The organism is Streptococcus intermedius SK54 = ATCC 27335 (genome assembly GCF_000413475.1).
In the GTDB taxonomy this organism is placed as follows: Bacteria; Bacillota; Bacilli; order Lactobacillales; family Streptococcaceae; genus Streptococcus; species Streptococcus intermedius.
Genome location: NZ_ATFK01000005.1, coordinates 173,015 through 230,685, shown reverse-complemented (window position 1 = coordinate 230,685; position 57,671 = coordinate 173,015). Strand labels below are relative to the sequence as shown.

General features: G+C 38.7%; 53 protein-coding genes and 6 pseudogenes (2 of these 59 running past the window's edge). 9 read left to right on the top strand and 50 right to left on the bottom strand.

Annotation, left to right across the window (positions count from 1 at the left end; genetic code table 11):
• From HMPREF1654_RS07760 to truA, 8 genes are all read right to left on the bottom strand, one after another.
• On the bottom strand, positions 1–648 hold the 5' portion of the coding sequence (locus HMPREF1654_RS07760) for a B3/B4 domain-containing protein (protein WP_014829775.1). Its footprint begins 42 nt before the window's first position; the window shows 648 of its 690 coding nt (coding positions 1–648); it begins with the start codon at positions 646–648; the stop codon falls past the left edge of the window.
• 222 nt (positions 649–870) lie between these two features.
• Positions 871–2,484 carry a CTP synthase gene (locus tag HMPREF1654_RS07755; RefSeq protein WP_003075819.1) on the bottom strand — a complete coding sequence of 538 codons (1,614 nt, stop codon included), beginning with the start codon at positions 2,482–2,484 and terminating at the stop codon, positions 871–873.
• 242 nt (positions 2,485–2,726) lie between these two features.
• Entirely contained in the window at positions 2,727–3,314 is a 588-nt protein-coding gene (rpoE, locus tag HMPREF1654_RS07750) for a DNA-directed RNA polymerase subunit delta (protein WP_003076017.1), read from the bottom strand.
• A gap of 237 nt (positions 3,315–3,551) precedes the next feature.
• The gene (gene tig, locus HMPREF1654_RS07745) at positions 3,552–4,835 is read right to left on the bottom strand and encodes a trigger factor (RefSeq protein WP_003076133.1); all 1,284 of its coding nucleotides are present in this window, start codon (positions 4,833–4,835) and stop codon (positions 3,552–3,554) included.
• A 117-nt stretch (positions 4,836–4,952) separates the two neighbouring features.
• A complete protein-coding gene (locus HMPREF1654_RS07740; protein WP_003076053.1) occupies positions 4,953–5,516 on the bottom strand; it encodes a TIGR01440 family protein in 564 nt (187 codons plus the stop codon).
• 212 nt (positions 5,517–5,728) lie between these two features.
• Positions 5,729–6,202, bottom strand: coding sequence for an ECF transporter S component (locus HMPREF1654_RS07735; RefSeq protein WP_020999100.1), 474 nt, complete (start codon positions 6,200–6,202; stop codon positions 5,729–5,731).
• Complete coding sequence (locus HMPREF1654_RS07730; protein WP_003075840.1) at positions 6,180–6,953, bottom strand: bifunctional hydroxymethylpyrimidine kinase/phosphomethylpyrimidine kinase; 774 nt, start codon at positions 6,951–6,953, stop codon at positions 6,180–6,182. The genes HMPREF1654_RS07735 and HMPREF1654_RS07730 overlap by 23 nt, the downstream gene beginning before the upstream one ends.
• Complete coding sequence (gene truA / locus HMPREF1654_RS07725; protein ID WP_003075892.1) at positions 6,943–7,692, bottom strand: tRNA pseudouridine(38-40) synthase TruA; 750 nt, start codon at positions 7,690–7,692, stop codon at positions 6,943–6,945. The genes HMPREF1654_RS07730 and truA overlap by 11 nt, the downstream gene beginning before the upstream one ends.
• Positions 7,693–7,813: 121 nt before the next feature.
• On the opposite strand from truA, the gene HMPREF1654_RS07720 reads away from it, so the two are divergent.
• Positions 7,814–8,287 carry an NUDIX hydrolase gene (locus tag HMPREF1654_RS07720; protein ID WP_003076100.1) on the top strand — a complete coding sequence of 158 codons (474 nt, stop codon included), beginning with the start codon at positions 7,814–7,816 and terminating at the stop codon, positions 8,285–8,287.
• A 29-nt stretch (positions 8,288–8,316) separates the two neighbouring features.
• Here HMPREF1654_RS07720 and dnaJ read toward each other — a convergent pair whose 3' ends face one another.
• From dnaJ to agaF, 21 genes and pseudogenes are all read right to left on the bottom strand, one after another.
• Positions 8,317–9,453, bottom strand: a complete 1,137-nt coding sequence (dnaJ, locus tag HMPREF1654_RS07715) for a molecular chaperone DnaJ (protein WP_003076212.1) — start codon at positions 9,451–9,453, stop codon at positions 8,317–8,319.
• A gap of 449 nt (positions 9,454–9,902) precedes the next feature.
• The gene (gene dnaK / locus HMPREF1654_RS07710) at positions 9,903–11,735 is read right to left on the bottom strand and encodes a molecular chaperone DnaK (protein WP_003075788.1); all 1,833 of its coding nucleotides are present in this window, start codon (positions 11,733–11,735) and stop codon (positions 9,903–9,905) included.
• A gap of 256 nt (positions 11,736–11,991) precedes the next feature.
• On the bottom strand, positions 11,992–12,528 hold the full coding sequence (gene grpE / locus HMPREF1654_RS07705; protein ID WP_003076098.1) for a nucleotide exchange factor GrpE: 537 nt from the start codon (positions 12,526–12,528) through the stop codon (positions 11,992–11,994).
• A gap of 35 nt (positions 12,529–12,563) precedes the next feature.
• On the bottom strand, positions 12,564–13,598 hold the full coding sequence (gene hrcA, locus HMPREF1654_RS07700) for a heat-inducible transcriptional repressor HrcA (RefSeq protein WP_003076012.1): 1,035 nt from the start codon (positions 13,596–13,598) through the stop codon (positions 12,564–12,566).
• 163 nt (positions 13,599–13,761) lie between these two features.
• Positions 13,762–14,490: an ABC transporter permease gene (locus HMPREF1654_RS07695; protein ID WP_003076125.1), complete on the bottom strand. Its 729-nt coding sequence runs from the start codon at positions 14,488–14,490 to the stop codon at positions 13,762–13,764.
• Positions 14,483–15,322 carry an ABC transporter ATP-binding protein gene (locus HMPREF1654_RS07690; protein WP_003075994.1) on the bottom strand — a complete coding sequence of 280 codons (840 nt, stop codon included), beginning with the start codon at positions 15,320–15,322 and terminating at the stop codon, positions 14,483–14,485. The genes HMPREF1654_RS07695 and HMPREF1654_RS07690 overlap by 8 nt, the downstream gene beginning before the upstream one ends.
• A 41-nt stretch (positions 15,323–15,363) precedes the next feature.
• Positions 15,364–15,936, bottom strand: a complete 573-nt coding sequence (locus HMPREF1654_RS07685) for a DUF2812 domain-containing protein (protein ID WP_003075794.1) — start codon at positions 15,934–15,936, stop codon at positions 15,364–15,366.
• Entirely contained in the window at positions 15,936–16,259 is a 324-nt protein-coding gene (locus tag HMPREF1654_RS07680; RefSeq protein WP_003076067.1) for a PadR family transcriptional regulator, read from the bottom strand. The genes HMPREF1654_RS07685 and HMPREF1654_RS07680 overlap by 1 nt, the downstream gene beginning before the upstream one ends.
• Positions 16,260–16,474: 215 nt before the next feature.
• Positions 16,475–17,250, bottom strand: a pseudogene (locus HMPREF1654_RS07675) (M15 family metallopeptidase).
• On the bottom strand, positions 17,237–17,935 hold the full coding sequence (locus HMPREF1654_RS07670) for a histidine phosphatase family protein (protein ID WP_003076144.1): 699 nt from the start codon (positions 17,933–17,935) through the stop codon (positions 17,237–17,239). The pseudogene HMPREF1654_RS07675 and the gene HMPREF1654_RS07670 overlap by 14 nt, the downstream one beginning before the upstream one ends.
• A gap of 296 nt (positions 17,936–18,231) precedes the next feature.
• Positions 18,232–18,925 (bottom strand): annotated as a pseudogene (locus HMPREF1654_RS07665) (histidine phosphatase family protein).
• 44 nt (positions 18,926–18,969) lie between these two features.
• Positions 18,970–20,307: a PFL family protein gene (locus HMPREF1654_RS07660; protein ID WP_003075870.1), complete on the bottom strand. Its 1,338-nt coding sequence runs from the start codon at positions 20,305–20,307 to the stop codon at positions 18,970–18,972.
• A 12-nt stretch (positions 20,308–20,319) separates the two neighbouring features.
• Entirely contained in the window at positions 20,320–20,586 is a 267-nt protein-coding gene (locus HMPREF1654_RS07655) for an ACT domain-containing protein (protein WP_003075941.1), read from the bottom strand.
• Between the two features lie 110 nt (positions 20,587–20,696).
• Entirely contained in the window at positions 20,697–21,701 is a 1,005-nt protein-coding gene (locus HMPREF1654_RS07650) for a LacI family DNA-binding transcriptional regulator (protein WP_003074345.1), read from the bottom strand.
• An 82-nt stretch (positions 21,702–21,783) separates the two neighbouring features.
• Positions 21,784–23,682: a heparinase II/III domain-containing protein gene (locus tag HMPREF1654_RS07645; RefSeq protein ID WP_003076162.1), complete on the bottom strand. Its 1,899-nt coding sequence runs from the start codon at positions 23,680–23,682 to the stop codon at positions 21,784–21,786.
• A gap of 261 nt (positions 23,683–23,943) precedes the next feature.
• Positions 23,944–24,252: a preprotein translocase subunit YajC gene (locus HMPREF1654_RS07640; RefSeq protein WP_003035584.1), complete on the bottom strand. Its 309-nt coding sequence runs from the start codon at positions 24,250–24,252 to the stop codon at positions 23,944–23,946.
• Complete coding sequence (locus HMPREF1654_RS07635; protein WP_003035586.1) at positions 24,252–25,067, bottom strand: PTS system mannose/fructose/sorbose family transporter subunit IID; 816 nt, start codon at positions 25,065–25,067, stop codon at positions 24,252–24,254. The genes HMPREF1654_RS07640 and HMPREF1654_RS07635 overlap by 1 nt, the downstream gene beginning before the upstream one ends.
• Entirely contained in the window at positions 25,054–25,833 is a 780-nt protein-coding gene (locus tag HMPREF1654_RS07630) for a PTS mannose/fructose/sorbose/N-acetylgalactosamine transporter subunit IIC (RefSeq protein ID WP_003070605.1), read from the bottom strand. Before HMPREF1654_RS07630 ends, HMPREF1654_RS07635 begins: the two co-directional genes overlap by 14 nt.
• Before the next feature lie 14 nt (positions 25,834–25,847).
• A complete protein-coding gene (locus tag HMPREF1654_RS07625; protein ID WP_003035570.1) occupies positions 25,848–26,339 on the bottom strand; it encodes a PTS sugar transporter subunit IIB in 492 nt (163 codons plus the stop codon).
• Positions 26,340–26,349: 10 nt separating this feature from the next.
• On the bottom strand, positions 26,350–27,540 hold the full coding sequence (locus HMPREF1654_RS07620; protein ID WP_003076002.1) for a glycoside hydrolase family 88 protein: 1,191 nt from the start codon (positions 27,538–27,540) through the stop codon (positions 26,350–26,352).
• Positions 27,541–27,553: 13 nt separating this feature from the next.
• On the bottom strand, positions 27,554–27,988 hold the full coding sequence (gene agaF, locus HMPREF1654_RS07615; protein ID WP_003074341.1) for a PTS galactosamine/N-acetylgalactosamine transporter subunit IIA: 435 nt from the start codon (positions 27,986–27,988) through the stop codon (positions 27,554–27,556).
• Between the two features lie 290 nt (positions 27,989–28,278).
• Between agaF and HMPREF1654_RS07610 the strand changes: the two genes are divergently transcribed.
• The 4 genes from HMPREF1654_RS07610 to HMPREF1654_RS07595 are packed head-to-tail and all read left to right on the top strand — an operon-like array spanning position 28,279 to position 31,423.
• Positions 28,279–29,094 carry a gluconate 5-dehydrogenase gene (locus HMPREF1654_RS07610; RefSeq protein ID WP_003035431.1) on the top strand — a complete coding sequence of 272 codons (816 nt, stop codon included), beginning with the start codon at positions 28,279–28,281 and terminating at the stop codon, positions 29,092–29,094.
• 15 nt (positions 29,095–29,109) lie between these two features.
• On the top strand, positions 29,110–29,751 hold the full coding sequence (locus tag HMPREF1654_RS07605; protein ID WP_003076027.1) for an RpiB/LacA/LacB family sugar-phosphate isomerase: 642 nt from the start codon (positions 29,110–29,112) through the stop codon (positions 29,749–29,751).
• 31 nt (positions 29,752–29,782) lie between these two features.
• Positions 29,783–30,784 (top strand): sugar kinase, encoded by a 1,002-nt coding sequence (locus HMPREF1654_RS07600; RefSeq protein ID WP_003075802.1) that lies wholly within the window; start codon positions 29,783–29,785, stop codon positions 30,782–30,784.
• 9 nt (positions 30,785–30,793) lie between these two features.
• Positions 30,794–31,423 (top strand): bifunctional 4-hydroxy-2-oxoglutarate aldolase/2-dehydro-3-deoxy-phosphogluconate aldolase, encoded by a 630-nt coding sequence (locus HMPREF1654_RS07595; protein ID WP_003075974.1) that lies wholly within the window; start codon positions 30,794–30,796, stop codon positions 31,421–31,423.
• Between the two features lie 152 nt (positions 31,424–31,575).
• Here HMPREF1654_RS07595 and HMPREF1654_RS07590 read toward each other — a convergent pair whose 3' ends face one another.
• Positions 31,576–33,603 carry a SpaA isopeptide-forming pilin-related protein gene (locus HMPREF1654_RS07590; RefSeq protein ID WP_003076118.1) on the bottom strand — a complete coding sequence of 676 codons (2,028 nt, stop codon included), beginning with the start codon at positions 33,601–33,603 and terminating at the stop codon, positions 31,576–31,578.
• 242 nt (positions 33,604–33,845) lie between these two features.
• Positions 33,846–37,037, bottom strand: a complete 3,192-nt coding sequence (locus tag HMPREF1654_RS07585; RefSeq protein WP_003075986.1) for a polysaccharide lyase family 8 super-sandwich domain-containing protein — start codon at positions 37,035–37,037, stop codon at positions 33,846–33,848.
• 311 nt (positions 37,038–37,348) lie between these two features.
• On the opposite strand from HMPREF1654_RS07585, the gene HMPREF1654_RS07580 reads away from it, so the two are divergent.
• The gene (locus HMPREF1654_RS07580) at positions 37,349–37,825 is read left to right on the top strand and encodes a glutathione peroxidase (protein WP_003076218.1); all 477 of its coding nucleotides are present in this window, start codon (positions 37,349–37,351) and stop codon (positions 37,823–37,825) included.
• Between the two features lie 260 nt (positions 37,826–38,085).
• Here HMPREF1654_RS07580 and HMPREF1654_RS07575 read toward each other — a convergent pair whose 3' ends face one another.
• Both HMPREF1654_RS07575 and HMPREF1654_RS07570 read right to left on the bottom strand, forming a co-directional pair.
• Complete coding sequence (locus tag HMPREF1654_RS07575; RefSeq protein ID WP_003075878.1) at positions 38,086–39,033, bottom strand: AEC family transporter; 948 nt, start codon at positions 39,031–39,033, stop codon at positions 38,086–38,088.
• Positions 39,034–39,109: 76 nt separating this feature from the next.
• A complete protein-coding gene (locus HMPREF1654_RS07570; protein WP_003075792.1) occupies positions 39,110–40,735 on the bottom strand; it encodes a malolactic enzyme in 1,626 nt (541 codons plus the stop codon).
• 370 nt (positions 40,736–41,105) lie between these two features.
• Here HMPREF1654_RS07570 and HMPREF1654_RS07565 point away from each other — a divergent pair, with 370 nt between their 5' ends.
• On the top strand, positions 41,106–41,456 hold the full coding sequence (locus HMPREF1654_RS07565; RefSeq protein ID WP_003076113.1) for a helix-turn-helix domain-containing protein: 351 nt from the start codon (positions 41,106–41,108) through the stop codon (positions 41,454–41,456).
• A gap of 125 nt (positions 41,457–41,581) precedes the next feature.
• On the top strand, positions 41,582–42,460 hold the full coding sequence (locus HMPREF1654_RS07560; RefSeq protein ID WP_003075809.1) for a LysR family transcriptional regulator: 879 nt from the start codon (positions 41,582–41,584) through the stop codon (positions 42,458–42,460).
• A 745-nt stretch (positions 42,461–43,205) separates the two neighbouring features.
• Here HMPREF1654_RS07560 and HMPREF1654_RS07555 read toward each other — a convergent pair.
• A pseudogene (locus HMPREF1654_RS07555) lies at positions 43,206–44,252 on the bottom strand (DUF389 domain-containing protein).
• Positions 44,253–44,529: 277 nt separating this feature from the next.
• Positions 44,530–44,774, bottom strand: a pseudogene (locus HMPREF1654_RS07550) (DUF898 family protein).
• Here HMPREF1654_RS07550 and HMPREF1654_RS07545 point away from each other — a divergent pair.
• Positions 44,750–45,237, top strand: a pseudogene (locus HMPREF1654_RS07545) (transposase); the annotation flags it as partial. The pseudogenes HMPREF1654_RS07550 and HMPREF1654_RS07545 overlap by 25 nt on opposite strands.
• A gap of 91 nt (positions 45,238–45,328) precedes the next feature.
• On the opposite strand, the gene HMPREF1654_RS07540 reads toward HMPREF1654_RS07545, so the two are convergent.
• The 15 genes and pseudogenes from HMPREF1654_RS07540 to pnp form a co-directional block, all read right to left on the bottom strand.
• Positions 45,329–47,392 (bottom strand): heavy metal translocating P-type ATPase, encoded by a 2,064-nt coding sequence (locus HMPREF1654_RS07540; protein WP_016670416.1) that lies wholly within the window; start codon positions 47,390–47,392, stop codon positions 45,329–45,331.
• 1 nt (position 47,393) lies between these two features.
• Positions 47,394–47,672, bottom strand: coding sequence for a DUF6110 family protein (locus tag HMPREF1654_RS07535; RefSeq protein WP_003075836.1), 279 nt, complete (start codon positions 47,670–47,672; stop codon positions 47,394–47,396).
• A gap of 180 nt (positions 47,673–47,852) precedes the next feature.
• Positions 47,853–48,443: pseudogene (locus HMPREF1654_RS07530) on the bottom strand (IS256 family transposase); the annotation flags it as partial.
• A 123-nt stretch (positions 48,444–48,566) separates the two neighbouring features.
• Positions 48,567–48,959 carry a 30S ribosomal protein S9 gene (gene rpsI / locus HMPREF1654_RS07525; RefSeq protein ID WP_002902303.1) on the bottom strand — a complete coding sequence of 131 codons (393 nt, stop codon included), beginning with the start codon at positions 48,957–48,959 and terminating at the stop codon, positions 48,567–48,569.
• Positions 48,960–48,978: 19 nt separating this feature from the next.
• Positions 48,979–49,425, bottom strand: a complete 447-nt coding sequence (gene rplM, locus HMPREF1654_RS07520) for a 50S ribosomal protein L13 (RefSeq protein ID WP_002893769.1) — start codon at positions 49,423–49,425, stop codon at positions 48,979–48,981.
• 181 nt (positions 49,426–49,606) lie between these two features.
• Positions 49,607–50,476, bottom strand: coding sequence for a DegV family protein (locus HMPREF1654_RS07515; protein WP_003075944.1), 870 nt, complete (start codon positions 50,474–50,476; stop codon positions 49,607–49,609).
• Between the two features lie 142 nt (positions 50,477–50,618).
• Positions 50,619–50,771 (bottom strand): hypothetical protein, encoded by a 153-nt coding sequence (locus HMPREF1654_RS10055; protein WP_155106325.1) that lies wholly within the window; start codon positions 50,769–50,771, stop codon positions 50,619–50,621.
• 139 nt (positions 50,772–50,910) lie between these two features.
• Positions 50,911–51,639, bottom strand: a complete 729-nt coding sequence (rlmB, locus tag HMPREF1654_RS07510; protein WP_003076079.1) for a 23S rRNA (guanosine(2251)-2'-O)-methyltransferase RlmB — start codon at positions 51,637–51,639, stop codon at positions 50,911–50,913.
• Between the two features lie 155 nt (positions 51,640–51,794).
• A complete protein-coding gene (locus HMPREF1654_RS07505) occupies positions 51,795–52,925 on the bottom strand; it encodes an ABC transporter ATP-binding protein (protein WP_003076129.1) in 1,131 nt (376 codons plus the stop codon).
• Between the two features lie 110 nt (positions 52,926–53,035).
• The gene (locus tag HMPREF1654_RS07500) at positions 53,036–53,908 is read right to left on the bottom strand and encodes a helix-turn-helix domain-containing protein (protein ID WP_003075753.1); all 873 of its coding nucleotides are present in this window, start codon (positions 53,906–53,908) and stop codon (positions 53,036–53,038) included.
• The gene (locus HMPREF1654_RS07495) at positions 53,895–54,299 is read right to left on the bottom strand and encodes a Mini-ribonuclease 3 (RefSeq protein ID WP_003076081.1); all 405 of its coding nucleotides are present in this window, start codon (positions 54,297–54,299) and stop codon (positions 53,895–53,897) included. Before HMPREF1654_RS07495 ends, HMPREF1654_RS07500 begins: the two co-directional genes overlap by 14 nt.
• A complete protein-coding gene (gene cysS / locus HMPREF1654_RS07490; protein WP_003075996.1) occupies positions 54,292–55,635 on the bottom strand; it encodes a cysteine--tRNA ligase in 1,344 nt (447 codons plus the stop codon). Before cysS ends, HMPREF1654_RS07495 begins: the two co-directional genes overlap by 8 nt.
• A gap of 83 nt (positions 55,636–55,718) precedes the next feature.
• On the bottom strand, positions 55,719–56,486 hold the full coding sequence (locus HMPREF1654_RS07485) for a nucleoside phosphorylase (protein ID WP_016670415.1): 768 nt from the start codon (positions 56,484–56,486) through the stop codon (positions 55,719–55,721).
• A 43-nt stretch (positions 56,487–56,529) separates the two neighbouring features.
• Positions 56,530–57,114 carry a serine O-acetyltransferase gene (gene cysE, locus HMPREF1654_RS07480; protein ID WP_003075768.1) on the bottom strand — a complete coding sequence of 195 codons (585 nt, stop codon included), beginning with the start codon at positions 57,112–57,114 and terminating at the stop codon, positions 56,530–56,532.
• Between the two features lie 49 nt (positions 57,115–57,163).
• Positions 57,164–57,671, bottom strand: the 3' portion of a protein-coding gene (gene pnp, locus HMPREF1654_RS07475; protein ID WP_003075780.1) for a polyribonucleotide nucleotidyltransferase. 1,673 nt of this gene lie beyond the right edge of the window; only the last 508 of its 2,181 coding nucleotides appear in the window; its start codon lies beyond the right edge, outside the window; the stop codon is at positions 57,164–57,166.

Genomic DNA, 57,671 nt, shown 5'->3' with positions numbered 1-57,671 from the left:
TAGATTCGGCATACATTCTGCTAAATCATTCTCAATGCGCTTCAGTGCTTCCAAACGCATTTCAACAGATGTATGTGCATTCCCTTGAATAATAAAAATGGCGTTTTGGGTTTCATCATCAAATTTATAGTGTTCTCCATCGCGAACATCTAGCCATGCTAAAATTCCTTTTTGATCACGATAAACATAATCAGTCTGTGAAACGTGTTTTTCCGTAGATAAAATCGGTAGAAACACATCTTCTTTTTGACTAACCGTAAATTCAATTTGCCCTGCTATTTTATCCAAATCATGCCCACCGATAGCTAATAAAGAATGTAAAGATTCAACATTATAAATATCAATAATACTATTAATATTCGGGATGGATCCACGATGTCGAATATTCCGAATAAGCGCCAAAACGGTAGGGGGATTCTTCTTGACACTACGTCCGATACTTTGCAATAAATCCTTGTAGCCTTGAATGACTGGAGTATCAGACACCTCATCGATATCGCAATTCAACGCCCACTTTTCCATCTCTTTTTGCTTTTTCAAAAATGAAGCAGGTAAGGGTGCATGTGGGTCTACATTTTTAGCGATGCCAATAACCACATTTTTAATCCCAAGCATTGCGAGACTTTCATTCAGTATAAACTTCATCATGATCCACCTCCGGTTAATAGCTTAGTTCATTGATTAACGATTAGAGTCTTATACTCTTTGAAAAAAGACTTATATTTTCTTTAAACTACTGCTTTTTATGATAAGCAAATTATAGATCTCATTAAAAATATTGTATTGGTTCATTCTACCGATAAAATTCTCTTATGAAAGAATGATGCTAAGCAGACTTTCATAATTGCAGTCATGAAAGTCTGTCTCGCTCTATTTATTTTCACTATTTTCAACTGCTGCTGTAACAAAAGCTGTATAAAGTCCTTCTGGACGATTAGGACGGCTAGATAATTCTGGGTGGTATTGACAAGCTACAAAGAATTTATTTTCTGGAATTTCAACAATTTCCACCAAGCGATTGTCCGGTGAAACTCCTGAGAATACAAAACCGGCATCTTCAAATTGTTGACGGAATTCATTATTAAATTCATAACGGTGGCGGTGGCGACGCTGAACAACTTCTTGATTATCATAAGCTGCAGCTGCTTTGGATCCACGTTTTAGTTTAGACGGATAAAGTCCTAAGCGAAGTGTCCCTCCCATATCTTCCACATCAATCTGATCACGCATCAAATCAATAACAGGATGTTGCGTATCAGGGTTCAATTCTGAAGAATTAGCGTCCTTAAATCCTAGCACATGGCGAGCAAATTCGACACAAGTCAACTGCATGCCGAGGCAAATTCCAAGCATTGGCACATCATTTTCACGAGCATATTGAATCGTCGCAATCTTTCCTTCCGTTCCACGATGACCAAATCCACCAGGCACAATAATCCCGTCTACATCTTTTAGCAATTCGGCAACATTTTCAGTCGTGACATCATTTGCGTTGACCCAGCTCAATTTAATTTCTGCATCATTGGCGTAACCAGAATGTTTGAGAGCTTCCACAACAGAAATATAAGCATCTGGTAATTCCACATATTTCCCAACCAGAGCAATTTTGACTTTTTTCTTCAAATTCATGACTTTATCAACCATAGCAAACCAATCTGTCATATCTGCTTCTGGAACATCCAACTTCAAATGTTCACAAACGATCTGATCCATATTTTGCGCTTGCAGATTGAGCGGAATTTGGTACAAATGTTCCACATCCAAGGACTCAATCACTGCTTCTGGTGCTACATCACAAAATTGTGCCAATTTGTTCTTAATATTTTGGCCAGCTGGTTTTTCAGTACGAATAACAAGCATGTTCGGTTGAATTCCAAGTCCACGTAATTCTTTTACAGAATGCTGAGTGGGCTTCGTTTTCATTTCCCCAGCAGCTTTCAGATAAGGAAGCAACGTCGTATGGATATACATGACATTATCTGCACCAACATCTGCCTTCATTTGACGAAGTGCTTCTAAGAATGGCAAACTTTCAATATCTCCTACAGTACCACCAACCTCGGTAATGATAACATCTGAATCGGTTGTTGTTGCCGCACGTTTAATTTTTTCTTTTAAAGCATCTGTAATATGTGGGATGACCTGAACAGTAGCACCAAGATATTCACCTTTGCGTTCTTTGCGAAGAACTTCACTATAAATCTTACCCGTTGTCACATTAGAATATTTGTTTAAGTTAATATCAATAAAGCGTTCATAGTGTCCAAGGTCTAAGTCAGTTTCTGCACCATCATCTGTCACAAACACTTCTCCGTGTTGATAAGGGCTCATTGTTCCTGGGTCAATATTGATATATGGGTCAAACTTTTGAATGGTTACCTTAAGACCCCGATTTTTCAAAAGACGACCGAGACTTGCTGCCACAATCCCTTTGCCGATCGAACTAACTACACCACCTGTAACAAAAATATATTTTGTTGCCATAAATTCTCCTTATCTAAGATACAAAACTCGTTTAGAAAACACACGAAAATAGGAAGCAACCATCACAAATCACCTTCTCTCTTTTCGACGCTTTCAGGCGTGTTCATCCCTAATAGTAAAAACAAAAACAGCTCCCTAGAGCTAGGGAGCTTTTGACTTCTTAAAAGAAGTGCCCGATATTATAATAACGCAGAATAAATTTTTTGTCAAATAAGAACAGAAGCAAACGTTAGCGGACTTAACTATTCTTCATCCTCTGAATCCACCTCATCATCTGAGTACTCCTCATCTTCTTCATTGAGTTCGACTTCTTCATCTAAATCATCAGGTGCAATTTCGTTAATTTCAGCATCGTAAGCTTCCACTTCGCTTTTCTCATCGTCTGAATTGTCCTCATCATAATTGAGAGCAGGATCCGCTTCGTATGAATCTTCGTCTTCTGGATCATCGTCATTATAGTCAATGGCGTTTTCATCTCCGTCCATAAAGGCATTCACACGCTTCTTCTTCCGTTTCTTAGGAGCTTCTTCATTATCTTCTTCAAGTGTAATGATTTCTTCATCTACTTCGTCAATGGCATACCAGGAACGCAAGCCCCATTTGTTATCCCCTAGAGAAATGAAACTACCGTCCACATTCAATTCTGTATAAAAGAGTGGCAATGCTTCACGAATATCACTATTTGATTTTTCAAGGTAATTTTGAATTTCATTGACAAGATCGTTAAAATACATTTCATGATGACGACCACGTGTCTCTAAGATAGCACGCGCCACTTCAATCATAGAAAGCTCACTTTTTTCTTGTCCAGCAAATACTTCTAATTCCAAAGTTGATCTCCTTCTAAGGTTTGAGAGCTTTTGCCCGCATTAGCTCCCAAAAATTTAATTGTTCAATTTTCGCTACTTTTTATTGTACGATAAAAATCTTCTTTCGTCAAAAGAATTTTACCCTCCATTCAATAAAATCATTCTTTTTCACCAACACGATTTCTACTTTTATATAAAAAGAAGCAAAAAGGCAATTCAGCCGAACCTCCGACTGAACTTGCCTTATGTCTCATTAGATTATTTTACTGTTGCAGTACTTGTAATCAATTCAACGGCTTTTTTAATAGTAATATCATGTTTCAACATATCTGCTGAAAGAAGTTGCCGAACACGCTCTACTTCCATATTGTAGTCAGTTGCAAGTGATGAAATTTCTGATTCAATATCTTCATCGCTCGCTTCAAATCCTTCTGCTTTTGCAACAGCTTCAATCACAAGATTAGTCCTAGTACGTTTTTCGGCATCAGCTTCATGTTGCTTGTGAAGATCTTCTTGAGTTGTGCCAGTAATTTGGAAATACATATCTGGTGAAATACCTTGTCGTTGCATATTTCCAAGAAACTCATTTACAGAGCGATGAACTTCTTCATGAACCATTTCCTCTGGCAATTCGATAATCTCTGCATTTTCTACAGCAAGATCCAGCGCTGCAGATTCAACGGCATCGTCAAAAGCAGTTTCTTTTGACTCAGCTAATTCCTTACGATATTTTTCTTTTAATTCATCCAGTGTTTCAACATCTTCGTCGATGTCTTTAGCAAGTTCATCATCCAATGCTGGAACTTCTTTTTCTTTGACTTCGTGAATTGTGGTTACGAACTTAGCATCTTTACCAGCAAGGTCTGTTGCCTGATAGTCTTCTGGGAATGTTACATTTACTTCCACTGTTTCACCAGCAGCATGCCCAACCAATTGATCTTCAAAGCCTGGAATGAATTGACCGCTTCCAAGCTCAAGTGAGAAGTTATCTCCTTTTCCACCATCAAATTCAACACCATCAACTGTTCCAACAAAATCAATTACAACTGTATCACCATTAGCAGCCTTATCTTCTTTCAATACAAGTTCTGCTAAGTTATTACGTTCACGTTCAATTTTTGCATCTACATCTGCATCAGATACTTCTTTAGAGACATCAACAGATACTTCTAAGTTTTTATATTCACCTAATTTTACTTCAGGTTTTGTAACCACTTCAGCAGTAATCGTCCAATCTTGACCTTTTTCCATAGACGTCACATCAAATTGTGGTTGAGCGACAACTTCGATTTCTGCTTCTTTAACTGCCGCCTCATAAGCAGCTGGGAGAAGAGCATTCAACGTGTCTTGGTAAAGAGCTTCTTCCCCAAATCTTTGGTTAAACACTGGCCGTGGAAGATGACCTTTACGGAAACCTGGTACATTCAGATTTTTCTTAACTGAGTTAAATACGCGATCCAATTCTGGCTTGATTTGTTCTTGACTAATTGTAAATGTCAAAACTCCGCGATTTGTTTCTTTGCTTTCAAATGATACAGACATTCTGTCATTTCTCCTTAAAATTTATTGAATACAATCAATTATACCATAAATACACATTAATTCACAAATTTTCTAATGAAAATTTGCCATTTCCCAACAACTTGCTGATTTTTCGCTTTACACTTTCCGGATTTTATCCTTTTGGTAAGCAGCTCGTGCTCCGCCGATGAGTTTTGGTCGACTGGCAAGTGCGGTCACATGCGCTTCTCCGAGTTCTCTCAAAATTGGTCGTACCGGAATTTGGACGTGCTTAATATGCATACCAATTGCCGTATCTCCGACGTCCATCCCTGCTTGAGCCGTAATAAATTCCACTTCAACTGGGTTGTTCATATATTTAAAAGCTGCTAATTGACCACTTCCACCAGCATGAAGAGTTGGCAACACATTGACAATTTCCAGGTTTTGTTTTTGCGCTAATTCTTTCTCCACGACCAAAGCGCGATTCACATGTTCACAGCCCTGAACCGCCAAGTAAATTCCGCGAACCGACAACGTATCCAACATAGTTTTGACAATAGCTTCTCCCACTTCTTGACTGGAATTTTTCCCAATATGCCCTCCAGTCACCTCACTAGATGACAAACCAAGGACAAAAATATCACCTGAAGAAAGTGCCGATTTCTCTAAAATATCTGCCAAAATGGTTTCAGTTTGTTTTTTCAATTCTTGTAAATCCATCATTCCACCTCTTTTCATCCCTATCATAAACCATTCTAAACATTTTTACAAATAAACATTTAAAAAGAGTGGAGCAAAAATCACTTTCGCTGCTCCACTACTCCCACGTAGATGGCTAAGTCAGACATTAGCCTTTGTTTGACAAAAAATTAAAGATACTCTTGATTACTGCACTTCATTCTAAAAATCTAGGTAATTTCACCTCAAAATCTTCAATCATACTTTCCTAAAATATCGGTCATCACCTTATTTAAGATAGCTCCAACAAGCATCCCCAAAGTGTTTTGACAAAAGTTAGGGAACACTTCTGGGAAAGCTGCTCCCCAACCGTGCATGATAGTAGATGCGAGAGCGTATCCTCCTACCATAACAAGAGTAGCTAATAGCAAGCCGAGATAGCGACTTTTCCCTTTCAAACCTGCAAAATATCCTTGTAGGCCATGAAAAAGCAAGCTAAAAAACATCCACTGTGGATAGCCAGAAATCAAATCAATGAGAAATCCAGCTAAACCACCAACAATTGCTCCTTCTTTTCTACCAAAGTAAAAAGCAGTAAAGAAAATCCCCGCATCAAGGAACGTTAAAATCCCCGTTGGTGTTGGAATTTTTAAATAGTAGCCCAAAACAACTGTCAACGCAGCAATCATGGATAAAAGGACAAGTCTATACGTCTGATTCTTTTTCATATTGAACGACCCCATATTGATCTGAGTATTGGATAGCTTGGTAAACAAATTCTTTTGAAATTTGAACCGCTTCAAAAGTGGATTTTCCTAGCAAAAGCTGACTGGCAATGCTGGAAGCAAAGGTACAGCCAGCACCTGTGTTATTGTTGTCTAAAACAGGTGATTCCAGAATTTGAAATTGCTCTCCATTATAAAAAACATCAACTGCTTTTTGAGAATCTAGACGATTCCCTCCTTTGATAACAACAGTCTTAGCCCCTAAGGAATAGAGAGTTCTAGCCGCTTCTTTTACGTCTTCCACCGTTCGCAACTCTTTTTGAACCAAGAGCTCAGCTTCTGGCAAATTTGGTGTGATAATGCTGGCATAAGGGAAGAATTTTAGTAATTCATCTCGAAGTGCCGAGACCTCAACGTCATGATTTTCTTTACAAACTAAGACAGGATCCAGTACAACTGGAATATTAACATGAGCTTTCACAAAATCTAAAGCTAAATCTGCCAGCTCTACATTTGGCAAAAGGCCTAGCTTAACGGCTGAAAAAGGCACATTTTTGAGAGAATCGAGCTGCTGAGCAAAGATTGTTGTATCTACCGGAAGAACCTCAAAACCTTGCTTTGTCATAGCTGTTAAGCAAGTTACCGCTACAAAACCATGAAGCCGGTTGACTGTATAAGTTGCTAAATCAGCATGTAAGCCACCACCACTAAAAATATCATTCCCTGATATAGCTAAAATATAATTATTCTTCATACCGTATCTCCTTTAGATAAAGTCCGTTTGGAGCCGCTGTTGGACCAGCCAAATGACGATCTTGCTCTATTAAAATTCTATCAATCTGCTCAACCGGCATTCGTCCATTCCCAATTTTCAGCAATGTTCCAACCATATTGCGAATTTGCTTATATAAAAATCCATTACCAGAGAAGGTAAAAATCAGAAAATTACGATTTTCATCAAACTCTAAACGTGCTCTTGTAATTGTTCGAACTTTATTTTCTACACTAGTCCCTGAAGCTGTAAATCCCGTAAAATCATGAGTTCCTTCTAGCTTTACGATTGCTTTTTCCATCAGTTTTAAATCAAGTGGATAAGGATAATGTGTTGCATAATGACGCATCATGGGATTTTTAGGGCGTCCAATATCTACTATAAATTCATAGGTTTTGCTATGTTTCCAATATCTGGAATGAAACTTATCATCCACCTCTTCTACACTAATAAAATCAATGTCTTCTGGCGTCTGTGTATCAAGAGCAAAACGTAGCTTTTCTTCATCTCTTTTTTGTGGCAAATCAAAATGAATGACTTGTTCCAAAGCGTGAACACCACTGTCCGTGCGTCCAGCTCCATGGATAACAACTTGTTTTCCACCATTGATTTTGATCAAGGTCTTTTCAATTTCTTCCTGTACACTACGTTCATGAGGTTGTCGCTGAAAACCAGCAAAATCATGGCCATCATAAGAAATAATCGCTTTGTATCGTGTCATGTGTTTATTGTAACAAGAAAAAATGCTCATCGCAAGACTATAAAAGTTAAACTGTATGGGTACAGTTTAACTTGACAAGATTAACGAAAGAATATACAATAAAGCAACTAAGGAGAAATAAATGCCAGCAGATATTAGTTACACAAATGGACAGCAGCGTTTTCGCTATCGAGTAGCTGCTATCATTATTGAAGAAGAAGCTGTTTGCTTTATACAAAACACTACCGAAGACTATGCCTACTCCGTTGGTGGAGCCGTTCAATTTGGTGAAACAACAGAAGAAGCTATCTTGCGAGAAATTATAGAAGAAACGGGACATCAGTATGCAATTGACCGTTTGGTTTGTCTTCATGAAAATTTCTTTTCAAATTCAAGTGGTGTTTTAACAGGATTAGATTGTCATGAGATTTGCCTATACTATCTTATGAAATCTAAAGGGAAACAATTTCAAAACCAAATAGGGAATGAACAGGTTTACTGGATTCCTATTCAAGAATTAGAAAATTACAAGGTATTTCCAAATTTCATTCCGCACATTTTAAACGAATTAAATTCGGGCGTGCAACACATCATTACAAGAAATAAAGAACAGTAAAACGGGGAACAGTGTGATCCCCGTTTATTTCATTCTCCTTCAAAAGCATCTTTCATTTTATCAAAGAAGCCCTTTTTCTTTGGATTGACTTTAATATCACCAGCTTCTGCAAACTCTTTCAGTGCTGCTTTTTGACGATCGTTGAGGCCAGTCGGCGTCACAACATTGACAGTTACATACTGGTCACCCATGCTTCCACCGCGCAGACTCGGTGCTCCCTTACCACGCAGACGGAATCGTTTGTCTGTTTGTGTTCCTTCTGGAATGGTTAATTGCACATCTCCGTGAACAGTTGGAATATCCACACTGTCGCCAAGAGCTGCTTGGACAAAGTTGAGATTGAGCTTGTAGTAAATGGTAGATCCGTCTCGCTCAAACTTGTCGCTCGGCTCAACTTGAACTACGACATAAAGGTCACCATAAGGACCACCATTAAAGCCAGCCTCACCTTGTCCAGACAAGCGAACCTGTTGACCAGTTTCAACACCTGCTGGGATTTTTACATGGACACTATGAGATTGTTTTTCATGCCCTGTTCCGTGACAGGTTTGGCAAGGTTCTTTAATTTCTTGCCCTCGCCCATGACAGACATCACAAGTTACTTGGCGACGCATCATACCAAGAGGAGTTTGCGTATCAACATTAATCACTCCTGCTCCGTGACAGCGACTACAAGTGACTGGACTAGTTCCTGGTTTCGCACCCGAACCATGACAAGTATGGCAGGTGGCCTCACGATGATATTTAATTTCTTTATCTGTACCAAAAATGGCTTCTTCAAACTTCAGGTTGACCCGATATTGAAGGTCATCCCCTTGACGAGGTGCATTCGGGTTGCGAGTTGAACCACCTCCGCCAAAGAAGCTAGAGAAAATATCTTCAAAACCACCAAAGCTAGAACCATCAAAGCCTCCGAAACCGCCAGTTCCACCGCCGAAGCCGCCATTAGCACCTGCGGTACCATATTGATCATAGGCTGCCCGTTTTTGCTCATCGCTCAAGGTTTCATAAGCCTCTTGGACTTCTTTATATTTTTCTTCAGCACCTGGTTCTTTATTGATGTCCGGATGATACTTTTTAGATAATTTCCGATAGGCTCTCTTGATCTCGTCTTGAGAAGCATTCTTGGAGACGCCTAGACGGTCATAATATTCTGTATTGTTCATGTAAGATACCAAGACCGTAAAATTCAACTGAAAAATAGGAAATCAGGCGACGGAGTGATGCTCCTAGGCTGATTTCTCTTTTTTCTGAGAATTTAGGTCGGGTTCAGTTCCTTTCTAATTTAGTATAAGAAAGAACCGGAAGTTTCCATTCCAATTTCTTTCTTACCGAAAAACAGAGGCTGGGCTGCAACCTCTGGATTTCTTCTTATCATTACGACCTTCTAAAACAAAGTCGATTACACTTTGTTTTAGAAGTAGTACAGCGTTTAGGCAAGACGCCATAGCGATTGCAGTAGAATGACAATCACTTTAGTGATTAATCATTCTTAACGAGTTAGGCTGAATTGAGTTTCGGCTAAAAGCTTCGGAAAAAAGATAAGCTATCTTTTGTGCATCGCACAAGGCGATGGCTCCCTATTTTTCTTTCGTTTTCCTAACGCCTCAACATCTTACTTTTCCGTAAACTCTCCGTCTACGACATCATCACCTTTGTTATCGCCTGTATTTGCTTGATTTGCACCTTCTGCTCCTGCTTGGGCTTGCTGAGCAGCAGCAGCTTGTTCGTAAAGTTTCATTGCTAGTGCTTGAGCTTTTTCGTTAAGAGCTTCCAATTTCGCTTTCATGTCGTCCAAGTTATTATCTTCTTGCGCTTTCTTAAGTTCATCAAGAGCAGCTTGGGCAGCGTCACGCTCTGCGTCGAAGCCTTTGCCTTCTGTTTCCTTGATAGTCTTTTCAGTCGCAAAGATAGCTTGGTCAACTTCATTACGAAGGTCAACCTCTTCTTTACGTTTCTTATCTGCTTCAGCGTTCGCTTCTGCATCCTTCATCATACGGTCGATTTCTTCGTCAGTCAGGCCGCTGTTAGATTGGATGACAATGTGTTGTTCTTTTTGAGTTCCAAGGTCTTTAGCCTTAACTGATACGATACCGTTCTTATCAATGTCAAAGGTTACTTCGATTTGAGGGATTCCGCGAGGAGCAGCTGGGATATCTGTCAATTGGAAACGTCCAAGAGTCTTGTTATCCGCTGCCATTGGGCGTTCACCTTGAAGAACGTGGATATCAACGGCTGGTTGGTTGTCTGCTGCAGTTGAGAAGACTTGTGATTTAGAAGTCGGAATCGTTGTGTTGCGGTCAATCAGTTTAGTGAAGACACCACCCATTGTTTCAATACCAAGTGACAATGGTGTTACGTCAAGCAGGACAACGTCTTTGACATCACCAGTAATGACACCACCTTGGATAGCAGCACCCATAGCAACTACTTCGTCAGGGTTCACTGATTTGTTTGGCTCTTTACCAGTTTCAGCCTTAACAGCTTCTACAACAGCTGGGATACGAGTTGACCCACCAACCAAGATTACTTCGTCGATTTCTGATAAGCTCAAGCCTGCATCAGAAAGAGCACGGCGAACTGGTTCTTTTGTACGGTCTACAAGGTCACGCGTTAAATCGTCAAATTTTGCACGAGTCAGAGTCATTTCCAAGTGGAGAGGTCCAGCGTCACCAGCTGTGATGAACGGCAAGCTGATTTGCGTAGAAGTCACACCTGAAAGGTCTTTCTTAGCCTTTTCAGCTGCATCTTTCAAACGTTGCACAGCCATCTTATCATTTGACAAGTCGATGCCGTTCTCTTTCTTGAACTCAGCTACCATGTGATCGATAATCTTTTGGTCAAAGTCGTCACCACCAAGTTTGTTGTCACCAGCAGTTGCCAATACATCAAAGACACCATCACCCAACTCAAGGATTGAAACGTCGAAAGTACCTCCACCAAGGTCGAATACCAAGATTTTTTCTTCTTTGTCAGTCTTGTCCAATCCGTAAGCAAGAGCTGCTGCAGTTGGTTCGTTGACAATACGCTCTACTTCAAGACCAGCGATTTTACCAGCGTCTTTTGTTGCTTGACGTTGCGCATCGTTAAAGTAAGCAGGTACTGTGATAACCGCTTTGCTTACTTTTTCCCCAAGATATTCTTCTGCATAGCCTTTCAAGTATTGCAAAATCATAGCTGAGATTTCTTGTGGAGTGTATTCTTTACCGTTTGCAGAAACTTTTTCAGAAGTCCCCATTTTTGATTTGATAGAAATCACTGTATCTGGGTTTGTCACTGCTTGACGTTTTGCCGCATCACCAACGATGATTTCGCCGTTTTTAAATGATACTACAGACGGAGTTGTGCGATTTCCTTCTGGGTTTGCGATGATTTTGCTTTCAGTTCCTTCAAGAACTGCAACTGCTGAGTTTGTTGTACCTAAGTCAATACCGATAATTTTAGACATGTGTTTTTCTCCTTGTTAATTAATTTTCTATTTTTGATATTTCCCTTAAGTGGTGGGGACGTGAGCAACTCCCTACGGGATTTCATCACTTATTTTTGAGCCTATTGTCTCAAAAATCCCCTGTTTCAGTAGCACAAGCTACTGAAACTTTCACCACGGCGGGAAATATCTTCCTTGCAAGCCTCCGGCTTGCCTCTTATCTTTCCTCATAGTTTATTGTCGTTTCGGACAAAACAAAAGATGTCAAACTTACCACTCAGTTGTAAACAACCACCATTGCTGGTCGAAGAATACGATCGTGGAGTTTGTAGCCTTTTTGGAAGACCTGCGCAATAGTGTCGGCAGGGTGCTCATCATCAGCTGGAACTGTTTGAATGGCCATGTGATAGTTATGATCAAACGCTCCGTCAGCTGGAATTTCTTCGATACCCTCTTCTTTGAGAGCATGAATCAAGCTTTCCTGCACCATCTCTAAGCCTTTTTTGACATCATCCGTCAACCCTTCGACAGCCAGAGCTCGCTCTAAATTGTCCAACGAAGGCAAGATAGCTTTTGCCAGATCCTGACTGCGGTATCTTTGCAGCTGCTGGCGTTCTTCATTAGCGCGGCGCTGAATATTTTGCATTTCAGCGTGAGCACGGAGATATTTGTTTTCAAAATCTTCTGCACGCTCATTAGCTAGTTCTAATTCTGTTTTTTCAGGACTTACTGATTCAACTTGTTCAGCTGTTTCTACAGCTTCCTCTTTTACTTCTACATCTTCTGAATGTTCTTCTTGTTTATGTTTTGCCACAAGGCACCTCCTTTTTAGGAATATTTATACTATAATTAATGGACTTCATAGTGATTACTACTCAGATATCGATAAAAATCAGTCAATTTCATGGTCAGCACACGGTTGACAACATTCATCTGGCTGACCAGCCGTTGGTAGTCAAGATTGACCGGACCAACAACTGCCAGCACCCCAAAACCTCGATAAGGAATCAGGAATTTGCTGGAAATTAGTGTCAAATCAGCCAAACAGCTTTCTCTACTGTCTGCCACGCGCACGCTTTGCATCTGATCTTCAGCTAAACTATCTCGAAGCTCAAAAGCTACTTTTTGAGGCTGATCAAAGAACTGATAACTCTCTAAATCTGCAAAATCTAATAATCTTACCTTCCCAGACACAATGACATTTTCTTTGAAAATATCACTAAAGATATGCTCGAAAAGATCCAGAACATTGTCGGTCGTTGTAAAATAACGCTGGATAATCTGAGGAATCTCTGTTCGGATTTTATAGTGAATATTAAGAACTGTTTGTCCTAAAAAACGATCTTGAATCAATTCTTTCAGCTGAACCAAATCACCTCGTAGAAAATTACGAGGAATCATGAACTGGCTGGTAATCGTATTGGACTCATCTAAAGTGAAAACTGCTAAAGCTGTATGTTGGCTGAGAATCACGATGTCAAAAGCAGTCAAGCGTTGTTGACTTGGCTCTACATCAAGTGCTACCACTGTACATCCGCTCAACATTGAAAGAACATCTGCTGCCTGTTGAAGAACATCCTCTAACTTGAAGAATTCACGATCAAATGCCTTTATCACTTCATAGAGTTCATTTTCAGCGAGACGATCAAAGGAAAGTGAATGTTTGACAAAGTATTGAAAACCTGCAACACTAGGCTTACGTCCACTTGATGTGTGTGCTTTTTCTAAAAGTCCTTGTTTTTCAAGAATAGCCATATCATTACGAATCGTCGCACTGCTTGATTTGATTGACTCTTGTAGCGCTTTGGAACCGACTGGCTCGTGGGTTTTGGTAAAGATATCAATAATCAAATTCAAAATCTCATTTTGACGCTCCGTGACCACGGCATCACCTCCAATCAAGATTCCAATCTCAATTAGCACTCAAACAACTCGAGTGCTAACTCATGATTCTATTATACACTCTTCCACACCAAAGTCAAGATAAAAACTCAAAAAATTAGCACTCTTTTTACAAGAGTGCTAAAAATCAGACTAGCGACCTAGATTAGTCGTCCAGAATTTGCAAATGGCGCATCAAATAGAAAGAAATTCCTGCAAAAAGAAGCAACCAAACTATAAGAGCCAAAAATTCTCCGCTCCATAAATGGAAATGAGACCAATCTCTCATATAGCTAGTAAATAAGCCCATAAAACTATAACGCAACACCTTAAATAAATCCTCACTCATATTTGAAAACATGGGAATAAATGCCGCCAAGAGCATAGCTGGAACACTAAGAGATTGTGCCATGACCTGATTTTTACAAAACAGACCAACCATTAAAAAGAAGAAAATTAAGACCAGCATGGTCAATAAGAGAACCAAACTATAGCTAAATACATGATTAGAAAGCTTAGCTCCTACCAAAATTGGAGTAATGACAATATAAAAAATTCCAATAATCGCTGGCCAGATTAAGACAGAGAGAATGTATTGACCAGCTGTCACACCAGCCAAGCGCAAACTTTGCAAATTATGTTTTTCTCTCTCCTCAGCTAGAATGATGATAATGGGCGTCCCAACAGACATAGCTAAGGAAAATGGCAGAGAGATATTGAGCAGCATCGTAGCCAGTCTATCTGCTCCTAGTTCTTGACCTGCTCCATTTAGAGAAAACATAAATTGATAGAGAAAAATGAGGAAAATCGGCATGAAAACCTGCAATAGAATACTTTTATTAGCTAGTGTCACTTGACCTCTCAGCCAAATCATACCTTTTAACTTACTAGACATTTAAGGTACCTCCTGTCAAAGTGATGAAAACATCTTCCAAAGTTGGTTCGCAGGAATGAATACTGATAACATTGGACAAATCCAAACTGCCTTTCAGTTCCTCAAGGGCCACCGTCTTAGTTGATAAATCCGCGTACTCTAAGCAAACTTTCTTATCTGTATTATACTTTTGGATAATATCATGCGGACTGCCTATTTCGACTAGTTTCCCTTTACTTAGCAAGGCCAAGCGATCACACAAAAGAGTAGCTTCCTGCATATCATGAGTCGTCAGAAAAATAGTTGTCCCCTGAGCCTTTAGTTCCAATAGTAATTCGTGAATGGTGCGAGAGGTTGACGGATCCAAGCCACTAGTCGGCTCATCCAAGAAGAGCAGTTTAGGTCGATTAATCAAGGCACGAACCAGTAACATGCGCTGCTTCATGCCGGTAGATAGTTTTTCAGCTACCTTGTTGCGGCTATCATAGAGCCCCACTTTTCGGAGAAGTTCATCGACTTCTGTCATCTTAACACCAAAGAGCATAGCATAGGCCTTGAGATTTTTATAAAGTGACATCTTTTCATAAAAACCACTGCCATCGCTGACAATCCCAATCTGCTCCAGTACTTCTGCTTTTAAATCCTCAACCGGTGCAGACAGCACATGGGCTATCCCGGCATCTGCAGACAACTGACCAGTCAAGATATTGATGGTCGTGGTTTTACCAGATCCAGACGGTCCTAGGAAGCCAAAAATTTCTCCCTCTCGGATGGAAAAATCGATTCCTGCCAAGGCTTCTTGTTCCTTGAACTTCTTTTTCATACCTTGAACTTCAATAATCGTCTTTTTCATTGTTTTCCTCGCTTTCAAAAGAGTATTTAACAAAACTGCAATCAGTCTTTCAGTTCCTGCCTCATTTTCCAAAAATGCAAAGCAATATGAACCAGTTGACAAAATAGAGTAAGCAATATGACACAGTCTATTGCTAAGACTGATTTGAATAATAGACTTGCTTTTAAACTCTTCTGGAAAATATCTAGAATGAGATAAGTAGTGACGCACAAAACCATGATGGCTGGCAAAAACCGCCACACTAGCAAACGCTTGACCATTTCTAGCTTAGACCATGCGTCATTATAGATTTCAAGATTGCTGTCTGCATCAATCTGAGAAACTGGCTTGCGGAAATAAGAGAACTGATTAAAGTTTGTAATATGCTCCCAGCCACAATCCTCAAACAGTTGATAATAGGATTCTTGTTCCGCTTTCTTTATGGGGCGAAAATCTAATTGATAGGCCACTTCCTGAGGCAGACATGCTTCAAAGGTATAGCGAACTGCAACAAGAAAGGGAGAATAACTTACTTTTTTCAATTTCCAGCCTTGGCCATGCATGTTTTTTAAATAAACCGCTTCTCTGTCATAGTCTGCAATGGTAAAGATTTTATAGACAATTTTCTTTTCCATCAAACTTCCTCCTTACTATTGCGATAAAGGCGCTCAATCCGCTGGATTTCTAACTCTAAAATCTGTCTTCCAAGCTTCGTGATAGAATACAGTTTTCTCTTTTCTTCTTCACGAACAAAGGCAATCAGACCATCTTTTTCCATCTTTGCCAAGGTTCCGTACATGGTTCCTGGGCTAATAGATAGCTGTCCTTCTGTCAATTGCTTGACTTTTTGAGTAATACTGTAGCCATGCCTTTCTTTCTGAAGACAGAAGAGGATATAAAAACCTGTCTCTGTCATAGGCACATAGACCCGCCTAAGCTTTTCTGTTAACTCACTCACTTTTTACCCCACTTTTATCTCGATATATCGAACCTTGATATAAAAATTATATCGCAGTCCGATATAGTTGTCAAGAATTTATAAATATTTTTTACAGAAAGTGATTCGTTTTTATCTTTCAATACTTGTAGCTTTAAGTCAGAAGCATAAGTGATTATAGAGCTGCATCCTGATAAATCAGAATAAAAAAAGCCAGGAAAACCTGACTTGCTTTTTTATTTCCCCGCTGCTTTAAGTAGGGCGATATATTCTTCCAGAACCAGATTGTGCTTCTGCATATACTGGGCATTCTCTACACCGACATAGCGGTAATGCCAGTTCTCAAAATCAACTCCAGTAATGGCACTCTTGCCATCCGGATAGCGAAGGACAAAACCATATTGGGGAGCTAGTTGGTCAATCTTGCCTGCTAGTTCATCCTCCTGGCCTTCTGGAACACTCATATCAATAGCCAAGCCCGTTTGATACTTGCTGGCTCCTGGAAGCTGCACCTGCTTCAACACGATGCTGACTGCTTCTTCATTCGACAAGCCTTTGGTTACTTCCCCAGCAACTTTTTCGTTATAAAGTTCCCCCTGCTCTACTCGGCTGCAATAGCCAGAGATTAGAGTGTCTTGCGGAGTTATCGCTTGGGCTGCAGCTAGGAATTGCCGAGTGTTTTCAGCAATGCGGCTGTCCACCTGTACCTCTCCAATCTAAGTCAGATCAGGCGTCTTTTCTTCTTGCTGGTTGTCACGATTAACCAAAATCAAATTCCAGTCAGACACCTTGGACAAATCAGACTGCGAACTCTCTGAGCTAAAATAGCCCTTTTTAGCAGAACTACTAAACGATCCCGAAAACTGAATCTTGCCAAGAAGGTTCTAAAACAGGGATGGACAGCAATAAATCGCCGTTCCTCCAGCTGCCAGACACAAGACAATTAACAGCAGAACTGTTAACCCAATATGCTTAGGCTTCGATTTTCTCTGCGATGTTTAGCGTGTTTCAACTTCTTCCTCCATTACTTTGGCACCAGTCTCTCGATAAGACATATCTCCGACACAGTCAATGGTAAACTGGCCATCTTCATAACCAATAACAGTCACACTGCCATTATCTAAACCATGCGGTCTCGTTTGGTTAATGAGATACACAAAGGTTCCGATGGTCATACCATGGCTAACAATTAAAGCATTTCCCCCACCAGCAGCTTCTATTTCTTTAGCAATATCTGAAAATCCTGTCCAAATGCGACCACTCAATTGTTCCCAACTTTCAGCCCAACCTGCAGTATCTACTTCTACTAGGCCTTCAGCCAACTCAGGATAACTCAATTGATGAACATGCTCTACGTTGAAAACATGGGGTATTACTCCCATAAACAGTTCGCCATCATAGGCTCCATCAAAACTGCCAAAGCACCATTCACGGATTCGTTTATCTGTGCGATAAGGAATGTGCTCTGTCAAGCCAAGTTCCTCTAAAATAATCCCCATAGTTTGTATGGTTCGCCCACTATCGCTAGAAAAGGCTTTTAAAAATTGAAGTTTGGATTCACGCAGTCCAATTCCAAGTTCACGAATCCCACGTTCTCCTACATCAGTCAAAGGCGTATCAGACCAGCCTTGTGCCCGACCAATGGTGTTAAACATCGTTTTCCCATGGCGAACAATATATAATTTTGTCTTTGCCATATTTCACCTCCGTTTTTCTTACTACATTATATCACTTTTTATAGAAAATCATTTGCGAGATGAATGAAAAAGGAATGAGACTGAATTAAAATTTGATTTTTTAGTTCATAGTCTCACCCTAACATGATTCAAATAGTCTACTAACCTATCTGAAGTTGTCAATAGGGAAACGGCATTTTCTTTATTAAATCTATTTCCAAACTTGAAGGCCAAAAGTTTCTCTGTAGTCTCACAGAAGACCTTTAAGCAACTAGCAGCTATATCTTAAAGCGAGGGAACATTTCAGTCTCTCTTAATTATTTTTGTCCTTCCAATATCTTAGCACCTACTTGACGGTAAGACAGGTCTCCTAATGTTTGAATGGTGAATTTTCCATTTTCATACTCTACGACCGTTACGCTGCCATTTTGTACACCAGGATTTAAGATAATTGATGGATCAATCAAACAAGCGAAAGTACCGATTGTCATGCTGTGACTAACAACCAGAATTGCCTCCGCCAGAACTTTCTACATCTTTTGCAATAGCTGCAAATCCTTCTAAAATGCAACCGCTCAACTGTTCCCAAGTCTCTGACCAGCCGGCCGTGTCCACCTCTACTAGACCATCTGCCAACTCCTGCAAGCTTAGTTTCTTATAATCTTCTACATCAAGCACTCGTGGAATCACACCATGAAAAAAATTGCCACCATAAGCTCCATCAAAACTGCCAAAACACCACTCGCGGATTCTTTTATCAAAAGCATAAGGGATATGACCGGTTAAGCCAAGTTCCTCCAACACAATCCCCATGGTCTGAATGGTTCGACTCGAATCACTTGAAAATGCTTTTGAAAATGTCAACCCTGATTCTCTCAGTCCAATCCTCAACTCACGAATCCCTAGTTCCCCTTCGGTAGTCAGAGGAGTATCTGACCAGCCTTGGGCTCTGCCAATGGTATTAAACATCATCTTCCCATGACGAATAATGTATAATTGCGTTTTGCCCATTTCAATATCGCTTTCAAAAGAAAAAGTCTGTCATACAGACCTTTTTAATTTTTAAAACTGTGAATCGGTGCTGGAATTTGGCCACCACGCACAATAAAATCAGCTGACGAAGCCTGATTGACCTTCATGACCGGAGCCGTTCCCAAGAGCCCGCCAAATTCAATCATATCGCCTTCCTTGCCTTTTGGAATAATCCGCACCGCTGTCGTTTTCTGGTTGACAACGCCGATAGCAGCTTCATCTGCAATCATAGCCGCAATAGTCTCAGCAGGCGTTGCCGCAGGAATCGCAATCATATCCAACCCAACTGAGCAAATAGCTGTCATAGCCTCTAATTTTTCTAAGTTGAGAGACCCATTTTGAACTGCTGCAATCATCCCTTCATCTTCTGACACCGGAATGAAAGCACCAGATAAACCGCCAACTTGATTACAAGCCATAACACCGCCTTTTTTCACTTGATCATTGAGCAGAGCTAAAGCTGCAGTCGTCCCATGCGTACCAACCGTTTCTAATCCCATTTCTTCCAAAACACGAGCCACTGAATCACCAATGGCTGGTGTTGGCGCTAAACTCAAATCAACAATTCCAAACTTGACACCTAGTCGTTCACTAGCCATCTGTCCGACCAATTGACCAATCCGCGTGATTTTAAAGGCTGTTTTCTTAACTGTTTCTGCAACCACATCAAAACTTTCACCACGAACTTTTTCAAGAGCTCGCTTAACGACACCAGGACCAGAAACACCAACATTGATCACAACATCTGCTTCGCCAACACCATGAAAAGCCCCAGCCATAAAAGGGTTATCCTCAACTGCATTCGCAAAAACAACTAATTTCGCAGCTCCCATATCAGAAAGTTCAGCTGTTTCCTTAATAATCCGTCCCATATCTGCAACTGCCGTCATATTAATACCACTTTTTGTTGAACCGATATTGACAGAGGAGCAAACCTTATCCGTCTCTGCTAAAGCTCGCGGAATGGAACGGATAAGGATTTCATCTCCTTTTTGATAACCCTTTTGCACCAGAGCAGAAAAACCACCGATAAAGTCAACACCGATTTCTTTTGCTGCTCGATCCAGCGCCTTTGCCAGCGGCACATAATCCTCACTATCGGTCGCTGCCCCAATTAGGGAAATAGGCGTGACAGAAACGCGCTTGTTGACAATGGGAATCCCTAGCTCAGCAGCAATTTCATCTCCGACTGCCACCAGATTTTTAGCTTTGGTTGTGATCTTTTGGTAAATCTTCTCCGCCGCCCGATCAATATTTGTGTCAATACAGTCCAAGAGTGAAATACCCATGGTAATGGTTCGAATATCAAAATTCTGTTCTTCAATCATGGCAATCGTTTCAGTAACTTGCTTTATATCCATTTTGCACCTCTGTTAAATATTGTACATGGCATCAAAAATCGCTGCACTCTGAATATTAATTTTCACATGGAGAGTTTCACCAAAGGTTTCAAATTCATTGCGAAGAGCTGCAAAATCCTTCTTCTCATCACTTGAAACAACAGCCATCATCGTGAAAAATTCATCTAAAACCGTTTGAGAAATATCATCAATATTCAAACCAAGTTCGGCAATCTTGCTAGAAACTCCTGCCACAATCCCTGTTCTATCCTTACCAACAACCGTAATAATTGCTTTCATCTTTTACTCCAATCAACACACTTTTTCCTATTGTAGCACAAGTAAATGAAATTTGCATAGACCAACAGAGAAAATATGCCTTTTGGCCTTCAGATTTTACTCAATCGTTATCAATCAATCGTTGATTCTTTCCAATGAACACTACAATCCAGCACTTGTTGCTTTTCTTCTTGATAACGTCCCTCAATCTGATCAATCAAAATCTTGGTTGCCTGCTGACCTTCTTCAAAAGCTGGTTGCACAATTGTCGTGATGCTCGGCGAAGATAAACTCGTCCATTCTGTATTATCAAAACCAATCAAGCTCACATTTGGCATGACAAAATTCAAGTCTTTCATAACGGTAAACACAAGCGGCAAAGCCCAACAATTGGGTGCAAAAACTAACGTTTTCTCTTCTGGATTGATTTCCCTTTGCAGAAATTCTTTCATTTTATCCAAGTCCGTGTGCTTGTCCTCAATGATTAGACTTGTATATTCAAAGTTAGAATCTGCCAAAGCATCCATAAAACCACTAGCCCGTTCAATCCGTGTACTCAATCGACTAATATCTGCTGTGATAAGAATATATTTCTCATACCCCTTCGCAACGCAGGCTTGCGTCACATCATATACTGCATCATAATTGTTAGTCTTAACCCAATTAGTCCGGTGCTCGTACAACTGACTATCAAAAAAGACCATTTTCTTCTTTTTTTCATCAATAATACGCGAGTACTTGCGGAAATTAGACGTCGGCTGAATAATAAACCCATCCACTCCTAAAAGAAGCATACTTTCTATATACTTATCTTCACTTTCTTGATTGTAATTACTATTCCCAATCATAACCTGATAGCCATTTTGATGTGCGATATCCTCAATTCCTTTGACAATTTGATTGGAAAAACTATTAGTGATGTCACCAATCAACACACCGATCAATTTGGTTCGTTTAGAGTTGAGACTTCGCGCTACAATACTAGGCTTATAATTGGTTTCTTCAATAACCCTTTTAATCTTGTCCCTTGTTTCTTGAGACATTTTTTCATACTTACCATTTAAATAAAAGGAGACAGTCGTTTTTGAGGTTTGAGCAAGTTCTGCAATATCTTTTATTGTAAGCTTTTTTGCCAATCTAAAGTCCCTCCTAAGCACTTATATTATAACATATTCTATTCAAACGGAATTTCTTGAAATCCCATAAAACCAGACTTTTCTAGCATTTTAGCCTGATTTTTGTACAAGTTTTTTTGTCATAAACAACACATTTTCCTCTCATTTTCACACCATCCACTACACACAATTTTTCTCCTTTGTAAAGGTCATCATTTAATACTAAGATAAGCTTATTTGTGTGATTGTTTTCTATTTCAATTGCAAGTGCATTAGGAAGTTGACCGCCATCTGTTTGATACACTTTATGATGCTTGACAGTAAATGATTGATCCGCAATCAGAGTAGCATCAATGATTCGATCTGAAAATTCCTGTATTTTAACCAGTTTAGAACTCTCTTCTAATTCGTTGTATTTCTTCGAAATAAATGTTTTTTCTAACTCTAGCGGAATCTTACTCCAAAGCTTGAGGTTATTGACTTGACTTGGACTGTAGATAACTTGACTATCTAGTATAAATTGAGTTCGTAACTTATGATCTCCGGCACATCTAATATCGTCTATTACAAGCCAAACACCTTCTTCCAACATGATGATTTTCCGAGTATGCAAGTAAGAAGATGGATTTGAAGCAAGATAACTCCCCTCTACATAGTGAATAGCTGCGTTCTCTTGATATCCGCAAAACAAAGATTGTGGATAATTTTCGTAATCCCAAGAACCAGATACCATTTCAGGTGGTGTTTCATCAAGGATACATCCGGTGTGACTCCAAGCACTTTTTAGAACAGAACGTTCTCCTATCTCTCTGTAGGTATAGCGCCCAGAATCCACAAAAATTAGCTTGCCTTGATCCTGTAGGCAAAAGCTATTTTGATCACTGTGAGTATGGGCACTACCCATTGGTCCATTTTTGAAAAAGAAATGGCTCCGAGGTGTCTGAATACAAACCTGACCAGAATCCTTGAAAAAAGCAGTTCTTGTTCCTTGTTTTTGAGCTTTTAATGTTGCTAAACGATCAGCACCTTTTCTCCCAACCAACAGCAAACTATATGGATCTAAGTATGGATTTTTTAATGAGAGTAATTGTTCATCTTCTAAAACGAGAGCAGATAAATTCAGAATATCCCACGTATCTGTACAGTCGCTATCACCAAAAGCAATCGTCTTCCCATCCAAGCCTGTCATCATCTGAATGTAGGTAGCCATTTTCCCTAACAAAGTCGCATACTTGTGCTTCAACTCTGGTAGCAAGATACACAATTCTAACAGAGCTTTATAAACTTCTACATGATACAAAATAGACTGCTCAAACTGGGTGCCATCTTCTAAAATTTGAATTTGTACCTGTTGCTGTAATTCTTCTATTGCAAACAGATATTCTTCTTCAATATCGAGCTGTTCTGAAAAGAAATGATAGATGGCAATCATTGGAATGGTCTGCAAAATCCCCCAATTACTGAGTGTATACTTGTCACGATAACACCTTCTCATAAAGTGAATCTGAGTTTCAAGAGAGCGGTAAATGATTTGCAACTCCTTTTCTTCCAGCAAATCCAATTCCAGTAAAAACAGCAAAATTTTCAACCAAGTAAAACAGCGAATCCCTGTATCTAAGGTTCTAGTCGTCAAAGATTGCGGAGAAAATTCCTGTACTTGCTCTATCCAATCAAAAATGAAAAACTTCAATTTTTGAATATACCGCATGTCTCCCTCAACCAAGTAACCAATAACAAAGTTCAGTAAATACTCCTGCCGATTGAGCATGTAAGCCCACTCTGGATCTTCTTCAAATAGCACTTCCCAATTCATCGGCTGAATCTGATGTTCTCTCGGACACGGCTCCATATCCCAATTTCCATCAAACAAAAAATAATGGCTAAACATTCGTTCAAGGGAGTGCTGAATGCGGCTATATTCTTCCTTTTGATAGCGAAGAATATAATGTCGATAATACTCTATATCAAAATCTTCAAAAAAAATAGTTCGTTCTTGTTTCATATTTCCTTACCTAAAAAATGGTTGATACAGTTCTGCTTCTCTAGAAATCTGCCTTTTATCCCACCCTACAAAGCAGATTAGGTTCTCTCCATTCGCTTTTTAAGCTTGGAAGAGAACCTAATCTGTCATCTAGTTGTTGATTTATTATACAGTACGCTTTGAGGTTAGAGATTTTTATCTCCAATCCATCATGAACAAAGCAAGCAGCATTCGTGTTACTATATTATCAATACCAATACCATATAATGCTACACCTTACCATTAATCAGAGGTTGGAAACTTCTGTCCTTGTTCCTTTGTCTTTCCCATTATGCTTTCTTTTTCCACATAAATCGTTACATTCTTAGCAATTTGCAAGGTCACCAACTCATCTTGAATGGAAATAATTTTACCATGAATTCCAGACAGTAATAGAACTTCATCACCAGCTGTTAAAGAAGCTAGATAAGTTTTTCGTTGCTCCATCTGTTCTTGAAGCATTTTTTGCTGACGGAAATGACTGATGCTTGACAGTATAATCGGAGTTCCTGCCAAAACAATCAATATTCCATAAAGTAAAGTCGTATTCATTATGCTAAAATCTTAAGCCAGCTGCCAATAATACCAATGATAACTGTCAGAATAACTAGTTTATAGGTTGTCCATTTCTTTTCTTTGATCAAATAGTAAACCAAAAGAGTAAAGAGAGCTGGCAGAAGCGCTGGTGCTACTTTATCAAGCATACCTTGAATGCTCACGATGCTTTGGTTTGTACCTGCTTTTACTTTTCCAGCGGCAAATGTAATAGGCACTGTCATCTTAACAGAAGTAGCTGCTAGACCTGCAATAACCGTCACGCCAATGATATTAGCAATCCGCGAAATAGTCGCCATTTGCTCACTCAGTTTGTCAATGACAGTTGTTCCCAACTTATAGCCATACAAACCAGTAGATAATTTAATCCCTGTCAAAATGGTATTCATAGCCAAGAAAAACAAGATTGGACCAATAATCAAACCATCTTTCGCAAAAGAAGCTGCGATTGTGGAGAAGAGTGGTGCCAAGCAGAATTGTGAAAGTGAATCTCCAATCCCGGCCAAAGGTCCCATCAATGCCATTTTAATGTTACGTGTTTCTTCTGTGGGACGATCATTTTCTAACATGACTAAGTGTAAACTCGTAATAAAGGGTAGAAAGTGAGGATTCGTATTGTAAAATTCACAATTTTCTTCTAATGCTTTATAGAGACCTTCTTGATTATCACCATAGTGTTTTTTCAAAGCAGGATACATAACATTTGCATACCCTAACCCTTGATAATTGCTGTAGTTAAAGCCATTTTGTAAAAAGAATGCCCGCAAAGATGTTTTGAGATAATCATTCTTGTTTAATTTAGATCCAGTCATCGTGTGCTTCCTCCTCTACCACATGATCTGCTGTTTTTGGTTTGTTGTAAAATTCGATTAAAGCAAAGATTGTACCTACAATAGCAATACCGATTGTCGGAATTTTTAGATAGGCCGCACAAACATAACCTAGTAATACAAACGGGATCAATTCTTTCTTAGCCATGACAGATAAGATCATTGCAAACCCAATAGCCGGAAGCATTTTACCAGCAACTGTTAAACCAGAAAGTAATACTGGCGGAATGTAGCCTACTAATTTCAGCAAAGTATCCATTGACAGAGCACCCAAGCATCCCAAGGCAAAGCCAATCACAGCAAACAACCAAATCGTCGCATTCAACGTAATTTTGAATTTCTTCATATCACGATTTTTCAAATGCTTCATAGCTGTTTCTGGCGCACCTGCACGTACCGTATATGCAAAAGTTTGTACAAATTGAATTGCAACGGCAATTGGAGTAGATAGAGCAAGTGCTGCTTCTGGTGTAACTTTTCCTGCACTTGTAATCGCCATCAACGTTCCAAAAATACCAGGTCCGATTGGATTTGGCGGAACCGTTCCTCCAGCACCAACACCAAATCCCATATAAGCCAATTCACCAATCGCTCCCATTGTTAAAGCAGTTGGCAGGTCTCCTAAAATAATCCCTACGCCAAATGACAAAACAATACATCTGTTCGTATAAATCCCTAACAGCATTCCACTAAAACAGAACGCTGTCCATAAACCAATTAAAATCGCTTGAAATAAATTAATTGACATCATGAATCTCCTTTTTAAATATAATCCAATATATTTACTTCTACAGCTCCATCATTACCGCTTGGAGTTGTTTTTGTATTAAAAGTTACCTGATAAGACTGACTCAGTTCCTTAATCGCTGCCTTATCCTCTTCTCCAAGGAAAATAGAACGTGTAACCTGTTCTTTTCCTTCTGCATTGTGAATATTTCCAATATTGATTTCCTTAATTGGAACACCACCTTTTACCAAAGTTAGTGCATCTTTCATATCTTTCAAAACAATAAATATCGTTTGAGCAGGATTTGCTTTGTGAATAATATCAATAACTTTTTGCAACGAGAAGAAGCGCATGGCAATAGAATCTGGTACAACCGTCTTCATCAATGTTTGTTGAATCTTATCAGTACTCACTTCGTCATTTGCCACGATAACTGTATTGCAGCCTAGATATTTCACCCATAACTGTCCTTGACCATGAATCAATCGTTCATCCACACGGGTCATAATAATATTTGGTGTTGTCATCTCTCTCCTCCTACCAATATAAATTCCAATCTTTATAGAAACGTATTAGAGCTTCCAAGTAATAATAATCGCCCCATATATTGCCTTCATCTACTCCTTTGCCAGAATGCCATGAGTACACTCCATGAAGAAGCGTCGTTCCTCCAGGCTTGTACTGATCACTAGCATAATCTTCTATCAGAGAGCGAAGCATAGCGTGCATCGCATGTTTGTAAATGTCTTTATCTTCATCTACTTCCGGCAAGTATTTCAGCATCTCATGAATCCCACAGACCGCAATAGCTGTCGCAGAAGAATCACGAGACTGTTCACTACCATCACTAAAGATTAAATCCCAATAGGAAACATGATCTTTTGGTAGGCGATTCAAGAAATAATTCGTTACACCTTTGAATAAATCAAAACAAGATTCATCTTTCAAATGGCGATAAGTCAATGGAATACCATACACACCCCAAGATTGTCCTCTTGCCCAGCAAGAATCATCGCTATAACCTTGTCTTGTTACACCTTTTAGAGGGTGACCTGTTTCAGGATCGAAGTAAAATGTGTGAAAAGATGAGGCATCATCACGAATGACATTATTGACAGAGGCATAAAAATGTTTTTCTGCAATCTCATAATATTTTTGCTCACCTGTTTCTTGATACGCAAAGAATAGCAACTGAATATTGAGCAAACAATCAATAATCAAACGATAATGTTCTTTCTTACCTAACTCACCCCAAGCCTGAATAAAGCCTCCTTTTTCTTGGTAGCGTTCAATCAGCTTATCTGCTGCTTTTAAGGCAGCCTCTTTAGCATTTTTGTCACCATCCAACTTATATTCACTCATGCACGATGGAGTATAAAGAAAGCCTAAGTCATGGTGATCTAGTTCTACTCTTTTATTGACCCGTTCCAAGAAAGACAAGACATTTTTATGAGCTATTTCTTTAAATTTTTCATCATGACTGTATTCATAAGCCAGCCACAGTTCTCCCGTCCAAAAACCATTGGTCCATTCTGTATTATCCATAATTGGATAAACATTATCAAAGGTTGCGGGAGTCGGGAAGTCTTCCTTAAAATAATCAAGATTTATATCTAACTGCCGAATGACTTTCTCAATTGCCTGTTCTACTTCATTTTTTGTCAAAAGCGGAACTTCTAAAAATCGTTCAGGAGTGTTAATTTCTTCAATTGTAACTTTTTTAATCATTCCTTTTACCTTTTTAAATTCCTGACTCAAAATCTTCTTCTATTACTTCTGAATCATCTGAAAACAACTCTCTGCCATTGACAACACCGCTATGTGCTGCTGCAACTGCTTTTTCAGCAACTTCATCAAATGAAAGTGTCATTCTCGCAAAAACGGTTTCCAGCAACATAGCTAAATTCAAACCTGACAAAACATTCATTTTCAAATCTGGTCTATTTCCCATTATCGTGGATGCCACCTTAAACGGCGTTCCACCTAATAAATCACACAAGACTAAGACCTCTTCGTCGCTTGTAATAGCAGCTAGAATTTTTTCTTTTAGTTCGTTTGCGGACATGCCTTCCACAAAATCAATAGCATCTACTTTCTCTTGCTCGCCCGCAATCAATTTCAAAGAACTATGAATCCCTGTAGCAAAATTTCCATGTCCTATAACTATGATTTTCATACCTTCTCCTCTCTTTTAAGTTTACCGGTTTACTTACATTTTCCATTGTAGCCTATTGTTTTTTACTTGTCAATACTTTTTTCAAAAAAATATTAGCGCTTACATCTCTTTTGAAATCTATATTCTTTTTTAACATTTCATAGATTATTTCCAAAAACCCGAAAAGCAGATTTTTACAAAGGTTCCACTACTTAAATATCAAAAAAACATTTTTTATCGTTGACAAAACCGGTTTACTAGAATATAATCTTGTTAGAATGAAATCTTACTAAATTGAAAGGAAATAAAATATGACAGAAAAAATTTTCTCCATAGAACAATTTTCTCTAAAGGGAAAAATTGCCCTTATCACTGGAGCTTCCTACGGAATAGGTTTTGCCATTGCCAAAGCCTACGCTGAAGCAGGGGCTACTATTGTTTTTAATGACATCAACCAAGAATTAGTTGACCGAGGTTTAACTGCTTATCATGAAGCAGGAATCTCAGCACATGGTTATGTTTGCGATGTTACTGATGAAGCTGGTATCCAAGCAATGGTTGAGCAAGTTGAGCGAGAAGTTGGCATTATTGATATTTTGGTCAACAATGCAGGCATCATTCGCAGAGTTCCTATGTGCGAAATGAGTGCAGCTGACTTTCGCAAGGTGATTGATATTGACTTAAACGCACCGTTTATTGTTTCCAAAGCCGTCATTCCTTCGATGATTAAAAAAGGACACGGAAAAATCATCAACATTTGTTCCATGATGAGTGAGCTCGGTCGCGAAACAGTTAGTGCTTACGCCGCTGCTAAAGGTGGACTCAAAATGCTAACGCGTAACATCGCTTCAGAATACGGCAGTGCTAATATTCAGTGTAATGGTATTGGTCCTGGCTATATCGCCACTCCTCAAACAGCACCATTACGCGAATTACAAGAAGATGGCTCACGCCATCCATTTGACCAATTTATCATCGCTAAAACACCTGCGGCACGCTGGGGAAATCCAGAAGACCTCATGGGACCAGCTGTTTTTCTCGCTAGTGATGCTAGCGACTTTGTCAATGGACATATTCTCTACGTTGACGGCGGTATCCTAGCTTATATCGGAAAACAACCAGAATAGAAAGAAGGAATAAAAATGAAAATTGCTTTAATTAACGAAAATAGTCAAGCTGCTAAAAACCACATTATTTATGATGCCTTAAAAGAAACAACTGACAAAAAAGGATATGAACTGTACAACTACGGTATGTATGGAAAAGAAGGCGAAAGCCAATTAACTTATGTTCAAAATGGTTTACTGGCAGCCATTCTCTTAAATACAAAAGCTGCTGACTTTGTCATCACCGGTTGCGGTACTGGTGAAGGAGCAATGGTTGCTTTAAATAGTTTTCCTGGTGTTGTCTGTGGCTTGGCTGTCGAACCAACAGACGCCTACCTCTTCTCTCAAATAAATGGTGGCAATGCTCTTTCAATTCCTTATGCAAAAGGCTTTGGCTGGGGTGCAGAATTAAATCTAAAATTGATATTTGAACGACTTTTTGCTGAAGAAGTTGGCGGTGGCTATCCAAAGGAAAGAGCAATTCCTGAACAACGAAATGCTCGTATTTTAAACGAGGTTAAAAAGATTACCCATAACGACCTGCTAAGCGTTCTAAAAAACATCGACCAAGATTTCTTGAGAGAAACCATTGCAGGAGAACATTTCCAAGAATACTTCTTTGCGAACTGCCAAGATAACGAAATCTCAGCTTACTTAAAAGGACTTCTTGATGCATAAATCCATTTTGCAACCCGAAAGGAATTGACACATGACGAAATTATTGCTATTTGGTGAGCCACTGATTCGAATTACGCCTGTAGACGTTGCTTCTCTTGGTGACCAAGTGGTCAGCACAACTTATTTTGGTGGATCGGAAGTCAATATCGCCTGTAATTTACAGGCCTTAGGAATTTGCACAAAACTTTTTACAGGATTGCCAGATAATGAAATCGGTAATCGATTCCTAACGTTTTTGAAACAGCATGACATTGACACTAGCACTATTTTCCGACTTGGTGACCGACTTGGGGTTTATTATCTGGAAAATGGATTTGGTTGCCGCCAAAGTGAAGTTTTTTATGACCGCAAGCATACTAGTATCAGTCAGATTCGTCCTGAAATGCTGGATATGGACTGCTTGTTTAAAGGAATCAGCCATTTTCATTTCAGTGGCATCACAGTTGCCATTGATGAGCAAGTCCGTGAAGTGCTACTATGTCTTTTGCAAGAAGCAAAGCAAAGGAACATCGCCATTTCTATGGATCTCAACTTGCGCACTAAAATGATTTCTGTATTAGAAGCCAAATATGAATTTTCAAAATTCGCTCGCTATGCCGACTATTGCTTTGGAATCGATCCAATTATGGCAGATGAAACAGATCTTGACATGTTTCCAAGAGAAACAGCAAGTTTGGCGGAGATTGAAAATCGCATGCGTCATTTAAAAGAAATCTATTCCTTTAAAGCCATTTTTCATACGTTCCGCTCCACTGATGCACAAGATAAAAATGTCTATCAGGCTTATGCACTCAGTGATACATTTGAGCAATCTGTCCAGCTAAAAACTGCTGTCTATCAACGCGTTGGAAGCGGAGATGCTTTTGTTTCTGGCGCACTCTATCAATTACTCATGCAAGCTTCTTTAAAAGATACACTTGACTTTGCTGTTGCTAGTGCGACCATGAAGTGTACTCTTGCTGGCGACAGTATGAGCAAATCTGCTACAGCCATTGAAAAATTGCTAACAACCACCAAAGATATTATTCGTTAGGAGAATAGCATGACTAAATCAGATATCATTATTGAATTAAAAACACAAAAAATTGTCGTTGTTGTTCGTGGAAAGACAAAAGAAGAAGGCCTCAAAGCATCTATCGCCTGTATCAAAGGTGGTATCAAAGCTATTGAAGTTGCTTATACCAATCAATACGCTGGCGAAATTATAAAAGAGCTAAACCACCTATATCAAGATGATGCCAGTGTTTGTATCGGAGCTGGAACTGTACTGGATGCTGTAACCGCAAGAGATGCAATGCTAGCAGGTGCTCATTATATTGTTTCTCCTTCTTTCAACTCTGAAACTGCAAGAATCTGTAATCTCTACAGTATTCCCTATATTCCGGGTTGTATGACCTTAACAGAAATCACCACAGCACTAGAAGCTGGCAGTGAAATCATCAAACTCTTTCCAGGAAGCGCTCTAAGTCCAAAATATATCTCTGCCGTTAAAGCACCGATTCCTCAAGTAGCTATCATGGTGACAGGCGGCGTCAATTTGGATAATGTTTCAGATTGGTTTTCTGCTGGTGCGGATGCCATTGGTATTGGTGGAGAATTTAACAAACTTGCCAGCCAAGGTAATTACGAAGCGATCACAACAATTGCTAAACAATATACCGCACTGAAGTAAAAAAGCTAGTCCTTTTCTATTAAAAAAGAAAAACAAGAAATCTATTTTTGAAAACACAAGCTAAACAGGCTAGGAAAATCCTAGCCTGTTTTAATAACTATCTTACACTATCAAAAGCACCTATAAAGGACGATTTGTCAAACCAGATAACCCTACTTATTTTTTCGTTTTGCTAAGTAGATACCCCCGTTAAGAACTACCACCCCTACAACAATCAAGGCGCCCATAACCGTTGTTCCTGTCCTTGGTAAAATCTTTTGTTTTGGTGCTGGCGGTTGAGATGGATCATACAGATTTTTCAATACAAAACCTGATGCTGTATCCCCACTAATCTCTGAGCGATAAGAAGCAACAACCTCTTCAGTAATGGTATAATGAATTTCTTTTCCATTTTTATATTTTGGTTTATTGGTAAATTCTGCACGCCATTCACCGTTTTCATTTGGTCTAATCGTTTGAGACTCTATCTTTTTCCCGTCAGCCAGCAAATTCACTGTAATATGATTTGGACGTTTTCCGGCTTGATTATCTTTGTCATCCCAATGTTTCACAACCGAGATATTTGTTCTTACATCATCAAACTGATCTGTAATATTTAATGTATCATTTTTGACAGTCGCTGTATTGTTCTCAGCTTTAAGGATATTCACTTGTCCAGCTGCTGTTACTTCAAAGACAATATCACTAACAACTGTGTAGCCATTAGGGGCCGATTCTTCATGGAAAGTATAAATTCCAGGCTCTAAACTTAATTCGTGTGCTTTACCTGACTCTGATGTCCAAGAAGCAACGACGTCACCCTGTGTTCCTTCTCCCTTATAAACATGAAGCTTAGCACCCGCAATCCTTTTACCATTTGGATTTAACTTACCGATTTTGATCTTCTTATTGCCTATTTTTTGATTGACAACTGTTTTTAAAACAGATTGTTCTGTTCCAAAATCAGAAGAGGAAATCTTAAACTCTTCATCAGTTTTTTTATAACCATCTGGTGCCTTGCTTTCTTTCAGGGTGTACTCATCTTTCACAAGATGTGACAATTTCCCCATACCATTCGTATCCGTGGTAATGGTTCCAACCACTTCTTTAGTACGATTGCGAATCACTTGAAACTCCGCATTTGCAAGAGGCTGCCCATTAGCATCAATTTTCTTAACCTTAATCGTGAAGTCTTGCCCATCCGCTTTACCGTTAGCTTTTACATAGCGTGTTTCAACTTCTGTAGTTCTGTTACCAGTATTGTCGGCTGTTAATTTGGCTTTGTTTGTGAAAGCATCCCCAATCTTTGGCTCACCATTTAGTTTAACTTTATAATTGATATAATAGCCCTCGTTTGGAGCAATATCGCCAATCTTGACAGTAGCTTTTCGCTCATTTACTGTAATATTAGCTTTCAGTTTAGCTGTCACATCTTCTGCGTGCTGCAATTCCCACTCAGAAATTTTCGAATTGTAAAGCCATACTCCCTTGATAATCTTGACAGAGTCAGCCTCAATAACACCATTGCCCATAAATTCATCTTCAACAACAGCATTTTTAAAGAGTTCTTGTGTCCGATTTAGTGCTACATCATAACCCAAACGTTCTGGATCATTTGTTAAAGGCCATCCACCTTTTACAATTGAGAATTTTTCGGAATCGCCTGCACCAGCAAATCCTGGACTACCTGCATTTGTAATCTTACCATCGATTTTAAATTCCAAATCGACTTTTCCATTAGCTTTGTGCTCCCGATGATCAAAACGAACATGAAAATCGAATGTCCCTTTAATGTCAGAATGTTTTTCAACATAATCTGTATAGGTCAGGACAATTTTTTTCTTCGCTGCATCAATCTTTGCTACTGCAACAATATCTCCCTGACTGCTTACAATATTAAAACTTTTATTAGGCGAGTTATAAACAAGCTGTTTGGGGAAATCAATTGTGGTCGTATCACCTGCTTCTACCGTATTATTTGGCAACGAGAAGGTTGCACTAACCTTGAAATCCTGCCATTTTTTAAGATCACCCTGTAAAGGTTTACCTTCACTACTTGTGACTTTCATTGACGTAATAACATTCGGAATCGTTTTGGCATGAATCACCTGATTACTTATTATATTAAAACCAAATATCAGTGCTAGCAAAAATAATACAACAGCAATTCTCTGCTTGGCTTTTTTTCCAATCTTTAACACTATTATAGTTCCTCCAACCAAATAAAAATCGTAACAATCATTAAATAGTTACCTCATGTATTATATTATATAATATTTTAGTTAAAAATAGGCAACAAACTTCTAATTTTATGTAATTTTTTTTTATTTTTCTATCATCATAACTATTAATTAAGTAACAATCATGACGGAGCAAGATAGACGGAAAGTTACATAATCAAAAAACCGAAAACCTAATCCTTAGATTCTCGGTTTTTGGGGACTTATTTCAATCGAAGACTAAAATAACCGCTTCCCATCAATAGCATACCTACAAGAGGTAAAACGCCGCTATATTCCCCTGTTTGAGGAAGTGTTGGCTGATTTTCTTTCGTTATTTTTCCTGTCTTTTTTGACGAATCTTCAACAGTTGGTTTTGATGCTAATTCTTTAAAGACACTATCTTTACTAGCAGAGTTCTTTGTTTCTGGATTGTAGTAAGAAACTTTATAGCCACTATTTTCCTTACGAATAGTATAGATCCCTCGTTTCAAAACTTGGAATTTATTGGAAATTGTGGACGCAGAATCGTCATATTTGACAATTCCCCAAATTTTCTGCTTCGCATCATAGACTGCTTGTAATTTATCATCATTTTCAAGAAGACTACCCTCTAAATCTTTCACCATTTGATTAAAAGTAGCACGATCTACATTTGGAATAAGCATATAGCCATAACTATCCCCATTTTGTTTATGCGCCTGACTAATTGTGATAAATTCATTTTGTAATTGAGCTGCTGGCTGAGCATCATTGATATCTTTCCACGCACCTTTTTGGATAGCTTTCATCATTGTAAGATTGCTCTTTTTAAAGAAGAAATAACCAATACTCCTTTTCTTATCTGCAGATTCAAGAAAGACACTCTTCGTTTCATTGTATGCTTGTTCTTTATCCGTCAAGTTCGCTTCCTTATCATTGACATAGACCTTATATGGGCTATTTTTTTCAACCTTTCTTTGCTCAATAGTTGTTGATGCCGCATCCTTTGATGTATTCTTGATATTACTTCCAAGAAAAGCTATTTTATCATTCAGCATAAACCAACTCTTATGAACCGTTAAAGTTTTGTTCCAGTTAGTGAAGTCCATTGCTGCGGTTGCATTTTTCTCATCCAGTTTATTGGTTCCTACAAAACCAGATGGCAACACTTTCCCAGTTTCTGTATCAGAACGCTTGGCATCTGTCTCTGTTGTTCCTGGCATCTTATAAGGATTCACTGTTGGCCAGTAGCCATTACTATAATGGCTCAAATCACCATTATACAGATAAAACATTCCATCACCAGTGTGCCAACCACGTTTATTTTCCTTGTTCATACTTTCATAATTTAACGTACGACTAGAAAACATAGATAGCCCAAAGCCAAAATCCTTTTCTGCATTATACATAGCAGTTTTATCCATATTGTTAAAAGCTGATAAATAACTTTCTCGCGGAGTGACCGGCACTGTATCATCTTTCAACAAAGCTTCCATCAAATTAATATCTTTGTAAGTCTTCAAATTTCTAAAGACATCATGGTAAGTATCAGATTTTACAATTGTCTTTACAAGAGATTTCAGATTTTGTTTTATTTCTCCTTCAGACATTTCGGCAATGCGATGAATCCCTCTAAGTACTTCAACTGCTGCTACATGATCTTCACTATTAGCGCGACTAATAGAGCGTCCGCGGCTTAAGTCCATTAATTCTCCATGAACCATCAAGGGCGCAAATGACTTGTTAATCCAATGATACATTGTCTGCATTTTTGCTGTATCAATTGGAGTGTCTGTCTTTTGAATAACTGGTAACAACTGAGATAAACCATCAATTAAAACACTACCGTAAGCACCTGTATAAGCAACATTTGTATGGTCAATGTAAGAGCCATCTTGATAAAAACCCTCGCCTTTATTAACCAAAGTAAATACTTGTTCAATTGAACGAATCGTTGATGAAATTTCTTGATCATCTTTACGTAAAAGACCTGCAATTACTTTAACTCGTCCCATATCAACTAGGTTTCCGCCCAAAGCTTTAAAAGGATTATTTGTTGTTTTTCGGAAATTTTCTGGATCCGGCACAAATTTCTCAATAACATCGGTATAAGTTTTGATTTCATTATCGGAGAAATACTCTTTCATCAAAGATAGCGTATTATTGATTGCACGTGGTGTACCGATTTCATAATCCCACCAGTTTCCAACAATGCTTTTTGAGCTGTTATAGACATTTTTATGAAGCCATTCCATCGCATCTCTTACTGTACGAATAACTTTAGCATCTTGATAATATTGAGATGAAGGATTGGTCACTTGTTTCGCCATTTCTTCTAATTTACGATAAGTAGCAGTTAAATTAGAGGATTTTTGATAGTCTGATAATTCCTTCCAAAGGCTTTTCCGATCAGCTTGTGAATCAATACTTTCTAAACTCTTCTTGACCTTTCCTTCTAATTCTTGGTTCAATTTCTTCATATTGTCATTACTAGAATTATAGTATTGATTTCCAGCAATAATACCATTCCAATCATCCAATCGTTCTGTGTATTTATCCTTTACAGAAGGCTTTACTGTCAAAGGAATCTTTTTGATTTCTTTCCCATCTTTAGAGACTGTGATAGTGGTTGTCCCTTCTTTCAAAGGTTCTACAATACCATTTTTTACAGTCGCAATACTACTATTTTCAACAGTATATGTATAATCTTCTCTAGTGAAGACGTACTTTTTCCCAAAAGGCAAATTGACCATTTCCTCTAAACTCTTTTCAGATGTTTGAGATTTGTCAACTGACTGATTGGGGGCTTCCACCAATTCTACATCTTTGAAAGAAACCGTTCCTGTCCCTGTTTCGTAGAATAATTCTAACTTGATCTTGTTCACGGATAAAGTTGGACTATAATCAGTTTCAACCGTCTTCCAGTCTTCGGTTCCTTTAAATTCAGAAGAATTCCAGAATTGTTTCTTGTCTCCTACTTCTTCAATAATTCGGACTTTGGCAATTCCCGTCTTATTTCCCGTTTTAACCTTAAAACGCAATTTATATTTTTTATTTGGCTGTAAATTCACTTCTTGATAAACAACCGCTCGCAAAGTTTCTGTTCCAGAAATAGTAACCGCATTATCTTTTACTTCAATCGTTCTTGCTGAAGTATTGGTAGAGCTTTTTGTAGTATCAAGCCAAGCATTCCATCCAACAGCTTTTACTCCTGTCCAAAGGCCACTTTTTGCTTCTGTTTGACTGAAATTTCCATTTTTTACAAGATTTTTTTCTACCTGTTGCACTTTTTCAGCAGTAGATTGCTTCTGAGTTTGCTGAGTGGCATTTATTGGCGTTTCGTCTGCTGTAACTGTCAATAAATGATGAAGTAAAAATCCTGATAATGCAAGAGATGACAGACTAAATAGCATCTTTTTTGTTTTTGATTGCATGTATAAACCTCAATTAATTATTCTATAAAATAAAGAGCTATAAATCTCAAAATGAAATTTATTCTTTTAGTAAACCGGTTTATACAAATCATATCATTTTTAATTCTATTTGTAAACGTTTTCTGATAAATATCTGTTTTCGTCTTGTAAATATTATCTGTTTTTTTATACTTCATGACTGACACGATACTTCCTAAACTTTTTTCAATTTTATTGAATATAACAAATCCATTCTAAATGGAAAATCTTTTTAGAATCGACTAATAAGATAAAAACTGTTACAATGAAAGAAAAATAGGAGAGAAGCACTTATGACTAAAATATATGATTTTTCCATTTTCGATCAGAATAATCGATCTATCTCCCTAGAAATTTATAAAGGGAATGTTCTGCTTATTGTCAATACTGCAACAGGTTGTGGCCTGACCCCCCAATATAAGGGACTACAACACCTCTACACCCGCTATCAAAACCAGGGCTTTGAAATCCTCGACTTTCCTTGTAATCAATTTATGGGGCAGGCACCAGGTACAGCAGAAGAAATCAATCGTTTTTGCAGCCTCCACTACCAAACTACTTTTCCACGTTTTGCTAAAGTTAAAGTCAATGGTAAGGAAGCAGATCCTCTCTATATCTGGCTAAAAGAACAACAAGCTGGCCCCCTCGGAAAAAGAATCGAATGGAATTTTACTAAATTCTTAATAAACCGAGAAGGGCAAGTTGTGAAACGATTTTCATCTAAAGCAGAACCTAAAGAGATTGAGGAAAGTTTACAAAAGCTATTATAACATTATAAAAAAGAGCACCTTTCGAGGTGCTCTTTATAAGTATCGTAATTCTTTTGAATTAACGTTTTGAGAATTATGATGCTTTACGAGCTTTCTTAAGATCTGGTTTGGAAAGCGTGGGTTTCAGTTGGACTAAAAATAGCGTAATATCAAGGCTTTTCAAAACGATATCTACTGATTAATTTCATAAAATTGGAATCAATATTTTTTAAATAGGGGAATTTCTTAACTCAGAACTTTCAATCCTATCCTCTTCCTTCTTATCCTAATAAAGTTTGTAATATTGGAATAACAACTATAAATAGAATCGTACTTAGAGTCACTACATTCGTAGAGAATTCCACATCTCCTTTTCCTTGATTAGCAAGGATCGGGAGAACAGCTAAAGCTGGTGTAGCGGACTGAATCATAAAGGTCTTAAATTCTACTGTCGCCATATTTGGTGCAAAGAACTTCAATACAAGAAGCATGATTAGAGGAGCTAGGATAAAGCGTCCAACTAAAGTGACAATTGTATCTTTATCAAAAGTAATAGTTTTCAATCCTGCCTTTGCAAGAACGATACCAATATAAATCAGAGATAGGGGAGTGACGATATTTCCAACATAGGTTAAGGTATTCGTTGCGAAATCTGGAATAGAGATTCGAAGAATCAAAACTATTAGAGCCACAAGAAAACCTACAAGCGGAGCTGGTAGCAATTTCTTCCAGTCAAATTTAGTTGTCTTCTTGCTTTGACCCGATTTACTATCGCTCGTCATCAAATACACGCCCAATGTCCAGGTGGAAATCGTATTGGTGATATAGTAAATTAAGAAATAAGGAAGAGCCTGATCACCAAAAAGAGCAACGTTTAATGGTAAACCGATAAAAATAGTATTGGCATTCACAAAGGTATTAATCATGGTCCCTCGCCGTCCTGGACGGACCTTGAAAAGTATAACTGCAATATAAGCTACGATATATCCCAAGATAAAGGCTATAAAAGTATAAAGGAGACCTCCAGAAAGACTGATTAGTTTATCTAGTGTTAGGTATTTCATCACCGACACAAAGATTGATGCTGGCAAGGCTACATTCATGATCAAACGAGATAGGTTAGGTCCAAAGGCATCTCCAAACCATCCCTTCACCTGAAGAATATACCCCAAAACAATAATAGCGATAATCGGAATGATACTCGTAATCGAAGTTAAAAAGAGTGACATAGGTATCCTTTCTAAATTTCTTAAGTCCACAGCCCATACAAATCTGTCGCTATAGAAGGATAGCAGCAGGAATGAATTATCTATACTCTGGATACCACTTCAAATCACGAACGGCTTTGGCCATATCTGTTTCCTTAGCGCGTGCAAGACCTTGCTCTTGCGCTTTTTTAGCGACTGCTTCCGCTACTTTAATAGAAACATCTGCTACATACTTGAATGGCGGCAAAACAGGAGCTCCTGGTTGACCTGGATTGACAATACCACTCAATGAATGAGCCGCTGCTCCAATCATTTCATCAGTCAAAAGACTTGCTTCAGAAGCCAGCATACCTAGACCAAGGCCTGGGTAAATCAAGGCATTATTTGCTTGACCAATCACATAGTCTACACCTTTATAAGAAACCGTATCAGCAGGAATTCCCGTTGCAACAAAAGCTTTGCCATCTGACCATTCGATCAAATCTTTGGCACTTGCTTCTGCCAATTTGGTTGGATTTGACAAGGGGAAGATCATTGGACGTTCTGTGTTTTCACACATAGCTTCTACTACTTCTTTAGTGAAGGTATTAGGTTGAGTTGACGTTCCTACAAGAATGGTTGGCTTCACAGTCTTCACTACTTCAAGCAGGTCAGTCAACTTGTCTGCGTTAGTAAAGTCAGCACGTTTCTTAGCAAACGGTTTTTGCTCAGGAGTTAGGTCATCCATGTCATCAAAGAGAAGACCCTGCTTATCAACCATAAAGAAACGTTTATAAGCTTCTTCTTCAGAAAGACCTTCACTCACCATTTCACGAAGAACACGAGAGGCAATTCCTGCACCCGCAGTACCACCACCATAGCAGAGATAAACTTGATCTGTTAATTTTTCACCACTAATATCCAGTGAACCAAAGATACCACCCAAGGTAACGATTCCTGTACCTTGAATATCATCATTAAAAGTTGGAATTTGTTTCCGGTATTTTTCAAGAATATTGGCAGCATTTAAGCGGCCGAAGTCTTCCCAGTGAAGGTAGAGTTTAGGAAAGAGACGTTCTGCTGTTTGAACAAATTGGTCAATGAAGTCGTAGTAACGATCTCCGCGAACCCGTTCGTGACGATTCCCTAAGTAATTAGGATTGTTACGAAGTTCTTCACGGTTAGTCCCTGCATCAATGACTAAAGGAAGGACCATAGAAGGATCGATTCCAGCAGCACCCGTGTAGACCATCAATTTCCCAACAGAAATATCGACACCATTTGTTCCCCAGTCACCGATTCCAAGGATTCCTTCTGCATCTGTTACAACAATGAGACGAATCTCGCGATTCCCAGCAGCATTTTTCAAAGTGGCTTCAATATTTTCAGGATGATTAATATCAAGATACCCCGCATATTGCGGATCTACAAAGAGGTCACTGTAGCCTTCAATGGTATCTGCAATGGTTGGATCGTATACAATTGGATTGAATTCCTCCAAATGTTGAGAAAAGAGGTAATAGAAAAGAGTCCGGTTGGTATTAAAAATTTCCATTAGGAAAAGACGCTTTTCCAAATCATTGGCTTTTGTTTGCATCTGTGCATAAGTTTGCACCGCTTGTTCTTCAATGGTTTGAACATAAGGTGGCAATAAACCAATAAGACCTAGTTCCTTCCGCTCCTCTAAGGTAAAGGCAGTCCCTTTATTAAGGAAAGGATTGTTTAAAATATCATGTGCAGTCATAGTGCAACCTCCTTTTTGATAATATTATACCACTTAATATGTATTTTGAGACGAACTTTGTTATTTAAAAAATACAATCGTTAGTGTATATGTTATAATGAGTCTAGAAGTAAAGCGTTATTGAAAACTCTTTATTCTGTAGATTATTACTCAAAGCACCATTTTGTGATTCTTTAATCTCTCTATGTTATAAATTTCTATACTCATAAGATTTTCGGTAATCGCTCTTTACCATCGGACAAATAAAGCCATACTAAAATATAAATTTATAAGGCAAGTTACAATAGATAAAAATCATTTAAGTTTTTTATACAATACTTCGTATTTTTTAAGGTGTTTTTTTATCATACAAAACTTGTATTCTATTTATATGACAACTAAAAACTATTTACAACAATATATTTCCAAAAAAGTGAAATATTTTCGAACACAAAACAAAATGAGCCAGGAAGAACTTTCGGAACAAGCGGGACTTGGACTTAAGTATATCAGCCAACTCGAAAACCAAAATGTGAATCTGACCATTCACAGTCTTGAAAAAGTGATTGACGCCCTAGAGATGACCCCAGAGGAATTTTTCAATTTTGATAGCCTTGAATCAACCTCTGATAAGACTGACAATCTTTCACTCAAAAGAATCAACATGAAGATTAAACAGCTCCCTATTGATAAACGAGAAAAGATCTTGGTCATTTTTGAAAGTATCTTAGATAATCTTTGATATCCCTGACTCACTTACATTTTAACCAGCGAATACTCGTATAGTCAAATTGTAGGATACGGATAAAAATTATTTATCTTGTGATTTCCACTTATTTTTTCTCCAATTAATGAAAGTGAGCCCATATGAATTTAAAAGATCTACAATATTTTTATGACCTCTGCCAGCTTCAATCCTATACGGAAGTAGCAAAACAACATAAAGTCAGCCAACCATCTATTTCTTATGCTATCAAGCGCTTAGAGGACTCCTTTAATTGCAAATTGATTCACCATGATCCCTCACATCGCTCCTTTAAATTAACTAATCAAGGACAAATCCTTCTGAAGCATACAGAACTGATTTTACCTGAGGTCATTTCTACTCGCAAAGAAATTAATCGCTCTTTGGTGCATTGCTCTACTGTAGGATTCCCTCCTATTATCATTCAGTATCTTTTCTCTGTCTTAAATAAAGAAACTGAATTTGATTTTTTAAAAAAGGTACGTCCTATTCGTGGTGGATCCGTAGAATTATTAAATCTTCTCCTTAAGGGAGAACTAGATGCGAGCTTACTCGGATTGATTGAACCACTCAATCATCCTTCAATAGAGACACATGAACTCTTTCATAAAGAACTGTATGTCGTTTTATCTAAGAACCATCCTCTTGCCACTGCTCCTTCCCTCACTTTTGAAGAATTAGTAGATCAATCCTTTATACTTTTAGACGAACACTTTGTTCACCTGAAAGCTTTTGAGCTACTTAATCAAAAGTATCAAAACAAGGCAGAAATATTCTTTAAGACTGATGACATTGTCATTCTTAAAGAACTTTTAAAGAAAGGGATTGGCGTTAGTTTACTGGCTGATATCGCACTTTCTGATGAAGATGATGATTTAATAAAAATCCCTCTAATACCGGAGGACCAGATAACATTTACAGTTTATTACGCTTATCTCAAATCAGCTACACCGTCATCAGAAGTAGAGGCCTTATTTAATCTAATTAAATCATATGAATAGAAAAAAACTCTAACTATCAACTACCTGATAGCTAGAGTTTTTTACATTATAGGTATTAGACTAAAGTACGAAGAAATAGGATATTATCAACGAATCTTTTCATTTACCTGATACCATTCAACGAGATTCCCAATTATAAATCTACAAAGTGTCGATAAAAAAGAACACCCCGAAAGGTGCTCTTTGTATTTATTGTAATTCTCTCGAATTAACGTTTACTAAATTGTGACGCTTTACGAGCCTTTTTCAAGCCTGGTTGGAAACATTTCTATTTGAATAAGTTCCAAGATGGGCTTAAAATCAATGTTTTCCCACGTTTTCAGAAAGAACAATTTCATCTAATTTGAATATATTTCATTTAAATAGTGTGAACTTTATCCTAAAAATACACGAATTGAGCTGATAAATACTAAAAAGTTCACACCATTAGTTAAATTATTTTTTGTTACATACATTTTTTTAGATGATAGACCTCCTAATTTATTTCTTATAGCATTTGAGCAAACCTCCGTTATCAGAAAACAACCAGAAAGAAAAACCGCAAAATTAATATTTTCTTTCTGGTTGTTTTTTTATAAATTGAATTTTCAGTAAAATACTTTACTCATTTATACTACCCCTTACTTCTATGTACTTTCTTTCATCTAAAGAAAAATCTCGTATTCATCAATTTTATTTCGTTATAGGTAAGAAAGAAGAACAAACAAGAAAAACACGGCATAAAAACCTATTCAGTTCATCGTCCTCAATCCTTGTCTGCTTCATTTTCTTTTACGAGATCGTTTTGTGAATCTTTTTCAGAGAGTTTTTGATCGATATACTTGTCAATGTTTTCGTAAAATTTCTTGGTCGTCTCACTATCTAATTTTGTCGAATTATGGACTTGATTGACTTTCAATTGAACAGATTGAATACCGTAAGAGGCTTGTTTTTGGCGAATGGTTTCTAATTCTTCTGAAATTGGATCTCCAACAACCGTCAAGACCAATTCATTATTCCTTGACTTGTAGACTTGATTAATGACCGTATGATTGGCGAACTCTTTTCCTACAAACTGTTTGATCCCTTCTTTTCGCGCTTGATCTATCGTCAGAGTGACTGCTGAATAACTGGCTGGAAGAACCAATAATACAATCAAGGATATCAAGCCAATTTTCATTTTAATGTTTAGCTCTTTAAATGAACTTAAAGGAGATTTTCTCATCAAAATTCTTGTTCCAACAATGTTGGTTAGTATGATAAAGACACAGTTAATCAAGAAAAGATAGAGAGCCCCAAATAAAAATCGTACATTTCTATTAGCTAAACCATAGCCTGCAGTACAGATAGGTAGCATCAAAGCTGTTGCAATGGCTACTCCTGGCACGATATTGTTTGCTTCTTTTTTTCTTGAACCAATGACACCTGCTATCCCACCAGCAATAGCAATGAGAACATCCCAAATGGTTGGAGAGGTTCGTGCAATCAACTCGCTACTTGCATAAGATAAGGGAGAAATCCAAAAATACAGAGTCGATACAAGCAAGCTGACCAATACTTGAGTAAATCAAACCTCTAGAGATTGCTTGATTAAACGCGTATCAAAAATAGCTAAACCAAATCCGAGTCCAACAATCGGTGTCATAAGAGGGGAAATCAGCATGGCTCCAATAATGACAGCTGTTGAATTCATATTTAGACCTATAGAGGCAATAAAAATCGCACACATCAAAATCACTGTATCTCTTAATCGAACATGAAGATCATCATATAATTTCTCACGGTATTCCCGTGTTGAATAGTTTCCGGTCATCGGTTACTCCTTTTATTTCATATAATTTTGTTTCTGCCTGGATGATGGTAGAGAGACTTCTGTCCAATCTTACATACTTTAAATTCTCACCTATTATTCTTTTGAAAATTTTCCTTTAAGTAGCCATCAGTCCATCCTTAACATTATATCAAAAATTTTACAGCCTTTTTCTGAAGAAATCTATCAATTGAACAGATAGAGAAAGCCAGAAATTTTAGATTCCTTATTCAAAGAAGGAAGAACGGTATCTCCTATAAAAGAAGACGCAGTTTAATGATTAAACATGATGAGTGTGTTTGACAATCCATTGCTCCATTTTTATTTGCAACCAGAAGCCATAGATTCCAAACGTGATGATGGTTAGAAGAAACCACTTAATCCAGTTACCGAACAGTTGTGCTCCAGTCCCGTCAAAGTACAGACGTTGACCATCCACTACCGTATGCTTGGTTTTCCAATTTTGCATCTGCAAACCGCCCAAGGTGTTGCGATCCCATCGGAAATCACACAAACATAAGGCACTAAAACGTTACTGGAAACTCATTCAACAGGAGAGCCGTAAACTCAGTGATAAACGTTTTTATCTCCCAACTTTTCGCTCACACTTGACCAATAAAGAGATTCTCGAAAACCTTCTTGCATACTCTCAAGAACTTAGAGAGCACTATGACCTCTATCAACTATTACTCTTTCATTTTCAAGAGAAACAAGCTGACCATCTCTTTGAGCTTATTGAAGAAACAATTTCTTGTGTAAATCCTATTTTTCAAACTGTTTTTAAGACCTTTTTGAAAGATAAGAGCAAGATCATAAATGCACTAGAACCGCCCTACTCAAACGCAAAACTAGAAGCTACTAATAACCTCATCAAGATCATCAAACGAAATGCTTTTGGCTTCCGGAACTTTAAAACTTCAAAACTAGAATCCTCATTGCATTGAACATCAAAAAGGAGAGAACCAATTTGGTCCTCTCCAGGGTATAATTTTCCATCAACCCACTACAGTTGACAAAGAGCCGTTATTCTCAAATGAGACAACTCCTTTTAGTTTTTATAACCTCAGCTTCTCGGTCTCTTACCTACTTTTAATAGAAAGACTACGAAGGACGATTCTTAAAGTAGTCAGATTGTGCAATATCGAAAGATTAGATGGGCTTAACCAATTTAACAACCCAAATCCAATTAAACTTCCATTTATTACAACTGTTTCTTGAATATTTCTTTGAATTAATTTCTGCAACGATTCAGATAAAGAATTCAATTCCTCGAAGAAATCTAAACGATTATCTAATAATAAAATATCACTCATCTGCTTAGAAATATCAGCACTTTCATTCATCACAACCCCAATATCTGCAAGCGTCAAGGCAGCAGAGTCGTTTAACCCGTCTCCAACCATCAAAATAGTTCGGCCAGCTTTCTGTAATTCCTGAACCAACTGAAACTTACCATCTGGTTTTAAATCAGTATAGACGTTGTCAAATGGCAGATCTTTAACCAACTCTTCTGTTCTAGCCAACGTTTCACCAGTTGCCAGAATCAGTTTTTTCCCTTGGCGTTTTAGCTTTTTCAATGCAGCTTTCGCCTCGCTTCTCAAGGGAGTGTGGATACAAAACATCCCAATTAATTCTTTCTTATAAGCCAAAAACAATAAATTGTAATGAGTCTTATATTGCTCAATCAAGGCCAGCTGCTCAGAACTAATTCTTACCTGTTCGTCTTGCATTAGTACATAATTTCCAATGACAACCGATTGACCATCAATTTGCGATTTAATCCCTTTGCTTGCAACATACTGAAGCTTGCCATGCATTTCTTCGTGTTCAATGCCTTCAATTTCAGCTTGTTTAACAATTGCATTGGCAATAGGATGATAGATATGTTCCTCCAAACATGCACTTATTCTTAAAATATCTTTCTCAGTATAATCTCCGAAAGGAAGAACCTTTTCAACCAAAGGATAACTCGTCGTGATGGTACCCGTTTTATCAAACAAGAAAGTATCCACTTCCAGATATTTTTCTAATACATCACCATCTTTAATAACCATTTCTCGATTTAGACCTTCCTTTATGGCCGTAAGGTAGGCTACAGGTGTGGATATTTTTAGAGCACATGAAAAATCCACCAATAAAAAGGAAATGGCTTTTGAAAACGAACCTGTTAACAGATAAGTCAAACCAGCACCTAAGAAGTTATATTTTACAACCTTGTCTGCCATCCTAATAAAATGACGTTGTTTTGTCTTCTTACTCTCTTCAGATTTTTTCATTAGATTGATGAGTTGCAAAATACGACTGTTTATCTGATTATCAGTCACACGAATTCTTAACTCTCCTGTTTCCAAAACAGTATTCGCACATACAGAATCTCCCTCTTTCTTTTCAACAGGGAAGCTCTCTCCAGTCAAGGAACTCTCATTGACCATGCCTAATCCTGAAACCACTTGGCCGTCAAACAAGATTTCATTCCCTTGGGAGACAACTAATACATCACCTACTTGAACATCAGAACTCTTGATGCTGATGACCATGTCTCCCTGCACTAAGAAAACATCACTTTCTTTAGCAAGAAGGCTTTGTTCCAAATCTGTTGCTGTTTTTTTCAAAGACCACTGATCCAGATGATTACCCAGATCAAGCATAAACATGATGTTGCTAGCTGTCTTGGATTGGTTCATAAACAAGGACAACAAAATGGCCGAACAGTCCAAGACTTCCATGGTTAGTTCCTTGCGCGCTAAAGTTTGATAGGCTTCTTTGACATAACCCAAAGCCTGATAACAAGTCCAAATATAACGAATAGGGTAGGGTACAAAACTTCGAAACAGACAACGCTTAATCGCTGCACCCGATACAATTGAATAAGCACTCTCTTCTCTACGAATGGGAAGAGTCATCAAGTCCGAAACTTTCCCCTTATCAATTCTTTTTAAAAAGGCCTCTGCATTTTCTAATACAGAGAAGCCTTCTCTCATACGTAGAGTAAAGTGCTGCTGATCCATATAAAACTGAATAGAGTCGATCCCTTTTTCATCTCTAGCCAAGGAACGAAGATAAGCTTGAATATCCAAGGTCAGTGAAAACGAGGATGACAATCGGATATGTTGATATCCTCTGTGTAGCACTTTAAAAGACATATTATTCACCTATCAGGCTATCTAATTGTTCTTCTTTCTTTTCCTGTTCGTATAAATATTTAGCGTCTTGTAAAACATCATCACCGTGTTGTTTTACAACAGAAACAGATGCATCCAGTCCATCTTTCAATTTGTAACCTTTAGCCAAGGCCTTAGAATAGGCTTTTTTAGCTTCTTTACTTGCTAAGACTTTCAAGCCAAGCGTCCCAAATGCTACCCCTCCTAAGAAGAGAGATGATTTTTTCGCAACTTTTGCGACGTTTAATACTTCTTTTAACATGTTTATTTCCTCCTTGTAACTATTGTAGCGAAAAATGACAGCAAAAGCAATTGCTGATATCTGATATATAGATAAAATTCTCTATACTGATATCTAATTATATTATGATGAAAACAATATACTTTATTTTTTGATACTGTCAATAATTATGTGTAAACACTCAAGTAGAGTTACGGAGTGTTAATCAAATAAGCTTTCAAGTGTATCAGAACATTGACCAAACCCTTTATGGATTCGTTGACTTTGCTTGAAATTATAATCTTCAAACAACGTAACTAAGTAACGTTCCAGAGCCTCCTCATTAGGAAAAAGAACCTTCTTTTTCGTTTGATGTTTGATTTCTTTGTTAAGAGACTCAATGAGGTTTGTCGAATACATGCTGTGCCAAATCTGGTGGGGAAACTGATAAAAAGTTAAAAGATTATCCGTCTTCTCAAGACTTTCCATGACTTTCCTATACTTTGGTTTCCATTCGGCGAGAAAGTCCTCTAAAGCTTGTACTGCCATTTCTAAATTTTCAGCACGATAAATCATTTTAAATTGCCCCAGAATAACCGCTCTATCTGCTCGTTTCACTTTACTAGCTAGATTTCGACTAATATGAATTAAGCAACATTGTTGTTTAGCTAATGGGTAAGCCTGACTGATAATCTGCTCAAGCCCCTTAAAGCCATCTGTAACTACAAGAGAAACCTGTTGGATTCCTTGGTTTTGAAGCTTGTCTAACAGGGTGGACCAAGAAGCATTGTTTTCTTGAGGCAACTGTGCATAGCATATCTCTATGCGACTAAAGTCGCTAGAGCTATCCTAATTGCGCACCGCCAGTTCTCATAGAAAAAAACACCTTGCAAGATGCAAAGTGTTTTCGTTTGTATTCTGCTGTCCAGTAACTAATTAACGTTTTGAGAATTGTGAAGCTTTACGAGCTTTCTTAAGACCTGGTTTCTTACGTTCTACCATACGAGCATCACGAGTAAGAAGGCCTGCGCGTTTCAATGAATCGCGGAAGTCTGGGTCTACTTGAAGAAGGGCACGAGCGATACCGTGACGGATAGCTCCTGATTGACCAGCGTAGCCACCACCATCAACGTTTACGAAAACGTCATACTGACCAACAGTTGAAGTAACTGCAAATGGTTGGTTGATAACCAAGCGAAGATCAGCGTGTGGGATGTACTCTTCAACATCTTTTTTGTTTACAGTGATTTTACCAGTTCCTGGAACAAGGCGAACGCGTGCAACAGCGTTTTTACGACGTCCAGTACCTGCATATTGTGCTTGTGACATAGCTTATTTGTTCCTTTCCTTAGATAAGTCCTGAAATATCAAGAACTTCTGGTTGTTGTGCAGCGTGAGTGTGCTCAGCGCCTACAAATACTTTCAGCTTCATACCTTGAGCGCGGCCAAGAGTATTGTGCGGAAGCATACCTTTAACTGATTTTTCAATCAAGCGAACAGCGTTCTTAGAGCGAAGCTCACCTGCTGAGATTTGTTTCAATCCACCTGGGTACATAGAGTGAGTGTAGTAAATCTTATCAGTCGCTTTTTTACCAGTCAATTTTACTTTTTCAGCGTTGATAACGATTACGAAGTCACCAGTATCAGTGTGTGGTGTAAAGGTTGGTTTATTTTTTCCACGAAGCACGCTTGCTACAACAGCAGAAAGGCGTCCAAGAGGTACATCAGTAGCGTCTACTACATACCATTTCCGTTCAACTTCACCTGGCTTAGCCATGTATGTTGTTTTGTTCATGATTTCTCCTATATGAATATCGTTTTTGTTTACAGGGCGGATGTTCCGGTCCGCAAGTTATTTGGAAGGTTCCGGGGCCTTACAAATGGGGTAAACAATACCGCCTACTATCATACCAAATTTTAGGGGTAAAAGTCAATATATTTGGTAAATTATTTATGAAAGAACGGTTTCATTCCGTTTAATCTTGATTTTCATGGGCAATACTAAATAATCCCAAAGTTCCAGGACCAGTGTGGGTGGTAATAACGGGACCTAATGGTAGGATTAAAACCTCATTAACTTGATCTGACAGAAGAAGTTGCTCTTTTAATACTTGAGCCACATCCTGACTGTTTGCCCCTGCATAAGCAATTACCACACGTGGATCAGAAATACCTTCCAAAGTCATGCGCACTACTTCAGCATGAGCTTTTTTCTTACCACGAACTTTAGCCACAGAATCTAGCCTACCATCTGCTTTAACAGCAATAATCGGCTTTATATTGACCAAATTCCCCATGAGAGCTGCCGTTTTTGAAATCCGTCCGCCTCGCATGAGATGGTTCAAATCATCCACGAGGAAATAAGTACGCACTTTTGGCAGTAAGGATTCTATCAAGGTTACTACCTGTTCTAAACTTTGCCCAGCAGCTTTTGCTTCTACTGCTTTCATCACTAAAAGGCCTTCTCCCATAGATGCAGCCTTGGTATCTATCATTTGGATGACAGCTTCTGGAAAATCTTCTAAAACTATATCCCGTGCCATGACTGCACTCTGATAAGTTCCTGATAAAAGAGATGCAAAAGCAATATAAAGAACTGACATGCCAATCTCAGCATAGTGACGAAAGATAGCTTCAAACTGGCCAACATTGATTTGACTAGTTGTCGGCTGGCTACCGGCTTCCATTTTAGAAAGAAGCTGCTCACTCGTTAGTTTCTTATCTCCGACTGTTTTATACGTCTCTCCATCCAGCTGAATGGTCAAACCGAGAATTTGAACATCATTTTCTAAAGCCCAGCTTTCTGGAAGATCTGCTGTTGAATCCGTTAAAATCTTAAAAGTCATCTTTCTTTTTTCTCCATCATTTTCTGTAAATTGCGTAATCTTGTCTTACCTATAGGGTCACAAAGTGGGTTTCCGAATTTACATACCCAAACACGTACAGTCCCTTAGGTAAAATTATCCCACTGCTCATTTAAATTGCTCATTACCACAGATGATTGAGCTCGTGGTTTGCTACTTCATATTCAATGCCATCATCTACCATTTCGTTCTTATCAATCAAAACGACTGTCACACTGAATAAGTTCTGACGAACACTAAGCATATCTTGAGCATTGAAGTCACAAATTCTTTCCAAAGCTTAAAAATTAGCCTCATTCCTCAATTTATCAGGAAAAAAATTCGCTCTATACTCCGTTTGCTTTGGTTTAAAAATGGACCAGTTTCTTTTCAAAAGGCAGTCATCTGGCAAGCATAAACTAGTAAAATTTGCCTTTTCATAAGCGATTTCTAAACACTTCATACATGAGAATAGCCGCTGCCACACTAGCATTAAGGCTCTGTACATGTCCATTCATGGGAATGGTAATCATTTCGTCCACCTGCTTCTTAAGATTAGCAGAAATTCCTTTACCTTCATTGCCGATAATCAGAGCTAATTTACCTGCTGTATTCCACTTGGTAGACAGAGTCCCATTCATATCCGTTCCAAAAATCCAAAAACCTGCGCTTTTCAGCTTGTCCAAAACTTGTCTCAAATTGGTCACCCGAGCAATCGGAACATGCTCCACGGCACCAGTAGAGGTCTTGGAAACAACTGGCGTGACACCGACCGCTCGATGCTTTGGAATAATGACACCTGTAACATTTGTCGCATCAGCTGTCCGTAAAATCGAACCTAAATTATGCGGATCTGTTAGACCATCTAAAATGAGTAATAGAGGATTTTCTTCCTGAGTTGCCATTCTCAACATCTCTTCAAAATCCATATAAGCAAATTCTGAAACACGCAAAACAAAACCTTGATGAACGGCACCACCTGTCATTTCTTGTAATGTTTTTTTGGTAGTCCAAGAAATAGAAACCTTTTTTTCTGCTGCCAAATCTTTCATCTGAGCAACATTTTTCCCACGAAGATCATCTTGAATATAAAGTTTATTTCCCGTATTAGCTATCAAGGCCTCGGTTACAGCATGTACACCATAGACAATATCGTTATTTTCCATGACTTTAGTATAACATAAAATTTAAAATGCTTCTTCTTATTTATAAATCACTTTACCGTTAAATCCAAATTTTCTTCTATAAAAAATGCAGGAGTCTTGTATTAAAAACAAGGCATCCTGCATCTTCTTATTCATTATTCTAAAGGCATTGTAAATTAATAAACTGTCTTTTCTGTTTCTGGATCAAAGAAATGCGCTTTGTTCAAGTCGAAACCAAGATCAATACCAGCTCCAGCTTTAAGATAATCACGAGCATCTACTTTAGCAATAAATTCATTGTCAGCCACTTGGCAATACAAATGAGATTCAGAACCAAGTAATTCAGATACAGAAATTTTAGCATGTACAACTGAATCTGGGAAGGTTTCAAGGAAAGCAGCTTCTGTATTGATGTCTTCTGGACGAATACCAAAAATGAGTTTCTTGCCTTCATAGCCTTTTTCACGAAGTACCTTCAAGGCACCTTCTGGTACTTTTAGAGAAAGGTCTTGTGCTACAATTTCATCACCTTTCAAAGTTACGTTGATGAAGTTCATAGCTGGGCTTCCGATAAATCCTGCCACGAATTTATTAACTGGGTTTTTGTAAACTTCTTGTGGGGTACCGATTTGTTCTACACGTCCAATTGTACCCGTTCCTGAAGGATTCTTTGTTGCAGACATGATAACGATACGATCAGCCAAAGTCATTGCTTCTGTTTGGTCATGAGTAACATAGATAGTGGTTGCCCCAATACGACGGTGGATTTTAGCAATTTCTGCCCGCATAGATACCCGCAATTTAGCATCCAAGTTAGAAAGCGGTTCATCCATAAGAAATACTTTTGCATCACGAACAATAGCACGTCCCATAGCTACACGTTGGCGTTGTCCACCTGAAAGGTCAGCTGGTTTACGATCTAAAAATTCTTTCAAGCCAAGAATCTCTGCTGCTTCATTTACACGTTTTTCAATATCATCCTTGCTGTATTTACGAAGTTTCAAACCAAAAGCCATATTATCATGCACAGTCATGTGTGGATACAAAGCGTAGTTTTGGAAAACCATGGCAATGTCACGATCTTTTGGCGCAACATCATTGACCACGCGGCCAGCAATAGAACATTCACCTTCCGTGATATCTTCAAGTCCAGCAATCATACGAAGTGTAGTAGATTTCCCACATCCTGAAGGACCAACGAAAACGATAAATTCCTTATCTTTAATATCCAAGTTAAAATCTTCAACTGAATAATGCTCACTATTTGGATATTTCTTATAAATGTTTTTTAAATTTAATTCTACCATAAAATGGAACTCCTTTACTATTATGATTTTATTATATATGAAAACGCTTCATTATCCTATGGCAACGTGAACAAAATAAAAAAAATGTTTTGTGCAGGGTGCACAAAACATTACACTAAATCATTAATAACAATATGGTAGCACAAGGTCAAATCCGTCAGATTTTTGAGTTGTAACCCCGTCAATTCTTCCCATTTATCAATGTGATATTGTAAAGTATTACGGTGAATATACAACTGCTGAGCTGCCTTAGTTACAACTGCTGCATTCTCCCATAAAGCTGCAATAATATCAACAAGTTGATCTTGACTTTCAATCAATTGATGAAGTTTCTGCGTTAGTATTGGCGATATGAAATCTCTTTGGCTAATCCCCCACAAAAAAAGTTGTGAAAAAGAATGCACGTTAGAATGCTGAGCCTGTTCCCACCACTTAGTAAAAAGAGCATTCTCTGCTTGAAATAATTCAGAATAGCTTCCTTCAAACATTCTAGTCCAAATCTGTCCGATTTGAATTGTGAGAGCTAGGCTAAAGTCATATTCAATAGCTGATAATGTATCTCGAAGAACATCTTTTACAAGTATGACTTGCGTTTGATCTAGTACAAAGATGTAATCCTGAGACGATAGCTGAAAATCTGCTATTCTATTAGGTAATATGGTTCGCATCATTTCTAACCAAGATCCTATTGTTTCGTTTTCATAATGGAATAAATGACAATGGACAAATTGTATCTTTTGTACACTTTTTGGCAATTTGCCACGACTATGAACCAGATAATCATACCAAGGTCCACCATCAAACGCTGACTCTTCTCCAGTCAGTAAAGAAACAAGCTGTTGTTCTCTTTCTGTCAAGCTACTTATTTTTAATAACAGCCATTGATTTTTTGATAAGGGAATTGCCACTTCATCTTCTTTTACGCTCGGATTGGATTGAAGCTTCCCTTGAGGAAACCATTCTAACAAATTACTTTTTATCATGATTTGTGTTCTCCACTCTGACAATACACCAGTCAATTAATTCTTCTAAGCGCTCAATAGCTCCAGTCATATGCAGGTAGCCCATGACTGCTTCAAAGCCTGTAGACATACGGTAAGTAACAATATCCGCATTCTTGGCTTTGGTGTGACTATTAGCATTACGGCCACGCTTGTAAATCTCCTCTTCCTTTTCTGTCAGAATCCCTTCTTCCAGCATGAGAGAGATGAGATTGGCCTGAGCCTTGGCAGAAACGTACTTGGTCGCTTTCCTGTGCAGCTGATTAGGCTTAGTGAGCCCCTGAAAAATCAGGTGACGTCGGATATACATGGAGTAGACAGCATCTCCCTCAAAGGCGAGGGCAATGCCGTTAATCAGGTTGACATCAGTCACGGGTCCACCTCACTCCGTCCTTGGTATCCAAGAGCTTAATGCCCTGAGCAGCTAATTCATCCCGAATACGGTCTGCAGTCGCAAAGTCCCGATTAGCACGCGCCATCTGGCGCTCCTCAATCAAGTGCTCAACGTCCGCGTCTAGGACTTCTTCTACAAAGACAATACCAAAAACTTCTAAGAGCTTGGCAAAGGCTTCCTTGACTTCAGCGGTGTAATTGCCTGAGTTAATCCACTTGGCTAGCTCAAAGACAACCGTGATACCGTTGGCCGCATTGAAATCTTCGTCCATAGCGGCAGTGAACTTGTCCAGCAAGGTTTGAAGCTGCGCTGAATCTGTCTGACCAGTGAAAGGCTGCTCATAGGTATTCTTCAAATACTTGAGATTAGTCGCGGCATCATGAACGGCTTTTTCCGTAAAATTAATCGGCTTGCGATAATGCTGGGTAGCAAAGAAGAAACGCAACACTTGACCATCAATAGTCTTGAGGGCATCATGAACGGTGATAAAATTACCTAAAGACTTAGACATCTTGACGTCATCAATGTTGACAAAGCCATTGTGCATCCAGTAGTTGGAAAAAGTCTGACCCGTCTTGGCCTCTGACTGGGCGATTTCATTGGTATGGTGAGGAAACTCTAAATCTGCTCCTCCACCGTGGATATCAATGGTATTTCCCAAAATCTCCGTTGACATAACCGAACACTCGATGTGCCAGCCCGGACGACCTGCTCCCCAAGGACTGTCCCAGGAAATCTCACCCGGCTTGGCTGCTTTCCAGAGAGCAAAGTCCACTGGATTTTCCTTACGAGCAGTCTCCTCATCTGTCCGACCAGAAGCACCTAACTCCAAGTCAGCCAAGGTTTTGTTGGCTAGTTTGGCATAATTGTGAGACTTTTCCACTCGGAAATAGACATCGCCTTGACTCTCATAGGCAAAGCCTTTTCCAATCAAGTCTTCCACAAAGCGGATAATGTCAGCCATAAACTCGACTACTCGTGGATGGCGAGTCGCAGGTTTGACACCCAAGGCCGTGACATCCTCACGAAAAGCTGCGATATACTTATCAGCCACTTCTTTTGGTGTGATGCCTTCTTCCTTGGCGCGATGGATAATCTTATCATCTACATCTGTAAAATTGGAAATATAATTGACCTCAAATCCCCGATACTCAAAATAGCGACGAACTGTGTCAAAAGCTACTGTTGAGCGGGCATTGCCGACATGGATATAGTTATAAACCGTCGGACCGCAGACATACATGCGAACCTTGTCCTCCTCAATAGGCACAAATTCACGCAGGCTGCGAGTCATAGTATCATAGATTTTGATCATATTTTACGATACTGAGAGTGACTGGAAAGCAGATAAAATCAACTACAGAAGCAGTCATCTAGTGTCAAACTTTCTGTTTCTACTCAGTTCCTTTCTAGTTCCTTTGCTATTGCCAAAGCAATAGTGAAAAAAGTCATGGCATCAGCCGTCCGCTCTTCATGGCGGGCATCCCAGGTTCGATTATGATGATCCACATAGTCAGCTGTGTAGAAGAACTGATAGACCTTGCTCTTGCGAAATTGACTCCAAGCCATGATAGCTGAAGCTTCCATATCCACCACTTTGGCTCCAGCTGCCAAGCGACGCTTGACCTTATCAGGCGTTTCCCGATAAAAGGCATCGGTCGTCCAAGACTTAGCGCGGATATGCTCGATATCGTGCTTGTCAAAAATGGCTTCCAGCTCGACCAGTAGAGACTCGTCATAGGCTACTTCGTCACCCGGTGGGGCATAGTGATAGCTAGTCCCTTCATCTCGCAATGCGGCCGCAGGCAGGATGATTTTATCCGCCTCAATTGAGCGGTCCAAAACGCCACAGGAACCTAGAATGATGAAATTCTTGAAGCCTCTGGCCGCCAACTCCTCCAGTTGGCCGACTATCATGGGAGCCCCAATCGGAGCCAACATAACTGCTAGCTTACTAGGTCCTTGGCCATAAATATACCATGGATGCTGTCCGTTTATGCTTTTCAAATAGCCTCCTGGATAGACTTCTTCTGACTCAATCAAACGTTTCAGAATTTCCCCGTTAAAGGACAGGATGATGGTTTCACACACTTCACCCTTGTCAATAATCTGCCTATCTGTTGGTTCAATAACCCCAGCTACATCTTCAAATTCCTCTAATAGCACGCTATATACACCTTCTTTTGAGCCTACATTCAACCATCTCTCACTACAATTTAGATGAGTAATAACTTTCTTCGCGGATTTCTTCTAAATTCTTGATAGTTGGAGTATCTTTTTGACCATGCACACGGACGATTTTAGCCGGTATACCAACAACTGTCACATCACTTGGTACATCTGCCACCACTACTGCACCCGCTCCTACCTTAGCATTTTCACCGATTTCAATTGGACCAATGAGCTGTGCATGAGCGGAAATGAGTGCACCTTGGCGAACCGTTGGGTGACGTTTCCCAGCATCTTTGCCAGTTCCTCCAAGAGTAACACCATGATAAAGCATCACTCCTTTTTCCACAACAGCCGTCTCACCAATCACTAAACCACTCCCGTGATCAATGAAGACACCCGAAGCAATCTTTGCTCCCGGATGAATCTCAATCTGGGTCCAAAAACGCCAAAATTGACTATGCATCCGAGCTAAGAGTTTACAACCATGATTCCAAAGAAAGTGAGAAATCCGATGAGCTGCTAAAGCCTTAATACCAGGATAAGTCAACAACACCTCGAGCGAGGAGCGAGCTGCTGGATCATTTTCTTTTACAATCGCTATCGTATCTTTCCACCAACTCATGCTGACTCCTTTCCGGCTTTAGACTGAAAGTAAAGGTGCAGTAACATTTCTAGTCTTGTGCCTTTTCTTCTCGAACAACTTTATGCTCTTTATGTGTTTTATGATGATGTTTTTTCTCCTTGTCCTCTTTAGGAGGGCGCGGAAGCAATGCTTTCATAGAGGCATCCACACGACCTTTTTCATCAACTTTAATGACTTTAACGTCTACCTCGTCACCAACTTGCACTAAATCTTCAACCTTATTAGTACGCGTCCAAGCCATTTCAGAAATGTGTACTAAGGCATCTGTCTTGTCAAATAGATTGACAAAAGCACCGAATTTCTCAATTCGAACAACTTTGGCATGATACACTTCATCTACTTTCGCCTCACGCACAAGAGCTGTAATGATTTCCTTAGCACGATTAATCGCATCTTGATCGCTAGAGTAAATAGACACATTTCCTTCCTCGTCTATATCAATCTTTACGCCAGTTTCTGCGATAATCTTGTCAATCGTTTCACCGCCCTTACCGATGACAATCTTGATTTTATCAACATCAATCTTAATAGTATCA

What these genes read in the sequence shown, in the direction of transcription:
- HMPREF1654_RS07755 (WP_003075819.1), bottom strand. Translation starts at nt 2,484, where the DNA reads ATGGCAACAAAATATATTTTTGTTACAGGTGGTGTAGTTAGTTCGATC.
- HMPREF1654_RS07655 (WP_003075941.1), bottom strand. Translation starts at nt 20,586, where the DNA reads ATGAAAGCAATTATTACGGTTGTTGGTAAGGATAGAACAGGGATTGTG.
- HMPREF1654_RS07645 (WP_003076162.1), bottom strand. Translation starts at nt 23,682, where the DNA reads ATGAAACAAGAACGAACTATTTTTTTTGAAGATTTTGATATAGAGTAT.
- HMPREF1654_RS07620 (WP_003076002.1), bottom strand. Translation starts at nt 27,540, where the DNA reads ATGATTAAAAAAGTTACAATTGAAGAAATTAACACTCCTGAACGATTT.
- rlmB (WP_003076079.1), bottom strand. Translation starts at nt 51,639, where the DNA reads ATGGAAAATAACGATATTGTCTATGGTGTACATGCTGTAACCGAGGCC.
- dnaJ (WP_003076212.1), bottom strand. Translation starts at nt 9,453, where the DNA reads ATGAACAATACAGAATATTATGACCGTCTAGGCGTCTCCAAGAATGCT.
- HMPREF1654_RS07695 (WP_003076125.1), bottom strand. Translation starts at nt 14,490, where the DNA reads ATGTCTAGTAAGTTAAAAGGTATGATTTGGCTGAGAGGTCAAGTGACA.
- HMPREF1654_RS07730 (WP_003075840.1), bottom strand. Translation starts at nt 6,953, where the DNA reads ATGAAGAATAATTATATTTTAGCTATATCAGGGAATGATATTTTTAGT.
- HMPREF1654_RS07625 (WP_003035570.1), bottom strand. Translation starts at nt 26,339, where the DNA reads ATGACAACACCAAATATTATTATGACCCGTGTGGATGAACGATTGATT.
- cysE (WP_003075768.1), bottom strand. Translation starts at nt 57,114, where the DNA reads ATGAGTTGGTGGAAAGATACGATAGCGATTGTAAAAGAAAATGATCCA.
- HMPREF1654_RS07500 (WP_003075753.1), bottom strand. Translation starts at nt 53,908, where the DNA reads ATGATAAAAAGTAATTTGTTAGAATGGTTTCCTCAAGGGAAGCTTCAA.
- HMPREF1654_RS07740 (WP_003076053.1), bottom strand. Translation starts at nt 5,516, where the DNA reads ATGGATTTACAAGAATTGAAAAAACAAACTGAAACCATTTTGGCAGAT.
- HMPREF1654_RS07685 (WP_003075794.1), bottom strand. Translation starts at nt 15,936, where the DNA reads ATGGAAAAGAAAATTGTCTATAAAATCTTTACCATTGCAGACTATGAC.
- HMPREF1654_RS07720 (WP_003076100.1), top strand. Translation starts at nt 7,814, where the DNA reads ATGCCAGCAGATATTAGTTACACAAATGGACAGCAGCGTTTTCGCTAT.
- HMPREF1654_RS07580 (WP_003076218.1), top strand. Translation starts at nt 37,349, where the DNA reads ATGACTAAAATATATGATTTTTCCATTTTCGATCAGAATAATCGATCT.
- HMPREF1654_RS07635 (WP_003035586.1), bottom strand. Translation starts at nt 25,067, where the DNA reads ATGACTGGATCTAAATTAAACAAGAATGATTATCTCAAAACATCTTTG.
- HMPREF1654_RS07735 (WP_020999100.1), bottom strand. Translation starts at nt 6,202, where the DNA reads ATGAAAAAGAATCAGACGTATAGACTTGTCCTTTTATCCATGATTGCT.
- rplM (WP_002893769.1), bottom strand. Translation starts at nt 49,425, where the DNA reads ATGAACAAAACAACATACATGGCTAAGCCAGGTGAAGTTGAACGGAAA.
- agaF (WP_003074341.1), bottom strand. Translation starts at nt 27,988, where the DNA reads ATGAAAATCATAGTTATAGGACATGGAAATTTTGCTACAGGGATTCAT.
- HMPREF1654_RS07690 (WP_003075994.1), bottom strand. Translation starts at nt 15,322, where the DNA reads ATGAAAAAGACGATTATTGAAGTTCAAGGTATGAAAAAGAAGTTCAAG.
- HMPREF1654_RS07575 (WP_003075878.1), bottom strand. Translation starts at nt 39,033, where the DNA reads ATGTCACTCTTTTTAACTTCGATTACGAGTATCATTCCGATTATCGCT.
- HMPREF1654_RS07630 (WP_003070605.1), bottom strand. Translation starts at nt 25,833, where the DNA reads ATGTCAATTAATTTATTTCAAGCGATTTTAATTGGTTTATGGACAGCG.
- truA (WP_003075892.1), bottom strand. Translation starts at nt 7,692, where the DNA reads ATGACACGATACAAAGCGATTATTTCTTATGATGGCCATGATTTTGCT.
- HMPREF1654_RS07570 (WP_003075792.1), bottom strand. Translation starts at nt 40,735, where the DNA reads ATGACTGCACATGATATTTTAAACAATCCTTTCCTTAATAAAGGGACT.
- HMPREF1654_RS07640 (WP_003035584.1), bottom strand. Translation starts at nt 24,252, where the DNA reads ATGAATACGACTTTACTTTATGGAATATTGATTGTTTTGGCAGGAACT.
- HMPREF1654_RS07670 (WP_003076144.1), bottom strand. Translation starts at nt 17,935, where the DNA reads ATGGCAAAGACAAAATTATATATTGTTCGCCATGGGAAAACGATGTTT.
- HMPREF1654_RS07610 (WP_003035431.1), top strand. Translation starts at nt 28,279, where the DNA reads ATGACAGAAAAAATTTTCTCCATAGAACAATTTTCTCTAAAGGGAAAA.
- tig (WP_003076133.1), bottom strand. Translation starts at nt 4,835, where the DNA reads ATGTCTGTATCATTTGAAAGCAAAGAAACAAATCGCGGAGTTTTGACA.
- HMPREF1654_RS07505 (WP_003076129.1), bottom strand. Translation starts at nt 52,925, where the DNA reads ATGGTAGAATTAAATTTAAAAAACATTTATAAGAAATATCCAAATAGT.
- dnaK (WP_003075788.1), bottom strand. Translation starts at nt 11,735, where the DNA reads ATGTCTAAAATTATCGGTATTGACTTAGGTACAACAAACTCAGCAGTT.
- HMPREF1654_RS07565 (WP_003076113.1), top strand. Translation starts at nt 41,106, where the DNA reads ATGACAACTAAAAACTATTTACAACAATATATTTCCAAAAAAGTGAAA.
- HMPREF1654_RS07660 (WP_003075870.1), bottom strand. Translation starts at nt 20,307, where the DNA reads ATGGATATAAAGCAAGTTACTGAAACGATTGCCATGATTGAAGAACAG.
- HMPREF1654_RS07560 (WP_003075809.1), top strand. Translation starts at nt 41,582, where the DNA reads ATGAATTTAAAAGATCTACAATATTTTTATGACCTCTGCCAGCTTCAA.
- HMPREF1654_RS07535 (WP_003075836.1), bottom strand. Translation starts at nt 47,672, where the DNA reads ATGTTAAAAGAAGTATTAAACGTCGCAAAAGTTGCGAAAAAATCATCT.
- rpsI (WP_002902303.1), bottom strand. Translation starts at nt 48,959, where the DNA reads ATGTCACAAGCACAATATGCAGGTACTGGACGTCGTAAAAACGCTGTT.
- cysS (WP_003075996.1), bottom strand. Translation starts at nt 55,635, where the DNA reads ATGATCAAAATCTATGATACTATGACTCGCAGCCTGCGTGAATTTGTG.
- HMPREF1654_RS07600 (WP_003075802.1), top strand. Translation starts at nt 29,783, where the DNA reads ATGACGAAATTATTGCTATTTGGTGAGCCACTGATTCGAATTACGCCT.
- HMPREF1654_RS07540 (WP_016670416.1), bottom strand. Translation starts at nt 47,392, where the DNA reads ATGTCTTTTAAAGTGCTACACAGAGGATATCAACATATCCGATTGTCA.
- HMPREF1654_RS07595 (WP_003075974.1), top strand. Translation starts at nt 30,794, where the DNA reads ATGACTAAATCAGATATCATTATTGAATTAAAAACACAAAAAATTGTC.
- HMPREF1654_RS07585 (WP_003075986.1), bottom strand. Translation starts at nt 37,037, where the DNA reads ATGCAATCAAAAACAAAAAAGATGCTATTTAGTCTGTCATCTCTTGCA.
- HMPREF1654_RS07605 (WP_003076027.1), top strand. Translation starts at nt 29,110, where the DNA reads ATGAAAATTGCTTTAATTAACGAAAATAGTCAAGCTGCTAAAAACCAC.
- HMPREF1654_RS07515 (WP_003075944.1), bottom strand. Translation starts at nt 50,476, where the DNA reads ATGACTTTTAAGATTTTAACGGATTCAACAGCAGATCTTCCAGAAAGC.